The sequence below is a fragment of the Flavobacterium sp. 3HN19-14 genome (assembly GCF_051373205.1).
GTDB lineage: Bacteria > Bacteroidota > Bacteroidia > Flavobacteriales > Flavobacteriaceae > Flavobacterium.
This window is the reverse complement of the sequence record NZ_JBPPZT010000001.1, coordinates 980,415-1,038,085: the sequence shown is the minus strand read 5'-3', so window position 1 is coordinate 1,038,085 and position 57,671 is coordinate 980,415. Positions and strand designations below refer to the sequence as shown.

The following is a 57,671-nucleotide window of genomic DNA, read 5'->3' as shown; positions in this document are numbered from 1 at the left end:
AGGCGGTCAACAAAATGAAATGGGTTTTGAAAAGCAAACTTGGCCTGAAGAAGATTAAAATCGGGCACGCCGGCACATTAGACCCGCTTGCGACTGGATTATTAATTGTCTGCACCGGAAAATTCACCAAAAAAATCACTGAAATCCAAGGGCAGCAAAAAGAATATACCGGTACTTTTTTCATCGGTGCGACGACGCCTTCTTACGATCTGGAGACTGAAATCAACGCGACTTTCCCGACTTCCCACATCGATGACCATCTCATTCATGAAACCGTAAAGCAGTTTTTAGGCGAAATCGACCAGCAACCTCCTATTTTTTTCTGCCATTAAAAAAGACGGAAAACGTTTATACGAGCACGCCAGAGCTGGCGAGGAAATTGAAATCGCTTTCAGAAAAACCACCATCCACGAATTCGAAATCACACGAATTGCGTTGCCTGAAATTGATTTTCGCGTCGTTTGCAGCAAAGGCACCTACATCCGTTCATTGGCTTTTGATTTTGGAAAAGCGATGGGTTCGGGTTCGCACCTTACGGTTTTACGACGCACAAAAATTGGTGATTTTGATGTAAAAAATGCCATTTCGCCTGCTGAATTTGAAAAACAAATTACACCGGATGAAGCTTAGATTTGCACTTTTATTTTCATTGGTTAGTGCTTTTTCGCTTGCACAGACCATATATGTAGATACTGGTTTTAAGCCCGCAAAACGCGAAAAGAGCAACAATGAATTCAGTCGCGTGGCACATTTTGAGTTGGCAGTTCCGTTTGTTTTCAATACGCACCTCGGAGAATACTTTTATGACGGCACCAAAGACAATACCTGGTTTGTTCCGGCGGGAGCTGGTGTCAAAGCCGGATATGGAATCGCTTATGCTGAGACGATTTCGCTGAGCCTGCATTCCGGAATCGAATGGTACCAAAAACTGTATATCGCGCCTGTTTTCCTAAATTTTAATATAAGTTCGGATGTAAGCGACAACGGCAGACTCTATATACAAGCAGGCATTGGCCGTACATTTGCCATCGGACGCGGCAATTTGCAGGGCGTTTACCAAAGATACAGCATTGGCTATGAAGATGAAGAAATGATAGGATTTTTCCTCGACCTTAGTTTATACGGCATCAAAAATGAAGTTGGAGGCCACTTAGGCGCAGTCAGTCTTGGTATTTCCAAACGGCTTTTTTAATTTTCAAGTAACCCTATAATTTCATTTTGCGTCGAAATGCCTTTGTCGTGCAAATACCACAACTGCAATTCGGTTTTGATCGTTTCGTCGATGACGCCGTGTTTTTCTTTGTAATTCTTCACTAAATCGAATGCTGCTTTTGGGCGTGAACCAAAATCTGAAATAACTTCGTTCGTAGTTTTGTCGAGAATAATCAACTTTGGAATTGACCGCGCGCCATTCGTCAGAAATAAATCCATCAATTCATTATTCGCATCGCGGAATACAATCTTCAAATCGATATTTTCAGAAACCGAAGCCATCTTCTCAAAAACCGGAAGCAATTGCGCCGCATCGCCGCACCAGCCTTCGGAAATGACAAGCCAGATGTATTTCTTCTGAAGATTTTTCAGCTTTTCGGAAACCTCATCAGTAATTTTCAAAGTTTTTTCGAGACGGTTCATTCTCGTTTCATTCAGCAATGTATAATGAACTAAATCTTCTGATTGCTTGTCGCCTGAAACTTTTCCTTCAGCCAGTAAATCTGTGACGATTTTGCGGTATTCGGCATACGAATGACTATTTAACAAAGCTTTATCTATAACGGCTTTCATATTTTGATAGTTTTGTGGTGTAAAATTAGTCAATCGTTTTTGAAAGGTAATTTGATTAATAAAGGAAGTTTTTAAACTTTGCGCCTTCGCGCCTTTGCGAGTAAAATAAAATCTCGCAAAGGCGCGAAGGCGCAAAGTAAATATTATGTTTTCACCAACAAAACAAAAGGTGAGGCATCTGACAGATATAAAAACTTATTTTTTAAAAAACAGAATATGTCTATATTTGCACAACTCAACTGAAAAAAATGAAATACAAAAGAATACTCCTGAAGTTAAGCGGCGAAGCATTAATGGGCGAAAGACAATACGGCATCGACCCGGCCAGGCTTGCTGAATATGCAGAAGACATCAAAACCATCCACGACAAAGGTGTTCAAATCGCTATCGTGATTGGCGGCGGGAATATTTTCAGGGGAGTTGCGGGCGCCAGCAATGGCATGAACCGTGTTCAGGGTGATTATATGGGAATGCTCGCGACGGTCATCAATGGAATGGCATTACAAGGTGCACTTGAAGACAAAGGCATGCTGACACGTTTACAGACCGCTTTGAAAATCGAGGCGATTGCAGAACCCTATATTAAGAGAAGAGCCGTTCGTCATTTGGAAAAAGGGCGCATCGTCATCTTCGGCGCCGGTACCGGAAATCCGTATTTTACGACCGATACCGCTGCTGTTTTAAGAGGTGTAGAAATTCACGCCGATGTGATTTTGAAAGGAACACGCGTCGACGGTATTTACACATCAGACCCGGAAAAAAATGCCGACGCAACAAAATACGATACCCTTACGTTTGATGATGTATTGAAGAAAGGCCTCAACGTTATGGACACGACCGCATTCACTTTAAGCCAGGAAAACAAACTACCAATCGTGGTTTTCGATATGAACAAAGAAGGCAACCTGCTCAAAATCTGCGAAGGCGAAAATATAGGAACAGAAGTTAACGTATAGTGTTCAGTGATCAGTGTTCAGTATTCTGTACTGACCACCGACCACTGAATACCGAACACTAAAAGAATATGACTGAAGAAATTGATTTTATATTAGAAAGTACCGAGGAAGCGATGAACAATTCGATTGCGCATCTTGAAAAATCTTTCCTCAATATCCGCGCGGGAAAAGCAAGTCCGGCGATGCTCGGAAGTGTTTTTGTAGATTACTACGGTTCGGCGACACCGCTTTCGCAAGTAGCCAACCTCAATGTCCCTGACGCAAGAACAATCACCATCCAGCCATGGGAAAAAAACATGCTGCAGCCGATCGAAAAAGCAATCATGATAGCCAACATCGGTTTCAACCCAATGAACAATGGCGATGTGATCATTATCAGCGTGCCGCCTTTGACGGAAGAACGCCGTAAAGATCTGGTAAAACAAGCCAAATCTGAAGCTGAAGACGCAAAAATCGGAATCCGTAATGTGCGCAAAGATGCCAACACCGACATCAAGAAATTAGAGAAAGAAGGCACCTCAGAAGATATTTGCAAAAGCGCAGAAGACGAAGTACAAAACCTTACGAACGCTTTCATTAAAAAAGTTGAAGAACATCTCGCATTAAAAGAAGCCGAGATTATGAAAGTCTGATATTCGTTAAATCCATTTAAAATCCGCAGTTTGCGGATTTTTTTATTGCTATTTTTGTCGTACAGAATTTTCAATTTTTGATGAAATACATTTTCGCCCTTATTTTTCTGGTTTCGGTTGGTGCGCACGCGCAGTTTACCGTGTTCCGGAATAGTGAAAAATGCCAAAACCGGGCAGCCGCTTCCATTTGCGAATATTGCGACATCTGAAAAATCTGCGATTGCTGATGTTGACGGGAAATTTCTTTTAGCATCTAAAACGAAAATTTCCGCGATTTCGGTTTCTTATGTCGGATTTACTTCAGCCAAAATCCCCATTGGAAATCCGAAGAAACACTACACTGTTTCTTTAAATCCGGTAACTGAAAATCTCAAAGAAATCATGTTGGAAAACCCGGCAATTGCCGTAATGAAACTCGCCATCCGCGAAAAAAACCACAATAATCCGCAGCGGAAATTATCGAGTTTCGAATTCAAGTCTTACAATAAACTCGTCATTACGGCCAATCCTGATTCGATTGACAGCGCAGTAGATTCGATTTTCATTGAGAAAAAAGGGAAGCATATTTTTTCTAAAATCGATTCATCAGAATTCAGGTTCAAGAGGATGATTACCAAGCGGCATTTGTTCCAGACTGAAAAAGTTTCGCAATTCCAGTTCGCCGAAAATCACCTGAAAGAAACAATCCTCGGAACAAAATGGCCGGATTTACACAGCCGGTTTACGAAGTAATTGCCTTCAGCCTACAATCATTTTCAGTTTACGACGACAATTATGAGCTTTTCGAAACCAAATACAACAGTCCAATAACTGTCAGCGCACTTTCAGAATATAAATACCAAATTCTCGATACGGTTTCAATCCAGAACAGAAAAACGTATTTGGTTTATTTTCATCCGAAGAGAAAAAAGCGAGCCGCCGGATTAGAAGGGTTGTTGTACATCGATACTGAAAATTACGCTGTCGCGAAAGCCATCATGCGGATTCGCGGTGTTCTCGACATCAGTGCCGTGCATGAATTCAATTACATCGACAACGAAAAATTGTGGTTTCCGGCTGATAAAGAATTCAAAATCGTAAAAGGAAAAAGCAAAGATGACATCAAAATTCTGGGCGAAACTTTCAAATTTGACGGCGATGAAGAATCCGCTAAGCGCAAAAAACAGTCTTCGGATTTTTCTTATCTGCTTTCAAAATCTTATAATTTCGATGTAAAATACAATACGCCGATTACGATAAAACACGATGCGGTTGCGATTGAAGTTACTTCAGAAGCTATTAATCGCGATGAAAATTTCTGGAGGAAATTCCGCACCGACAGTACCGATATACGCAGCAATCCAACTTACATCGCACTCGACAGCATCATCAAAAAAAGAAAATACGAGAAGAAACTGCGCATCGGCCGCAAAATCATCAACGGTTATTTACCGCTTGCAGCCAGTCGATTTGGACTTGCGATATTTGTTGAGTTATAACAATTACGAAGGTTTTCGTGTTGGACTCGGCGGCGTCACGAGTGAGAAATTTTCCCAAAAATACAAGATTGACGGTTATACAGCTTATGGCACAAAAGACGGCGTTTTTAAATACAGCCTGGGTGGCGCGGCGCGTATCGGCAACTACTCCAATTCGTGGATTGGCGCTTCTTACACAGACGATGTCCGTGAGATTGCCAGTACGTCTTTCGTGATTGACAAGCGGGTTTTTAAGATTTATGACCCGCGTCCGATTAACGTCAGTACGTTTTATAATTACCAGAATTACCGGGCTTATTTAGAAACGAAAATCATCCCGAAAACCGAAAGCATCTGGCAGATGGTTTACAGTAAAATCGATCCGCTTTTTGGCTATTCTTATAATCTGAACGGGCATTTGATCGACCGTTATACGATGACCACGGCAATGGTTTCGTTACAATGGAATCCTTTCAGCGATTATATGCAGACACCGACGGGAAGGCTTGAGATTGAAAAGAGATTTCCGAAATTTACGTTCCAATTCACACAATCGCTGCCAAATATTCTCGATAATGATTTCAAATTCAATAAGATAGATTTTCGTGCAGAATACGAAAAGAAATACCTGAACGGACAAAAATCTGCAGTTTTGCTCGAAGCCGGCTATGCGAATGGCGATGTTCCGATAACGCACCTTTACAACACTTCGCCAAATAATCTTACGAAAGATAAAATCATACAGCGCATTACCTTTAGCGGAAGGAATAGTTTTGAAACGATGTATTTCAACGAATTTTTCTCAAGTCAATATGTGAAATTGCAATTGAAGCACGGATTTAAACGAATTTTTATTGCGAAGAAAGTAAGGCCGGCGCCCGTGATCGTTACACGCATGGCGTATGGCACGATGGAGCATCCGGAAAATCATATCGGAATCGAATTCAAGACACTTGAAAAAGGTTTCTTTGAATCCGGAATCGAACTCAACCAAATCTACAAAGGTTTAGGATTAACCGGATTTTACCGCTACGGCCAACCAATTGCCGCGTTTTGAAGATAATATCGCAGTGAAATTAAGTTTCGTGCTCGATTTCGGCCTTTAGTGTGAAGACACAAATTTGAGTCCGACAATCGATGCGATTAAAGTTGTAATGAAGAAAACCCTCCAGAAATCGGCAGGCTCTTTAAACACGAAAATCCCGATTAATACTGTTCCTACAGCACCAATTCCTGTCCAAACCGCATAAGCCGTTCCGATTGGCAATGTTTGTGAAGCTTTGTAAAGCAAAAACATGCTAATTGAAAGACAGATGAAAAACCCGATAAACCAAAGTGTCGCGGCAGTTCCCGAATTTTCTTTGGCTTTGCCGAGACAGGTCGCAAAACCTACTTCAAACAAACCGCCGATGATGAGCAACATCCAGTTCATCTTAGAAAAATTATGGTTTGAGGATCAATACTGACGGGATGTTGCCGAGCCATGTGCTTTGCGAATTCACGAGTTTTTTCCAGCTTTCAAGGCTGATAATCATGATATCCTGTTGCTCAAGGAAACCTTTTTTCATGGTGCGGCTCATCCATCATCGAAATGAAATTTGGCAATTTCCCTTCAATCAAATCGATTTTTTCGTAAACGGATTTGTTGTTTTTTATGGCGTCGTTCGGATCTACGAATGTGATTTGTGAGCCGTTATTGGCAATCAGCCTTTCGGCAAAATCAATCAAAAATGCATCTTCCGGATTGAAAATCGGAATGAAAACGCGGTTCAATTGCTGTAAATCCTTATCGACCAGAATCCCAACCGGCATTTTACTTTTGGCAATAATCTGGCGTGTTCTTTCGTCGAATGGTGAATTTTCGAATAAGCCTTCTTTTCCGATGAATTTATCAATCAAACGGTTCGGATTGATGATTCTTGTCGTATAACCAAGGACTTTACCAAGTATTGTGCCTTCAAAAATCGACTGTCCTAAACCGACGAGCAATAAATCGTAATCGCCGTGGTTGGCAATTTCGACGATATCCGTATCAATATCATTTGAGGCTTTGAATAAAGTGACAACTTCCTGATCGAGAACTTCAGATTCGGCTAAAATCGGCGCGAAGCTCTTTCTTTCCTGTTCTTCGAGGTCAAAAGTGTGGAGTTCATTGCTCAACGTCAGGTGCATGGCAGTCACGACAGCTTGTGAATTTTGCTGTTTTACAAATCCGTTAGCCAATCGCAATAGTGACTTGCCCCTTTCAGCATTTCCAAAAGAAATAAGGATTTTATATTTGCCTTGGTTCTCAACTTCAGCAGGCAAACTTTCCGGTTTGTTCTTCCAGATGAAATTGATTAAGTCGAGTGCCGGTCCAGGTCATGAATGTGGTTACAAGCGCCATGATGACGAGCATTGTAAAAATCGTTGGCGATAAAACGCCCAATTCCAGGCCGATGTTCAGTACAATCAATTCCATCAAGCCTCTTGTATTCATCAGTGCGCCGATGGTAAGCGAATCACGCCAGTTTTGCCCGACAACTTTCGCTGCGATGGCGCTTCCGAGGAATTTTCCGGCAACGGCAACAGCAATAATGATTCCGGTGATTTCCCACATTTCCGGGCTGATCAAATCAATATTGGTTTTTAATCCGGTGAAAACGAAGAACAGCGGCAATAAAATTATTACGGCGACATCTTCTACTTTTTCAATAATGATGGCGCGGAATTTCGCATTATCAGGCATAATCGCACCTGCTAAAAAAGAACCAAATAAAGCATGGATTCCAATCGTTTCAGTGACATAAGCAGAAATAATTAGCGTCAGTAAAAAGATAGCAACGACAGGTTTACTCAGGCTTTGTCTCGAATTTTTAAGTGTTCCGACGCGCTCCAAAACGGACGGACGACTTTCAGCATAAGAAAAACGTAAGCCACAGCAAATCCGATAACGTATAAAGCGTCGGTTAAACTTCCGGCATTTACAATGGCAATTACCGTTGCCAGAATACACCAGGCCGTAATATCATCAGCGGCAGCGCAAGTAATAACAATCGTTCCGAGTTTGGTGCGGTGAATCCCGCGTTCCTGCACGAATCCTGCGCCAAAACCGGAAAGGCGGTGATACTCATCGAAATTCCTATGAATAAAGCGAAAGAAGTAAATCTCACACCGTCAGGCGCGAATTGATCATATATATAATAAGCGAGCCCGATTCCAAGTGTAAAAGGGAAAATAATACTGGCGTGGCTGATGACAACCGCGTCGTTGGCTTTGTTTTTCAACGCTTTGAGATCGAGTTCCATCCCGACGACGAACATGAATAATATCAATCCGATCTGGCTCAGGAATTTGAGATTCCCTAACGATTCCTTCGGGAAAAGTGTTCCGGAAAATTCAGGGAAATAATGTCCGACGAGCGATGGCCCAGCACAATTCCGGCGACCATTTCGCCGATAACCGTAGGTTGCCCGATTTGCGGAAAAACCATCCGAAAACCCTTGCTACTAAAATGATTGATATGATCTGCAACAATAAAATCGCCAGCGGTTCTTTGGCGCTTTTGACTAAAAATTCAAAAACCAGGGCTTATCGGCACCAACTTTCATTGCGACAACATCTGCACCTTCCAAGAACTTTCCTTTACCGAGAATGTAGTAAATCAATGCCGAAAACCCACCCAGCATCAGGACGTAGAAAATGGAATTTTTTAGGTTTTTCATGGTATTATCGTTTCGGTTTGGCGAAAAAACACAACTGCAAATATGCGAACCCAAATATATAAATTATCCCTCCAAAATAAAGGTTAACGAAAAATTAATCAGTATGTAATTTCTTACTTTAAAAAATTCAACCAGCAAAGAAATTATTGAGTAGAAAACCCGTCGAAATCATAATGAAATGCGTTGATTTATGTACCTTTGCGTCCATTTTAAAATTATATGAAAAACAAGCTGAAAGTCGGATTTTGGGAAACAGTTGCCCGAATCATACTTAAAAACAGGATTCTCATATTAGGGATTATCGCCGCGATTACGGCTTTCCTTGGTTTGCAATGGCGCAACCTCGGGATGACGTACACGGAAGCCAATTTATTGCCAAAAAAACACATCGTCAACAAACAATACGAAGAGTTTTTAAGCCGATTTGGTGAAGAAGGCAATCTGATCGTCATCGGATTTAAAGACGATTCATTTTTTACACCGAAAGCTTTCGCGGCTTGGAATGAGCTTATGACCGGCCTGAAAAATTCGAAAGAAGTCGAACTCGTCGTTTCCATTAACGACTTAAAGACTTTGCGGAAAGATACGATCAACGAGAAATTTGAGCTCGTTCCGTTCATCGATGCGAAGCAAACCGTAAGCGCAGATTATTTAAAGCAGAAAAAAGACGAACTTTTTAATCGATTGCCGTTTTATCAGGGATTGTTGTTCAACAAAGAATCGGGAAGCATCCGCTCAGCGGTTTACCTCGATAAAAAAGTCGTCAATACGGCCGACAGGAAGACCTTCATCCTTGAAAATTTAGTGCCGAAAATCGAGAAATTCGAAAAAGCAACCGGCATCGATTTGCGCGTTTCCGGAATGCCGTACATCAGGACAATCAACGCCGAAAACATGAAAGGCGAAATCGGGCTCTTTATCGGCGCGGCTTTGCTGACGGTTTCACTGATATTTTTCTTTTTCTTCCGATCTTTTCGCGCGACATTTATCTCGATTTTCATTTTGCTTTTCGGTGTAATGTGGTCGTTCGGGACGCTTGGATTATTTCATTATAAAATCACGATTCTGACAGCGATTATTCCGCCGCTGATTATCGTCATCGGGATTACGAATTGCATTTTCCTAATCAACAAATACCAGCAGGAAATCAAAATCCACAACAATCAGGCGAAAGCTTTGCAGCGCGTTATTTCTAAGATTGGAGTTTCGACTTTGATGACGAATATGACGACCGCGATGGGTTTTGCAACGTTTATGATTACCGGAAATGATTTGCTTTTTGAGTTTGGGCTGATAACCTCCATCAACGTGATTTCGGTATACTTGCTGACATTGGTCGTGGTGCCGATTGTTTACAGTTTTATGTCGGTGCCGAAAGAAAAACATTTGTATCACCTGAGTAAAACCTATATTTCTTCGCTTTTGGACTGGGTTGAAAAAATCGTAAAAACCAAAAGAACGGTAATTTATTCGATTTACGGATTGCTGCTCGTTTTCAGCCTGATCGGCGTTTTGCAGATGAAAGTTTCGGGAAGCCTGATTGGCGAAATGCCGAAAAGCGCGTCATTTTTCAAGGATATTAATTTTTACGAAAAAGAATTCCATGGTGTAATGCCGCTCGAAATAATGATCAATACCAAACGCAAAAAAGGCGTGATAAAGCTTTCGACGATGAAAAAAATGGATGAATTGCAGCAAACCATCGCGCAAATTCCTGAGTTATCGCCGCCGGTTTCGGTCGTCAATCTTGTGAAATATTCTAAGCAGGCGTATTATAACGGCAATCCCGAATATTACGATTTGCCGACGTCACAGGAACAGGGTTTTATCTTTTCGTATGCGAAGAATGCCACGAAAGGTTCTAAGGAAAACCTGATGAAAAGTTATGTTGATTCGACCGGACAATACGCCAGGATTACAACTTTTATGAAAGATATCGGCACGACGGAAATGGCAAAAATCGAAGCGAAAATCCGTAAAAAGACCGACGAACTTTTTCCGAAAGACCGCTTTGAAGTGACGCTTACCGGAAAAGCATTGGTTTTTCAAAAAGGCACTTCTTACCTGATTGACAACTTAATCGAATCGCTGATTTTTGCAATTCTGATGATTGCCGGATTGATGGCTTATTTGTTCCGTTCGTTTAAAATGGTGATGGCGTCGGTGATTACCAATGTGCTGCCGTTGTGCATTACATCAGGATTGATGGGGTATTTCGGAATTCCGTTAAAGCCGTCGACGATTCTGGTTTTCAGTATTGCGTTTGGAATTTCGGTTGATAATGCGATCCAGTTTATGGCGAAATACCGTCATGATTGGCTGGCGAATAATGGGAAAGTCAAGAAATCTGTTTTCAGTGCGCTGCGCGAAACAGGAATCAGTACTTTTTATACTTCGGTGGTGTTGATTTTCGGGTTTGCGATTTTCACACTGTCGAGTTTTAGCGGGACGATTGCGCTGGGCGGATTGATTTCGTGTACGTTATTGTTTGCGATGTTTGCGAATTTGCTCGTTTTGCCGGCTTTGGTGTTGACTTTTGAGAAGAAGCGCGCTAAGGTTGAAGAGTAAATTTCTCGCAAAGCCGCGAAGTCGCAAAGGCACGAAGTTTACTTATTTAACCTATAATTTCCGGCGTAGCACTGCCTAGCCCCGATAGCAGCGGCTATCCTTTTGCTTTTTTCTTTAAAAAGCAAAAGATAGTAGCGAATAGCGGGATTAGCTTCTAAAAAACAAAAAAACTATATTTGCGCTTCGATTGAAAAATCTAAAATCTAAAATCTGAACTCTAAAATCTCTTTTAAAATGAGACATACAAAGGTAAAAGCGCTGCTCGCCAGCACAACAACACTGCCGGAAGTGACGGCAAAAGGATGGGTTCGTACCTTCAGGAACAACCAGTTTATCGCGCTTAATGACGGCTCGACGATTCATAATATCCAGTGTGTGGTTGACTTTGCCAATACGCCAGAGGCCACTTTAAAAAGAATCACAACCGGCGCTGCGATTGCCGTTACGGGTGAATTGGCGGAAAGCCAGGGTGCCGGACAAAAATATGAAATCCAGGTAAAGACTCTGGAGATCCTGGTGATTCGGATGCTGAGAAATTCCCGATGCAGCCGAAGAAACATTCGTTGGAATTCCTTCGTGAGAATGCGCATTTGCGTGTGCGTACGAATGCGTTTGGCGCGATTATGCGCGTGCGTTCGGTTTTGGCGTTTGCGGTGCATAAATATTTTCAGGAAAAAGGATTTGTGTATGTGAACACGCCAATCATTACCGGCGCCGACGCGGAAGGTGCAGGCGAAATGTTCCAGGTGACGTCGCTGCCATTGGACAAATTGCCGAAAACGGAAGACGGAAATATCAATTATAAAGAAGATTTCTTCGGAAAACATACGAACCTGACGGTTTCAGGCCAGCTCGAAGGTGAAACTTTTGCAATGGCATTGGGACAGATTTATACATTCGGACAAACTTTCCGTGCAGAAAATTCGAATACATCACGCCATTTGGCGGAATTCTGGATGATTGAGCCTGAAGTGGCTTTTAATGATCTGGATGACAATATGGATTTGGCGGAAGATTTCATTCAATATGTAATCCGTCATGTTTTGGACAATTGCCAGGACGATTTGAAATTCCTCGAAGGCAGATTGACTGAAGAAGAAAAATCAAAACCGCAGGCGGAACGCAGCGAAATGTCGCTTTTAGAGAAACTGAATTTTGTTTTGGATAATAATTTCAAACGCGTTTCTTATACGGAAGCGATTGATATTTTGCGAAATTCTACGCCGAATAAAAAGAAAAAGTTCCAGTATATCATTGAAGAATGGGGCGCTGATTTGCAATCGGAGCACGAAAGATTTTTAGTGGAGAAGCACTTTAAATGTCCTGTGATTTTATTCGATTACCCGGCAAATATCAAGGCATTCTATATGCGCCTGAACGACAATACAGAACCGGGAAGAGAAACTGTTCGCGCAATGGACATTTTATTTCCGGGAATCGGAGAAATCGTCGGTGGCTCGCAAAGAGAAGAGCGTTACGATGTTCTGGTTGAGAAAATGAAGAAAATCGGCATCGACGAGGAAGAATTGTGGTGGTATCTTGACACAAGAAGATTCGGTTCGGCAGTACATTCAGGCTTCGGACTTGGGTTTGAAAGGTTGGTTCTTTTCGTGACGGGGATGACGAATATCCGTGATGTGATTCCGTTTCCACGTACGCCTCAGAACGCTGAATTTTAAAATAAATTCCAAGATAAAAATTCCAAATTCCAACATTGCCCTGAATTTGGAATTTCTTTTTTGAAATTTTCGTAAATTTGAAAATATCGCCATAAGGCAGACAAAATAGGTAATTATATGCTCAAGCAGTTCTTAAACCTCAAACTTTCCCAGAAATTATCTCCGCAGCAAATCCAGCTGATGAAGTTAATTCAATTGCCGACGCAGGCATTTGAGCAGCGGCTGCTTGAAGAGATGAATGAAAATCCCGCACTCGAGGCAGGAAAAGAAGAGGAAGATTACGAAAAAGACGAATACGAAAGCGATGATTATGATGATTACGATGAGGCCGAATCTGACCGAATCGACGCCGAAGACATCAACATCGACGAATATTTAAGCAACGACGAAACGCCGGATTATAAAACGCAGGTCAACAACTACAGCGATGACGACGACGACCGCGAGACGCCGTTTGCCGCGCCAATCAGCTTTCACCAGGATTTGATCAACCAGCTCAATACTTTTATCCTGAACGACCAGGAACGCGAAATTGCCGAATTTTTAGTCGGAAGCATTGACGACATGGGTTATATTCGCCGAAGTATCACAGACATTGTAGATGACATGGCGTTTACACAGGCAATTTATACGGACGAAAAAACCGTTGAGCGCATTTTACACATCATCCACGAACTTGAACCATCGGGTGTTGGAGCGCGCGATTTACAGGAATGTCTCTTGCTGCAATTGAAGCACAAAACCCCGACCGAATATGTCGAGCTGGCTACAAACATTATCGAACAGCAATTTGATGCATTTACAAAGAAACATTACGATAAGTTACTACAGAAATTCGGCGTTTCCAACGAACAGCTGAAGAAAGCCATTCACGAAATCGAAAAGCTGAACCCGAAACCGGGCGGCTCTTTCACGGGCAACAACCGCGTTACTGAAAATGTAGTTCGCATTTCGCGATACGTATTGTCGACGGTGAATTAGAATTGACATTAAATGGCAGGAATGCCCCGTCATTACACGTTTCCAAAGATTATCAGGAAATGATGCAAACGTATAAAGTGTCGCGCGACAAATCGACACAGCAGAAAGAAGCCGTTCAGTTCATCAAACAAAAACTCGATTCTGCGAAATGGTTCATAGATGCGATAAGACAACGTCAGGAAACGCTATTCGTTACGATGAACGCCATCATGCACTATCAACAGGAATATTTCCTCGATGGCGATGAAACCAAAATGAAACCAATGATCCTGAAAGATATCGCCGATTTGGTCGGACTTGACATTTCAACCGTTTCGCGTGTGGCCAACAGCAAATATGTCGAAACACCTTACGGAACGAAACTCATCAAGGAATTCTTTTCTGAAGCGATGAAAAACGACCAGGGTGAAGACGTTTCGACGCTTGAAATCAAGAAAATCTTGCAGGATGTAATTGGCGAAGAAGACAAGCACAAACCGCTTCCAGACGATCAACTGGCAGATATCCTCAAAGAAAGGGGCTACCCGATTGCACGGCGCACGATTGCGAAATACCGCGAGCAGCTTGATATTCCGGTGGCGAGGATGCGGAAAAAAATGTAACGGATGGAGGAAATTCCAAAACGCAAATCCCAAATTCCGATTTTGAGAAGCATACTTCCGTTATTCTCCTATCTGTTTCATCCGCTGTTTATTTCGGTCTATGCGGTTTTGGTATTTTTCTTTTCGGGCACAGTTATTACTCTTATCCACAGATTTACCTTGTGATTCTGCAGATTGTCATCATCACGATTTTCATCCCGATTACATTTTATTATTTTCTGCTTTCGTTAGGAAAAGTCGATTCTGTGATGCTTTCGGAAACCTCACAGCGTAAAATTCCGCTATTGGTTCATGCAGTTTTACTCGTAATCCTGATCCAGAAAAGCATTACGATTGACGAAATTCCGGAATTATACTTCTTCTTTCTTGCCAGTTTAATCAGCACCTGCCTTGCGCTGATTATGGCCATCCTGAATTTCAAAATCAGCCTGCACATGATGGCGATTACCGCGTTGACCGTTTTTACGATTGGCGTCAGCCTGCATTACCACACACGATTGATTGCCGTGATTGTAACCTTGATTTTATCTAACGGAATGGTCGCTTCTTCACGCCTCGAAATGAAAGCACACAGCCGTACAGAACTTGTTTTAGGAAGCATTGCCGGAATCGTGCCACAACTGGCAGTATTATATTTTTGGCTATAAAATGTAGAACATCAGTCCGAGATTCAGCGTTCTCATGTCAACCGGCTGACCGTTGATTTTTGCTGATTTGAAAAGTGGATTGAGTGCGTAATAAGCATGGAAATTCCACGTATTGTAACCGAATGAAAGAAACGGACCGTATTGCAGTTTATTAAAATCGTTGTTGCCGGTAATAGCATATTCTGTATCTCCGACATATTTCGTCTTATTAAAAAGCAGGTATCGAAACTTGAATCCGGTGTAAATACGCCAGAATTTATGGCTTTCAAAAGTCGAATTGCGCCAGCAGATTTCAATCGGAACATCCAGAAAAAGCTGTTCTAATTTATTCCTCGAATACGTTTCTCCGCCCACAATTTCATAATTGATGACACCCGTATTTTCGGTGACTTTCATGTTCTGATGGTATTTGTTGTAGGAAAGTCCGAGACCAGCGGCAATTGCCCAGGTGCGTTTTTTATTGACGGGCATATCGCGTAAAAATCCAAGATTGATGCCTGTTGACAAGCCGTTTTGTTTCAATCCGGGCGGTTTTTGCTGCAATAAATTGATAGTTACTCCGAAATAGAACTGGTCTTCGCGATACAAAGAATCAATTTTCGTAAACAATGTATCCTGCGGTTTTACAACAGCGGGCAACTCCTGCGAAAAGGCATTCAATGCAACAAAAAGAAAGGCAAAATGGAGCAACCGCATCGGTAAATATTTGTGCTTAAAATTACTAAAAAAAGAGCAGTTTCAGGAGATTTTATTGTCTTAGGACTTTTTCAAAACAAACGCTGTTTTCAATTCCGGCATATTGCCCGTAATTCGGGATGATTTTGTAATTGCATTTTTTATATAAAGCGATGGCTTCCGGCTGATTTATTCCGGTTTCGAGCATGCATTTTTCATAACCCAATTCGGCAGCCCATTTTTCAAGTTCGGCTAAAACCTGGATTGCGATTCCTTTTCCACGGAATTCTGGCTGGACAAACATTCGCTTTACTTCTGTAGTTTTTGCATCGAGTTCACGAATGGCGCCAGTTGCGACTGCTTTCCCGCTTTCGTATGCAACAAGGCAATGTGGCAGTGCATATGTTTTGTTGAATTGCGCATAAAATGCGTGGTCTTCGCCGTCGCGGATTTTCAAATCGGCGTCGAGCAATTTTACCAAGGAAATAAAATCAGGATTTTCGGAAGTGGTTCTTACAATATCAATCATGAAAAAGCATTTAAATTACAATCAACAAAATACAAATAAGTTCGATAAAGGCAAAACTCGATTTTCAAACCTCACTGGAATTTATAATTTGAGATTTGGAATTTCCAGTTTGTGATTTATAAATTTTGACATTAATCATTGCAATCCATATTAAAAAACCTGCAAAATTAATTTTCTGTATCACCGGCAAAATCACAAGGAAATCTTTTGTTGTGTAAATATACAAATCGATAAATGTAACAATCAGGTTGAAAATTCCGAAACCAAAGAGAAAACGCCATTTAATCCTGAAAAGCCCAATAAAGGTTCCAAAAAGCGCAATCATTCCGAAGAAAGTTGCGGTATAAATTACCGAATCATGGTGTTCCGAAGATAAAAATGCTGCTACCAACATCGCCAGAAAACCTGAAGCCTGAATGGCGATTGTTCCATATTTCCCACATTTAATATATTTCGGAAGCAGAAACCAGAAAAGCACAAGCGTGATGCAGATGACAATCATTCCGGCACCGGCGATTTTGCTTGCGGGATTTGGCTGTCCATTCATTGCCTTTGCATCGAGCAGATTGCACCAATAATTATCGGCCTAACTGAAACCAACAGAAGCGAGATTTGCCTGCGAACCGCCCGGATAATAAAGTGTGGCGGTGAAATAAATCACCATAAATGCCAACACTCCGAAAATCGGAATTAAAAGCAATGCATCTTTGTTTGGTTTTTTCACAGTTGTCAATTTAAATTCATCATTCGGTTTTACGGTACAAATCAAAAATATTTTTAATGATTGCCGTCGAATATTTACTCGAAACTTCATTTATGAAAGATGGAAAATCGATGTGCGACGATTCATCCGCCGTATCAGAAATCGTCCTGATAATCGCAAACGGCAAATCATATTCATAACAAACCTGCGCAACTGCGGCACCTTCCATTTCAACACATAAAACTGAAGGAATTCTCAAAATCAAATCGTGTTTGCGGGATTCATTTGCAAAAAACTGGTCGCCGCTTGCGATGGTTCCGATGTGTAATTTCGGATTTTTAATATTGAATTCCTTTAAGGATTCATCACTGATGATTTCGTGCAGCACTTTATTCTCAAGGACTTTATTCACAGCTTTTTCAGCCATTGAAGTTTGTAATTCATCCGCCTGAAAAAAAGTTTTACCAATCAGCGGAATTTCATATTGCGCCATCAAAGGCCGTGCGTCCATATCGTGCTGAATGAGTTTTGTGCCGATTACAATATCGCCAATTTTCAAGTCGGGATGGATGGCGCCGGCAACTCCTGTAAAGAATAATTCTGTTATTTTATATTCTGAAATCAAAGTGGCAACGGTTGCAGCGGCAGCGGTTTTTCCCCATCTTGAAAATACCACGACTGTATCGATACCATTTAACTTTCCTGAGATGAATTTGCGTTTTCCGAGAATCTTATGGGTTGATTCCGAAAGTAAATTTGCGACGCCGTCAATTTCTTCGGGCATTGCGCCCATAATTCCTATAACTCTGTTTTTCATAGCTGTGAAATTACGGGCAATTTATTGATTTTACACATACCGCAGCCACCATTTTTTATGTGTTCTTTTGTAATTGGCAAACCATTTTGAAGGAAAATACATGCTGATAATTATTACAATCCAGATGATGTAAATCCAGAGCAAACCGACGCCGCTTTGAACATCTTTCGGACGGCCGAATCTTCCTGAGACAAAATCAAGTTGTTCCCAATGAAAGCCCTGACCGAACATCAATCCGACCATGACAAGATGAATGACGTACCAATGGATCAAATAATAAAACATTGGCACTTCTCCATAAACCGACAATATTCTCGTGAATCGGTTTTGAGTCTTTTCGGCGAAAGCCAAAATCAAAAACATAAAACCTAAAGTAACGGCACAATACAATAACGAAGGCGCATATTTGCTGACATTCATAAAAGAAAGGAAAGTAAACAAAGTATTCTTTTGAGGCGACCATAATGCCGGGTCTCCGTAAATGTTGATGTATCTGACAACTGTAAACAACAGCAACAGTCCAAATCCGAGTTTGAGGAATTGGTTTATTCGTTGTGGTGTTGGAATCGTGAATAATTTTCCGGCAGCAAAGCCAACTAACAAAATGCCCAACCACGGAATCGGTCCGTAAATCAAAAGCAATACCGAAGAACCTATCGGATAAACAGCAGGTCCGAAAAACGGTGTTACAATAATTTTGATGATTGAGTCGTCGGCCAATGGAAGCAGAGGGAGTAAATTGTGCAGCATAATGATGCAAATGCCGATGACGCCGATGGTTTTGGCGGATAATCTCAGCATTAAAGCGAGGAAAACGAAGCCAAATCCGATCGCGGCAATTACCTGGAATAAGATTGTGTGAAAACCCGGATCGAACCAAATCCCGAAATTGACGATTGTAAATTCGAGGAAGATAAGCCAAAGGCCGCGTTTTAAAAGAAAATTTCTGGTTTCATTCAAATTGCCTGTTCGTTGCATCGAAAGCCAGCACGAAGTTCCCGCTAGAAATACGAATATGGGTGCACAAAGATGTGTAATCCATCTCGTAAAAATATTGGTGCGGTCGTTTTGGATAAATCAGTGGGGTTAAAATCGAGCGAACCGGTGTGCATTAAATCGCGAATATCTGCCCAATGCCATGATAATCATTACGAGTCCGCGTGTAAAATCAATACTGGTGCTGCGCTGCATATTGCTGATTTTAAAATGTAAGATAAATGTACCAAATTAAAATATCCGAAGAAATAAATATTAATTGACTATCGGAAAGTTTATACCAAAAAAACTAAATGGCCTGCAGACGCACTGATTATTTAACACGAATTGCACAGATTTCCACAAATTAAATCTATGGAAATCTGTGCAATTCGTGTTAAACCTTACTTATTCAGCTCTTGAAGCGCTTTGGTGTAAAGTTCCTGATAATCGTTAAAAATTAAGTAACCCTGAATTATTTTCAATAAAAAAACGCCGCAATTATTTACGGCATTTTTTTTATACCTGAAAATTATATTACCAGAATTTCACATACAAAGCCGTAACCAGCAATAACGTAAATACAATCAAAGCCAAAGTTGACGGCGCCACTCTAAACATTGTTTTATCGAGTTCAAATGCTTTCGGATTGACTTTCGGTCCGAACAGGCTTATCGCCACCATCACCAGAATCGTGAACGCAAATGCCCAGCCCATGCAAATATGGAATGGGATTTCAAATCCGCCTTTACCATTCGGAAATGCTGTGTAAAGCAATGTTTCATTTCCGAATAATCCCGGTGCGTAATTGTTGAAAAGTACGGAAAGGAAAAATCCGGTAAACAATCCGACAATCGCAGCAGTTCCTGTGGTACGTTTCCAGAACATTCCCAGGATGAACATCGCGAATACGCCGGACTGATGAATCCAGTGTATTTTTGAATGAATGTAAAGCCGCCTTCGCCACCGATTCCGAGTAGATCTTTCCAGGTCAGAATTATCGATAACACCATCGCCACTAAGATTGTGATACGGCCGATGTTGACCATTTTCTTCTCAGTAGCTTCTTTGTTGATGTATTTTTTGTAGATGTCGAGCGTAAAAATTGTCGAGATACTATTGGCTTTTCCGGCAAGCGAAGCTACGATTGCAGCGGTCAATGCGGCAAGCGAAAGGCCTTTTAATCCTGAAGGTAAAAATCCTAAAATTGCAGAGTAGGCATTATCTGCATTGAAATGTCCGCCCGGCGCCATTTCTGTTTGCAAAGCACCATTCTGATACAATACATACGCCGCGATTCCCGGAAGCATTACAATGATCGGCATCGCGAGTTTCATGAATCCGGCGAAAAGGATTCCGGTGCGCGCTGTTTTTAAATCGGCACCCAAAGCACGTTGCGTGATGTATTGGTTGCAGCCCCAGTAGTTCAGGTTGACAATCCATTGTCCGGCGAAATACATCGCGATTCCCGGCAGCATCAGGTATTTGTTGATGTCGGCTTGTGAGGAATTGACCGTTGGTTTTTCGATAATCATGTGGAAATGCTCGGGTGCTGTTTTCATCATTTGCGTGAATCCGGCGAGTGCATCGGTTCCTAAACCGAATTGCTCACTCACCAATGTCAGTGCGATGTAAGTTGTGGCAAGACCTCCGATTACCAATACCAAAACCTGGATTACGTCGGTAAAACCGATTACTTTCATTCCGCCCAAAGTAATGATGAGCGCGAATAACGCCATTACGATAATAATCAAATGGAAATTACCGCCGCCTGAAATATTGTCAATTGCTAAAGCGCCAAGGAATAATATCGAAGTCAGGTTAACCAATACATATAAAAGCAGCCAGAAAATCGCCATAATCAAGCTCGTGCTTTCGTTATAACGCGTCTGGAGAAATTGCGGCATTGTAAAGATTTTGTTTTTCAGGTAAACCGGAATGAACCATACCGCTACGATAATCAATGCGATGGCGGCTACCCATTCGTAAGCCGCAACGGCGATTCCGACGACAAAACCGTTACCGCTCATCCCGATAAATTGCTCTGCCGAAATATTCGATGCGATTAATGATGCGCCGATTGCCCACCAGGTTAGCGACCCTTCAGCAAGGAAAAATGCCTTAGAATCAGAAGTTTCTTTTTCTTTTTTACTCTTGTAAATCCAATAGCCATAACCCGCCACGAGGAAGAAATAAACAATAAAAATAATGTAGTCAATCGTTGAAAATTTGCCCATAATGCTGGTTTGGTTGGTTAAAGTAAAATCGATAATGGTTGGTTACCGACGAATTATTTTATTTGTATGCGATGTCGTTCCATCTTATTTCATTGCGGAACTCGTCTAGTTTTGTGTCTTTTCCGATGGCTAAAAATTCAATATCGGCCATATCGGCAAAATCCTGAATCACCTCAGCGGATAAATTCTGGCTGTACACCGTGTGGTGTGCGCCTCCGCCGTAAATCCATGCCGCACAACCCGTTTTCATATCCGGAAGCGGTTTCCATAAAACCCTTGCCACCGGAAGGTTCGGCAGTTCATGCTGCGGTTCAACGGCTTCAACTTCATTGATCAGCAACCTGAAACGGTTGCCCATATCAATCAGAGACGCGTTGATTGCATGCCCGCCTGCCACGTTGAAAACCAATCGCGCCGGATCCGCTTTTCCGCCAATGCCCAACGGATGAACCTCAAGACTTGGTTTTGTGCTCGCCAGCGACGCATCGATTTCGAGCATGTGCGAACCCAGAACGAGCGAATTGTTCGGGTCGAAATGGTAGGTGTAATCTTCCATAAAACCATTTCCGCCTTCTAATCCGGTACCCATTACCTTGAATGCACGCACCAAAGCAGCGGTTTTCCAGTCGCCTTCGCCTGCAAATCCGTAACCGTCGGCCAGCAAACGCTGCACTGCGAGTCCGGGTAATTGCACCATGCCATGAAGGTCTTCAAAAGTATCTGAAAAACCCTTGAAATTCCCGTCTTCGAGGAATTTTCTCAAACCTAATTCAATACGCGCAGCTTCGTAAACAGCACTGTGGTCTGCACCACCGCGGCGCAAGTTATCACTAATGGTATACATTTTTTCATACTCCCCTACCAGTTTTTCGATATCGATATCGTGAACAGCATTAATTAAAGCTACGAGGTCGCCGATTCCGTAAGAATTTACAGAGAAACCGAACTTCAATTCGGCTTCCACCTTGTCGCCATCAGTCACGGCAACATAACGCATGTTGTCGCCAAAACGCGCAAATTTCGCACCCTGCCAGTCATACCAGCCGGCTGCTGCGCGTGTCCATCCGCCGATTTGCGAAAGTGCTTCGGGATCCTGCCAGTGGCCTACTACCACTTTGCGGTTTTTTCGCATGCGCGAGACCATAAAGCCGAATTCACGGTCGCCGTGGGCGCTTTGGTTCAGGTTCATAAAATCCATATCGATCGAATTCCACGGGATATCGCGGTTGTATTGGGTGTGTAAATGCAACAATGGTTTTTTGAGGATGCTAAGGCCGCGGATCCACATTTTTGCCGGCGAGAATGTGTGCATCCAGGCAATGACGCCGATTACATTTTCGGCAGAATTGGCCGCTAATAAGGTTTCGTATATTTCTTCTGTGGTTTTTACAGTTGGCTTGTAAACGACGCGAACCGGAATCTGCCCGGCGCTGTCTAATCCCGTGGCGATGGCCTTTGAGTGTTCTGCAACAAGATTCAAAGTCTCTTCGCCATACAGGTGCTGGCTGCCGGTAATGAACCAGACTTCTAATGTTTTTAAATTTGTCATATGTTTTATTGTAAGGTAGGTTTTTGATTATTGGCCGTAGTAAGAGTCGGGCCGTGTTTGCGTTCGTAATGTTTTCTGACGAGTGCTTCTTTTAATTTTGGTGCGTTCGGATTGATTTGTTCGGTGAGCAACGCCATTTGTGCGACGCTTTCGAGAACGGCACTGTTATAAACCGCTTTTTCAGATGTTTTTCCCCAGGTGAAAGGAGCGTGATTGCCAACGAGAATCATTTCAACTTCTTCGTAACTCAGTTTTTTATCTTTGAAACAATTCATGATCTGGAAGCCCGTTTCATATTCATAATTGCCTTTGACCATTTCGTCATCCATCGGCGGCGCGCACGGAACGTCAACCGTCAGGTGATCGGCATGCGTTGTCCCGAAAATCGGAATATCGCGCTGTGCCTGTGACGCTGTCGCGTAAGTGGAATGTGTATGTACGATTCCGTTAATCTTCGGCCAGTGTTTGTAAAGCACGGCGTGTGTTTTTGTATCAGAAGAAGGACGCAAATCGCCTTCAACCGTATTCCCGTCAAAATCAATAATCACCATTTTTTCAGGTGTCAGTTCTTCGTATGGTACGCCGCTCGGCTTGATGGCAAAAACGCCCAGTGAGCGGTCTGCGGCACTTACATTCCCGAACGTAAACAACACCAAACCTAATTTTGGCAATTGCATGTTCGCGTCGTAAGCGCTTTGCTTTATGTGTTGGTACTGGCTCATGCGGTGACGGCGTTGTGTTGTGGTTTGGCAGTTTTCGCAGCGATTTCTTTTGCGATAAAATCACCGAGTGTCTTGTATTGGTTGTAGCGATTGCGATACACGGCGGCATTGGCTGCGTTGGGAAAATATTCAACGTCGAAACCTCTACCCATAGCTTCCATGGCAGCTTCAATATTCGGATAAATTCCGGCTACGACTGCAGCAAACATCGAGGCTCCGAGCGCACAGGTATGTTTGAATTGGTGGATTCGGATCGGCATTTCCAAAACATCGGCCATCATTTGCATAACGAAAGGCGATTTTTTCGCGACACCTCCGATACCGATGATTCCTTTTACCGGAATGCCTTCTTCAACAAAACGATCAACGATGCTTTTGGCTCCGAAACAAGTGGCTTCTGCTAAAGAACGGAACATTCTTGGCGCATCGGTTCCGAGATTCAATCCGGTGATGGCACCTTTTAAGCTTTGGTTCGCATCCGGGTTCTTCTTCCGTTGAACCAGTCGATGGCGAGTTCATTTGTAGTTTCTATTGGCAATGATGCAGCTTGTCGGCTTAATTCCGGAATGATTTTCTCGGCCATTTCTTCTTTTAAAGCAACGGCTGTTGCCGAATCGATGATTTCTGATTGGGAAAGTAAGTTTTCCAAAGGCCATGTAAGGATATTCTTGAACCATGCATAAGTATCGCCAAACGCAGATTGCCCAGCTTCAAGGCCAACATTCCCGGAATTACGGAACCGTTGACCTGCCCGCAAATGCCTTTAACCAATTTACCTTCAATATCTTTATTGGGTGCCACCAGGATATCACAAGTGGAAGTTCCCATGACTTTGCTTAAATGATACGGCTCGATTTGTCCGCCGACTGCGCCCATATGGGCATCGAAAGCGCCTACTCCAACTACTACGTCAGTTGAAAGACCTAATCTTTCTGCCCATTCAGCACTTAAATGTCCGGCGGCAATATCAGAAGTGTAAGTGTTTTTAAATAATTTATCGGTGATGCCTTCGAGAATTGGGTCTAACGATGAAAAGAAGCTATCGGGCGGCAAACCGCCAAATTCTTCTGCCCATAAAGCTTTATGTCCTGCGGCGCAACGGCTGCGTTTGATGGCATTTACATCGTTCCCGCCGGTCAGCAGGAACGGAATCCAGTCGCAGTGTTCGACCCATGAATGCATGGCGTTTTTTACGCTTTCATCTGTCCGCAGAATGTGCAACATTTTGCGCCAAAACCATTCAGAAGAATAAATGCCGCCCACATATTTTAAATAATTCGTGTCGAAATTGGTGGCATGTGCATTGATTTCTGCCGCTTCATTAATGGCGGTATGGTCTTTCCAAAGCACAAACATTGCGTTCGGGTTTTCGGCGAATTCAGGAGTTAAGGCTAAAGGTTTTCCGGTTTGATCAACAGCGACAGGCGTTGAACCGGTCGTGTCAACTGAAAGTCCTTTTATAGATTTCGCGGCATTTTCGCCACCGGCCATTTTTATGCAATCTTTTATAGTGATTTCAAGGCCTTCGATGTAATCTGACGGATGCTGGCGAAACTGGTTTTCTGAAGGTTTGCAATACAATCCTTTCTGCCAGCGCGGATAATAATATACCGATGAAGCGATTTCTTCGCCGTTGGCAGCGTTGATAATAACTGAGCGAACAGAATCAGAGCCATAATCCACTCCAATTACAAATTGGTCTTATTCATAATCAAAATATTAATAAGTGTCAAATTAACACTAATTTTTTCATAAAAACAAGTCTGCTAATAAAAAAGTAAAAAAATTAATAAATCGGCAATCAAGCGTTTAAATTTTAACATATCTGCATGATTTTATTATTTTGGCCAATTTCTCAGTAGGCAGCAGAGTGCATAATTGCGTTTACCAAAATAATAAATGTAAATTACATACTTATAAAAATTTCGTTTTAATAAAGGCATGCTTTACCTTTGCCCAATGAGTTATTCGCCAAAAATAATACGCACAACAGTTGCCGCTATGTTTTTTATGGCCGGTTTGTGTTTTTCGAGCTGGGCATCGAGGATCGCTACAATACAACAAAAATTATCGCTTTCCGAAGCGGCTTTGGGCGGTGTATTGCTGTCTTTGCCAATTGGTTTGATGCTGTCTTTACCGCTATCGGGTTGGGCGGTGAACAAAATAGGAAGCCGTAAAGTTTTGGCAGCCGCCTTGTCTTTATATGGATTAATGCTAATCACTTTAGGTTTTGTAAACGATGTGATTTCATTAATCGTCTGCCTGATTTTATTCGGAATGGCGAGCAATGCGACCAATATTTCTGTTAATACACAGGCCGTTGCAACCGAAGCTTTGTACCCAAAACCAATTATGGCCTCATTTCACGGATTGTGGAGCCTGGCCGGATTTATCGGCGCCGGAATCGGGACATTTATGATTGCTCAAAATATCGCACCTGCGCCTCACTTTATCATTATTGCGGTTGCAACTATTATTGCCGTAATCATCAGCTGGAAATATTTACACAACGACCATAGCCAATCCAACACTGGTTCTGCATTTGTAATGCCCGACAAAACATTGATCGCTTTAGGATTAATCGCTTTCTGCTCGATGGTTGTTGAAGGCGGCATGTTCGACTGGAGCGTCGTTTATTTCAAGAAAGTAGTGCAGCCCGACGAAAAATGGATCGGAATGGGTTTTACCGCCTGCATGTGCATGATGGCCGGAGGACGGTTTGTCGCTGATGCATTTTCGGCGAAATTCGGTCTCAGAAGAACCTTACAGGTCAGCGGATGTTTAAGTGCGATTGGGTTAATGACAGCCGTTATCTTTCCATCATTGGCAACAGCAATTATTGGATTTATGTTCGTTGGCGCCGGAATATCTTCTGTCGTCCCAATGGTTTACAGCGCCGCAGGAAAATCAACAACAATGCAACCCGGAACCTGCAATCGCGGCAGTTTCTACTATCAGCTTTATTGGTTTTTTGATTGGGCCGCCTGTGATTGGTGTTTTGGCCGGTATTTTCAGTCTTAAAATTTCATTTGTGTTCTTGGCGGGAATGGCTTCGTTGGTGGTTATTTTTTCTACAAAGGCAAAGCTTTAGCTTATAAACTAAGGATATTACATTCTCCACTTCGTGCCTCTGCGGCTTTGCGTGAAATTAATCTCGCAAAGCCGCAAAGGCGCAAAGTTTATTTCAGTACAAACTATTTTATTACATTTTTCATTACATTTATAAATGTAATTTAAACACTTAACTAAATGCGCCGCTATTTAATTTTCATTTTTCTGTTCATTACTTCTTTCGGATTTGCCTCAAACCCAAAAAATAGCGTAAAAATCCAAAGCCCGGATAAAACCATTCAGGTCGATTTCGGTCTCAACAAAAACAACCAGGCCTACTATTTAGTCCGCAAAAACAACCAGGTTGTTATTGATACTTCCCTTTTGGGAATTATCCGGAAAGACGGCGATTTCTTTCACAACCTGAAAATCAAATCGATTTCAGAATTGAAGAAAATCAGCGATTCCTATACGATGCTTCAAGGAAAAAAAAGCAATATTATTTACACCGCGAATCAACAAATATTGCATCTCATCAATAAAGACGGACAAAAAATGGATATCGTTTTCAACATTTCCAATGACGGATTCGCCTTTCGTTACGAATTCCCCGAAACGTTGTCCGATACCAGATATATCACAGATGAAATGTCATCCTACAACTTCAGAACTTCCGCGAAAGCGTGGCTGCAACCCTTATCAAAAGCCAAAAGCGGCTGGGAACAATCCAATCCTTCATATGAAGAAAATTACGAAATGGGCGTTCCGGTCAATACCGTTTCACCAATCGGCGAAGGCTGGGTTTATCCTGCACTATTCAACGATGGCGAAGTTTGGGCAGCGATTTCTGAAACCAATCTCGGCAGCAATTATTGTGGCAGTCATTTAAAATATGACGAAAATCTCAAAGCGATGAAAGTCACTTTCCCGCAACCGGAAGAAGTTTTCACTGGCGGCGCGCTGAATCCTGAAGCAAAATTACCGTGGACAACGCCGTGGCGGATTGTGGCGATTGGCGATTTAAAAACGGTAACGAACTCCACTTTAGGTACAGATCTGGCGGCGAAAGCCATCACAACTACCACTACCTACATCAAACCCGGCATCGCTTCGTGGAGCTGGGCGATTTTAAAAGACGATTCCGTCAATTACGATACCACAAAGCAATTCATCGATTATGCACACGAAATGCATTGGCCTTATTGCCTGATTGACGCCGACTGGGACAGAAGAATCGGCATTGAAAAGATCAAAGAACTCATCGCTTACGCAAAAGACAGAAATGTAAAACTCATACTCTGGTACAATTCGGCAGGCGATTGGAATACGGTGAAATATACGCCAAAAAACAAATTCCTGACTTCAGAAAGCCGCGATGCCGAATTCAAAATGCTGCACGATATCGGGATTGCCGGCGTAAAGATTGATTTCTTCGGCGGCGACGGACAATCGATGATTGCTTATTACCACGAAATCCTGAAATCGGCAGCGAAACACGAAATATTGGTCAATTTTCACGTGCCACTTTGCCACGCGGCTGGGAACGCACGTATCCGAATTTAATGACGATGGAGGCCATCAAGGGATTTGAATTCATCACGTTCTTTCAGGAAGTCGCCGATCTCGCGCCAAGCCATTGTGCATTGTTGCCGTTTACACGGAATTTATTCGACCCGATGGATTTTACGCCGATGGCACTCGATAAAATCCCGAACATCAACCGCCGGTCTACGAGCGGGTTTGAACTGGCGCTGCCGACGCTTTTCCTTTCGGGAATCCAGCATCTGGCCGAAATTCCGGAGGGCATGGCAAAAATGCCGGATTATGTCGTAGGTTATTTAAAGGAAATCCCAATAGCCTGGGACGAATCGAAATTGCTTGGCGGCTTTCCCGGAAAAGATGTTATAATGGCGCGCAGAAAAGGAAAAATCTGGTTCATTACCGGAATTAACGGCGAAAATAAACCGAAAGAAATCACAATTGATTTAAGTTTTATAAAAACCAATGAAGGTTTTATGATTACCGACGGAAGCGATTCGTTATTTACAAAATCAACTGTAAAACCTGAAAAAATGATTGTGAATTTCAAACCATACGGTGGATTCGTGATGAAGTTTTAAAAAGATTAACACGGATTGCACAAATTAGCACGAATTAATTTGTGGAAATTTGTGTAATTCGTGTAATTCGTGTTAAACAAAAAACCTGTCCGCAAAGACAGGTTTTTCTTCTTAAAATAACTAACTCAATCAAACAAAATCATTATTTCACCGAAAACTTATAAACGGTTTTCGTAGTATATTTTTCTCCGGGATTTAAAACTGCAGATGGAAATTTCGGTTCATTCGGCGCATCCGGAAAATGTTGCGTTTCAAGGCACAATCCGGTACGCAATTCATAATTACCGCCGGTTTTACTTGGTTTTGTTCCGTCAAGGAAATTCCCTGAATAAAACTGAATGCCCGGTTGGTCTGTCGAAATCGTCATCAATCTTCCCGAAGCCTTGTGGTACAATGAACCCACTTCGCGAACGCCGGTCGCATTGTCTGAAAAAATCCAGCAATGGTCGTAACCTTTTCCTTTGGCAATCTGGTCGTCTTTGGCGTTGATGTCTTTCCCGATTGCTTTCGCTGTTGTAAAGTCGAATGGCGTTCCGGCAACTGCTTTCAATTCGCCAGTCGGGATTAATGTCGCATCAACAGGCAGCATTTTGTCAGCATTTAAAGTCAGTTCATGTGTTCAGAATCGTATTGCTGAAATTCGCCGAAAGGTTAAAATAAGAATGCTGCGTTAAATTCACAATCGTTTTTTTATCGGTCGAAGCTTCGTAAGCAATCTCAAGAGCATTTTCATCCGTAAGCGTATAAATTACTGAAACAGTCAAATTTCCCGGATAGCCTTCTTCGCCGTCTTTACTGGTGTAAGACAATTTTAACGTCGGATTTGTGGCATCGATTGGCGCCGCTGTCCAGACTCTTTTGTCAAAACCTTTTCCGCCGTGAAGTGTGTTCACGCCGTCGTTTAATGTGAGTTGGTATGGTTTTCCGTCGAGTGTAAATTTGCCTTTTGCGATTCTGTTGCCGTATCTTCCGATAATCGCGCCAAAAAGAACGGATTCCCGTTGAAATAATCATCTGGCTTGGTATAACTCAAAACGACGTCTTCAAATTTGCCATTTTTATCAGCCGCTGTCAACGACGTGATGATGCCGCCAAACGTAATGACCTCCATCTTCATGCCTTTATTATTGGTCAACGTATATTTGTCGATTTTCGTGCCGTCGGCCATTGTCGCATAATCAGATTTCGCAATGGAAGCCGCAGCTTTTTCGGTAGTATCCATAGTGTCTTGTTTTTTTTCTTCCTTTTTGCAGCTAAAAAGCATGACGCTTGTCAGCAAAAGGCAGCAACTCATTTTAATTGTGTTCATTTTCATTGGTTGTTTATAGTTGATTATGAGATTTTTACTTTTATGATTACGAATGCATAAGCCGGGATATCCGTTGCAATTTTACTTTTTTCCAGATTGAATTCTGATGTTTTCGGCGTAATCTTTTCTGCCCCGAATGAATTTTCGGCCGAAAGGCTGTCGCTTTTCAAAACCGTCATCGTTCCTTTTGAACCGAGTTTTTTGCCTTTTACAGCAATATCTGTTTTTTGGGATTTTGCCGTTGTATTGACTACTTTGATAATAACTTCATTCGTGTTTTTATCAATAACAGCTGTCGCGAACATTCCGTTTTGTCCGGTAATCGCTTTTCCGTCGGCAGTTACCGAAATCAAATCGGTTCCGGGGTTGTTGGCGTATAATTTTTGTACGTAATAATTCGGTGTTGCATACGATTCAAGATTGTTGAACCAGATTAAATCCGGCGTCCATTGCCAGCCGTCAACATGCGCGAAAAGCGGTGCATAGGAAGTCATGTGCACCACTGCTGCATTTCGTTCCAAACCTGTCATAAACGCAGCTTCCGCCAACGCGCAATCCCAGTTATTTTTGTTGTCCGGACTGGCAATCGCGACACTTTGCGCGGCATATTCACCGGCGAAAATCTTCGGCCGTTTCTGTCGTAACTGTCGTAACGCGTCACATTCTCCTTAAACCATTGCGGACTGTTATAAAAATGTTCATCGACGATTTTGGCGTTGAGTTTCTTCAATTCCTTCCAGCCATAATCGAAATATTCCCCGTTCGGGAAAGGCAGCTGCCCGAAACAATCGTGATATTCGGGTATTTCGCCTTGATCGCTTTTTCAAAAACTTTATATCTTTCGATGTAATCAGGCCCCATTGCTCGTTGCCGACACCAATGAATTTCATGTTGAATGGCTGCGGATGTCCCATATCGCTGCGCACTTTTCCCCATTTCGAAGTCACCTCGCCGTTGGCAAATTCAATCAGATCAACGGCATCCTGAACATACGGATCGATTTCACCCATTGGCACCAATTCGCCTGTATTGAACTGGCACGCCATGCCGCAACTCAAAATCGGCAATGGCGTTGCGCCGATGTCTTCTGCCAATTGGAAATATTCGAAAAATCCGAGTCCGAAAGTCTGGAAATAATCCGGCGCCGGACGGTGGCTGAACTGGGTGTTCCAGCGGTTGATGATCATTTCGCGGTCTTCAACGGCACCAACGGATTTTTTCCATTGGTAGCGTTGTTCCAAAATGCGGCCTTCGACGATGCATCCGCCGGGAAAGCGCAGAAATCCGGGATTTAAATCGGATAATAATTGTACCAGATCTTCCCGCAAACCGTTCGGCCTGTTTTTCCAGGTGTCCTGCGGAAATATCGAAATCATGTCGACATTGATGATTCCCGTGCCTTCAAAAGTGATTTTGAGTTTGGCTTTCGCTTCGGTTTTAGTGGCTTTGAATTGCGCGGTATATTTTTTCCATTCTTTTGAAGATGGATTGACTGAAGTTTCGCCAATCGCATTTCCTTTTCATCAATAAACTGGAATTTTATCTTCGAGATATTACCTTCGCGGTTTTCTGCCATGATCGAAAGATTGTACAAATCATTAGCCTTTATGCCCATTCCGCGAAAACCTTCGTTGATTAAACTGTAACCTTTATCGTCTTTGACTTCGATGCGGCAGATGTTTTTATTCTTTTCATCCCCGGTTTCAATCGGCAATGCATAACCCGATTTTTCGTTGAGCGAATGACGGTCGCTGCTCGGCTGTTCCCAACCCATGAGCGGCGTCTGGAATTCAAAAGAGCGGTTCTTGACCATTTCGGCATACAAACCGCCGTCGGCCGCGAAGTTGATGTCTTCGAAAAATATGCCGTACATCGTCGGTTCGATTTTTACGCCGGTGTCTTTGAAATCAAGGACGTATTTATTGGTTTGCGCATTGGCGAAAATTCCGCTGAAGAAAAGCGAAGCAAACGCAATGTTTTGGAAGGTTTTTATTTTCATTGATAAAAGTTATCGTTTTATTTTGTGGTTTCAGGAATCCAGACTTTCATTTTTCCTACGCCGCGGTTCGACCAGGAATAGTATGGGATTGCGGTGAATTTCTGGTTGCCGGAAATTGCTTCAATCGTATAAATTCCTTGTAATAATTCAGGACGTTTTTTGATTTTGAAAGCAGTTTTATTATTGATGGAAATGTTATCGAAATTCGTTTTATTATCGGCTTCTTCAACTGCGTAAACGATTGGTTCGATATTCCAAAGACGCTTTGTTGTTGTCATCTTTGATTTTTGGGTCAGCAATCACTTCTTTGACTTCCATCGAAAAATTCAATTCGACAATATCATTTTTTTTCCAACTGCGATCAAGAATAAAATAGCCATTTTCAACTTTAATATTTTGTTTTTTGCCATTGATATTGATAGTTGGAATTGCCATTGAATTTTGTTTATACGAATACAATCCGCCCGGCAAAACTTCATTTCTCGCCCAGCCCGGAACACGGAGTTTTAAAGTGAAATTGCCTTCTTTTTCAGAATTGACGGCAATTTTTACTTCGCCATTCCACGGATAAGAAGTTTGTTGTGTAATCTGAATTTTATTGTTTTCCAAAGCCACTTCCGCAGTATTCGCCATGTATAAATTGACAAAAAGCGTATTTTTTTGCTTCGCGTAAATCAATCCGGGAATTGCCGGAACAAACCGAATCAGATTCGTCGGGCAACAAGAGCAATCAAACCAGCCTTGTCTCGTGCAGGAGCCGCGATTGGACAGGAATTTGCCATCGGATTCTAATGCATTCGGATAGAAAAATTCGGTGCCTGAAAGCGAAATTCCTGAAATGAGTCCGTTGTATAATGTCCTTTCCAAAACATCATAATATTTTACATCGCCTGTTAAATTGAACAAACGATTGTTCCAGTAAACGCTTCCGATTGCCGCGCAGGTTTCGTTGTAAGCCGTTAAATTCGGCAATTCATAATTCTCACCGAAAGCCTCGCCGTCATGTTTCGCGCCGATACCGCCGGTGATGTAGATTTTCTTTTCGACCATATTGTGCCAGATTTTATCGATGGCATTCCGGTATTTTTCATCTTTGTAAATCGCGGCGATATCGGTCATTCCGGCGTACATGTAAGTAGCGCGAACGGCATGCCCTACGGCTTCGTCCTGCTCGGTTACCGGAATGTGGTCTTGTGAATAAGCGCCATATAATTCGTGGTTTTTCGGATTGCCGCGGTTGTCCAGAAAATATTTCGCGAGTTCGAGGTATTCTTTTTTCTTCGTGATTTCGTAGAGTTTGATCAGTCCGGTTTCGATGATCTGATGGCCCGGAACCGATTGCCTTTTGCCTTCGCCATTGCCGAAAGTCGCCACGAAAAGGTCGGCGGTTTTTAAAGCGATGTCGAGGAAATTGCGTTTTCCGGTCGCGTGAAAATGTACTGCGGCCGCTTCGAACAAATGCCCGGCATTATAATCTTCGTGGCTCATGTTCATGTATTCCCAGCGTTCGCCTTCGGTGACTTTTACCCACGGTGCGGGTGGTTTTGCGGGATTGATGGTACGCCAGGTTGTTAAATAACCGTCTTTTTCCTGCCCGATTTTTATGATCGCAATAATGGAATCGAGTGTTTTTTCGAGTTTCGGATTGGGTGAGCTGATGAGCGAATTCGACGCACCTTCGATGATTTTATAAACGTCGGTATCATCAAACGGCATCGCGCCGCGCACTTCGCCTTTCATTTTCCCTCCTGCAATCAGGAAATTTTCAAAACGGCCTTCGTCACTGCATTTTTTAATAGCGTAGCTGATGGTTTTTTCCTGAACGCGTTTGATGATCGGCAACCAGAATGCATCGGTGATTTTTACATCGCTTATCGGAACAGCTTCGATCGGGTAATCGGACAATTCAGTATTGGCATTAATTGGCGATTTTCCTTCATTAAAATCAGGCGAACCTGAAATCAGTAAAGAAAAAATGACGAGGCCTAATGCTTTGAAATAATTCATGTGTTTAGATTTGATTCCGGGATTTTTAATCCATTGGTGTGACTTTCGGCCAGCCGTTTTCCAGGTAATTTCTTTAATCTTTAGTTTTGGTGCGCCTTTTTGCGAAGCGTCGTATGCGTGAAAAACCATATAATCTTTTCCGTCAAATGTGTATGTGCTGTTGTGGCCGACCCGTACCAGTTTTGATTGCCTTGCAAGAGAATCGTTCCGCCGCCGTCGTTTAAGGATTTTCCGATTGCATCGACATATGGGCCTTGTACCGTTTTTGACCTTCCGACGACGATTTTATACGTGCTTTTTTCTCCGCGACAACATAAATCCCACGAAAGGAATAGGTAATAATAGTCATTTTTTTTGAAAATAAAAGGTGCTTCGAGGGCTGCATTTCCGGGATCGGTATCGTCAAGTTCAAAACTGCGTTCACGGCGTGCAATCGTGTGCCATTCCTGCGGATTGGCGATGGAAAGCAAATCGGCATTGAGTTTTACGAGTTTCAATCCGTTCCAAAAAGAGCCGAATGCGAGCCACGGCATATTGTTTTCGTCGTAAACTAAATTCGGGTCAATCGCGTTCCACAAATCGCGGTTCGGGAATGATTCGATTACGATGCCATGGTCTTCCCACCTGTAATTTTTATCGTCGGGATTTAAAGTTTTATTGGTCGCAACCGCTATCGCCGACGTATTTTTCGCAAAAGCGGATACAGAATAAAACAGATAATATTGCCCGTTGTGAAATGAAATATCCGGTGCCCAAATGTGGTTTTTAAAATCGGGAACGACATTTTTGACCCAATCAGGCGCATTTTCGAAGATTGGTTTTTCGGATTTTCATTCCAATTTATCTTTGGATGAAAACATCGAAATACCTTTTCCTGTACAAAAAATATAATACGTCCCGTTTTGCTCGATCATCACCGGATCGTGCACGATGGTTTGATTAATGGGCAGCGTCTTCTGCGAAAAGACACTGCCGCAAATCAAAAATAAGCAACCAAAAAGCTTAAATCTATCCATATTATTTTTGTATGCCTTCTGAAGTCATGACCACGCGTTTCATGGTACCGTCTTCGTTATAATATAAGCTGTCGATGCAAACCGAACGGCGAAAACTGCCGCCATCGGGCTGGATGCTGCCGTTGTGGTAAATGAAATACGATTTTCCTTTGAAATCGATAATCGCCTGGTGGTTCGTGTTGCAATTGCCGGCGAGTTCGTTCAGAATTCCTTTGAATTGCCACGGACCTGTTACCGATCTGCTCATTGCATAAGCGATTTTTTCAGGAAATTGACAGGCATAAGAAAGGTAATACCAGTCGCCGTGTTGGTGAATCCAAGGTGCTTCGGTGTAATTTGGTAAATCAACCGTTACAATCTGCCCGTCGGTTTCTACCATGTTTCTTTTGAGCTTTACGTAATGGCAAATGGTATTTCCCCAATATAAATACGCCTGTCCGTCGTTGTCGATAAAAACCGTTGGGTCGATATCGTCCCAATTGATCTTGGTTTGCGTGGTCATGTCGTTGGTGATGAATGCTTTTCCGAGTGCATCTTTAAAAGGCCCTGTTGGCGAATCTGAAATGCCGATTCCTATTGCTTTTCCGGGAATCGTAGCGTGCGAAACCGTGACGTACCAATAAAATTTTCCGTCTCTTTCAATCACTTGTGACGCCCACGCATCGCCGGAAGCCCATTTGAAATCGTTGGTTTTGAGCGGGACTTTGTGTTCCTGCCATTTGATCATATCTGCCGACGAATACACAAGCCATTCGTTCATTTTATAAAAATTGAAATCGTTCGGCGCTACATCGTGTCCGGCATACAAATACACTGAATCCTTATAAACCAAAGCGGCGGCATCGGCAGTATATTTGTCTTTTATAATCGGATTTTGTCCGAAAGCCATTCCGAAAAACAATAATAATATGACAGTAATCTTTCTCATTAATTGACTTTTTTACCCCAAACCGGTTTTCCATCCCCAGTTAATCCCGATAGCGTAATCGTTCTGTGCCTTGGCGACGCTTCCCAATCCCAGCCGTTTGAAATTTTACATTCAATGTTGTTCAAGTAAACTGCTCTTTTCGAACTATCATAATGCCATGTTCCGGTCATGCCGCCAACGATAGCGCCATCACTGGCCAAAGTGACGTTGACAGAATGTTGCTGTTGCTTGTATTGGTAACTCATAGTGATGATTTGCCAATTGCCAACAAAATTGGCGTTGGCGATATCGGTTTGCGGAACGGCGGCGTAACGCTCTGGCGAAACCACAGGCCATCCATCAGAATTCCATTGCAATTCACGAACGTGCCCATCATAACAGCATTTGAAACATTAATTCCCGGGACATTTTCCGGCAAACGCGCTTGTGATGCGAAATACCATTTGTTCGTCGTATCATCTTTAAAAACTGTGCAATGCGAAATGCCTACCCAGCCTGTGTGTGTGCCGAAAGCGTAGGGATGTGTCAGCATTGGCCAGCATTCGGCTCCGGCGGAAACATTTTGTCCGTCGATTCCCAAGAAAGTGACCGTTGATGTTGGTAGAACGCGCCACGCGGGTATTGTAGGCAACAGAAAGTTCGTCATACGCCATAAACAGATAGTAATATTGCGTATCAGGATTGTAAATAATTTCTGCACCTTCAAGCCCTTGCCAGCGATTGGTACTGGTATTGCCACGACCTGCGATTCGTGTGCCGTAATCGGCGATGGTGTTGAGTTGGTTGGGTTTTCCGGTCTCGGGATTGAGTTGAATTTGCGCAATTCCGGTCATCCATGAACCGTAAACGAGATAATGCTCTCCGGTTTCTGTGACGATATAACTCGGGTCGATGCCGTTGAATTTGTAATAGGAATTCCAGTCGTTGGAACCGCCGCGGATGTAATCGAACACCCCATCAGGTTCTGAACAAACCACCATTCCCTTATCAACCCATTGGTTGGAAGAAAGGTCTGTAGTTTCGCGAAGCCCGATATACGGACGTTCACCCAGGAAGTATTGAAATCTGTGCCAGTAATCAAATTATTGACGACGATGCTGTAATACATTCTGTAAACATTGCCAACTTTTCTTACGCAAGGCGCCCAAAACGAAAAACCCGGATTGTCGATTGGCGGTAAACCCATTTGTTCACGTTTCATATTCATCGTTTCCTTCACCCACGCCGGCGCTTCATCCATAGAAGAACCGATGTATTCCCAATTGACTAAATCTGTCGAACGCCTGCAATGGAAATGCCCGTGGCCTTCTGTTGCGTTGCCGTAAGAAGCGTCGGTTTGGTACATATAAAAATAATTTCCGGATTTTACGATTGTCGGATCGTGCACGTTGGCTAAATTCCAATTGGCACGATTGTCCCATCCGGACATCGGTGTATAATTATCGGCGTAGGTCGGCCGGGAAACGTTTCGATTATCGGTGTCGGTTCTTCTTCAATCGGAACAGAAGTCGCCGCATCGTCTTTGGAGCAGGAAGTCATACACAGTAATAATCCTGAAAGGAAAACGGCATCTCTGAATTGGAATTTTATTTGGGGAATTTTCATTTTGTAAATTATTTCGCTTCGAAAACAATTACCGAAAAAGGCGGTAAAGTAACTATCAGGATGCCGTTTTTGTATTTAAAATCTTTGAATGGTTTCGGTGTAATGGCATTCGGATTTTCAAACGAATTGTAATCCTGCAATTTTGCCGAAGTTATGATTTGGGCTGAGAAATCCTTCAGCTTCAGTGTTTCAAGGTTGATGTCTGTGGTGATTTTTTCCGTAGAATGGATGTTCACCAAAGAAATATGGGTATTTCCGTCTTTCGCGGAAGCGGAGGCCGAAACCGCCGGAAGCGTTTCATTCCCGAATTTATAAAGCGGCGAATCTATTTTCACCGGAATTAATTTCGCATCCTGGTGCACTTTATACAAATGCATCACGTGATACGTCGGCGTCAGTAACATTTTGTCGCCTTTGGTAAGGATTACTGCTTGCAACACGTTGACCGTTTGTGCCAGGTTCGCCATTCTTACACGGTCACTGTGGTTGTTGAAAATATTTAAGGTCGTGCCGGCAATCATCGCGTCACGCATAGTATTTTGCTGGTAAAGGAATCCGGGATTCGTGCCTTCTTCCACATCATACCAGCCGCCCCATTCGTCTACGATCAATGCGATTTTTTTCTCCGGATCGTATTTGTCCATGATCTCGGTGTGTTTGGTGACGAGCTCTTCCATTTTGAGCGCGGTTTTCATCGTAGAGAAATATTGCGCTTCGTTGAATTTCGTCGAAGAACCTTTGTGATCCCATTCTACGAAAGAATAGGAATGCAACGCGACGCCTTCGATTAGATTCTTCGGAATATCGCGCATTAAGACTTCCGTCCAGTGGTAATCTGCGACATTTGCGCCGGATGCTATGCGGAATAATTTATCGGAATTGCTCCAATCAGTCATGAAAGTGGAATATTGTTTAAAAAGATTCGCATAATATTCCGGAGTCATGTTACCGCCGCAGCCCCACATTTCGTTGCCTACGCCCCAGAATTTCACGCCCAGGCTTTCTCGCGGTTGTTCTTTTTTCTGAGTTCAGACATCGGGCTTTTGCCGCTGTGGTTTACGTAGGCGACCCAGTCTGTAAATTCTTTTACCGTTCCGCTGCCTACATTGGCGGCGAGATACGGTGCTGTTCCTAAAGTCTCGCAAAGATCGAGGAAATCGTGCGTGCCGAAACTGTTGTCTTCGGTAACGCCGCCCCACCATTGGTTGACCATTGTTGGTCTTTGGTCTTCGGTTCCGATGCCGTCTTTCCAGTGGTAAGTATCGGCAAAGCAGCCGCCCGGCCAGCGAAGGTTCGGGATGCCAAGTTCTTTTAATGCAGAGATGATATCGTTTCTGACACCATTTGTATTTGGGATTGTGCTTTTTTCGCCTACATAAAATCCATCATAAATACACCTGCCTAAGTGTTCTGAAAAATGCCCGTAAATATGTTTGCTGATGGTTGGCGCGTTGTCGGTTTTCACAATCGCAATTGATGCTTTTTGTTGCGCAAAAACTGAGATTGTTGAAATGAAAAATAAAAACAGGCCGATATATTTCTGGGATTTATTCATGATGCTTTTAAATTTTAATACCACATGGCAAGCCTGGAATGCGGCTTACCATATGATATTAATTGTTGTGTTGTTGTTGTAATTTAGTAGGTTGGGTTTTGTACGGTTCCCGGATTGGCGTCCATTTCTAATTGCGGGATCGGGAAATATTCGCGTCCGGGCTGATAAGTATTAAATTCAGCATCGCGTGATTTTAGCCAGGCTGAATTTCGTCGGATCTTCCAGCCAGCCCCATCTCCTGATGTCGTCTGAACGGTGACCTTCGAGTGCAAATTCAAGGAATCTTTCGTGGCCGATCTGTTCTCTCATCTGTGCTTGTGTCATGCCCGGTTTTGTAGTCGCAAGATCCGGTAAATTCACGCGACTTCTTACCATCTGGATGTATGGATAAGCGGCAGCGGTTTGTCCGGTTTCGTTGAGGCATTCTGCATACATCATCAAGACATCGGCATAGCGCATTAAGCGGTCGTTGATTCCAGATCTCCAGTCGAATTCGTCGGCAAATTCACCGCCTGCATTTTCATATTTGGCGATGAAAAGATCATTCAAATCTGCTGGATTTGTCGCATATTTAGTTGCAAAATCCTGTCCGTACAGCATCATTCCGCCCGGTTTGTTGTAGAACATGGTAACATCCAGACGTGGATCTGTCTGTCCGCCAACGGTCAATTCATCGTGAAATTCATTGAACAATGCCCAGGTTGGCTGCATGTCTGTCCATCCGAAACCTCTTGGCGCATACGTAATGGCGCGCGCTGATGTTTTTCCCCAGCCTGAAGCCGGAATTCCGCCCCATCCTAAATCTACTCCACCAGCATCACGGTTGAACTGCACTTCAAAAATCGACTCAGAATTGTTTTCATTAGTAGTTGTAAAGTTGTCCTTGTAGTTAGCGACCAATGAATAAACGCCCAAGTTGATTACGCTTTCGAAAGAAGCTTTAGCGCCCGCGAAATCTTTGGTAAACAATTGCGCTTTTCCGAGGTAAGCCAAAGCGGCTCCTTTTGTAGCACGCCCTTTTTCATCATGATCTAACCCTGAAAGGCCTGCATAGGTTACGGGAAGTAACTCTGCTGCCTTTTGAAAATCTGCTTTTACCTGCGCCCAACCTTCTTCCTGCGTTTTTTGCTGGTGCAAAAGGTCGTTGTTGTCTAATGGCAAAGGCACATTTTTAAATAAATTCACTGCGTGGAAAAAGTACAAGCCTCTCAAAAAATACGCCTGTCCTAAAATCCTGTCTTTCAAGGCCGCATCTTCCATTTCTATTTTCGGGACGAATTCCAATACCTGATTGGCGCGGAAGATTCCCTGATAGTAAGTCTCAAATGCCCAACCGTAAATGGCGGCATCAGAAACGCTGGTGTTGAACCTTCCGACATTTGCCATTGCCGGCCATGGGCTGTTGCTTCTTGCATCGTCGCTTTTTCCGTCTAATAAAATCGGCGTACTTCTCATATAAGTACCGTCTGTAAGCAAACTGCCGTAAACTGCGTTCACTCCTTTTAAAGCATCGGCATCGGTTTTCCAAAAGGATGCCTGGGTGTTGACATTCGGATCAACCTGAACCAGGTCGTCTTCATTTACACAACCTGACATCAGTAATGCCAGTGCCGGAAGGGCAATTGTGTACTTAATTTTGTTTAATTTTTTCATAATGATCAATTTTTATTTTTTAGAAATTAAGCTCTACTCCAAATAAGAATGTACGCGGATTTGGGTAAGATCCGTATTCGTAACCTCTTGAGAACAATCCGTCGTTGTAATTGAAATCAGGGTCATATCCTTTGTATCCTGTAAGTGTGAATAAATTCTGTTCGGAAACATAAACCCTTGCGCGCTCGATAAATTTAGATTTGAATTGTAGTGAATAGCCCAATTCAGCACTTTGTAATCTCATGTAATCGCCATTTTGGATGAAACGGTCAGACGGTCTTGCATTTGCGTTTTTCTCCAATTGGTCAGGACGCGGAATATTCGTATCTGTATTATCCGGTGTCCAGAAATCGAGCATGTCTGTACTGTGGTTGGTCAATCCGCCGATCATTAAAGAATTGTAAGTGCCGTTATAGATTTTGTTGCCGCCATGTCCCTGGAAGAACAATGACATATCGAAGTTCTTATAACTGGCGTTGAAATTGAGTCCGAATGTGAATTTCGGAATTGTAACGCCCTGGAAAGTCCTGGTCCTGGTCAGTAATCTGCCCGTCGCCATTCACATCACGGAAAGCGATATCTCCCGGAACAGCGTTGGGCTGTACGGCATGCGCGTCGATTTCTGCCTGACTCTGGAAAATCCCTTCTGTCTCATAAACGTATAATTCTCCTAAAGAGCGGCCTACTTCTGTCCTTGAATTGATGCCCGGAATCGGCGTATCATCATTTCCAATCTTCGTCACTTCGTTTTTAAGTGTCGCGAAATTAGCAGATACAGCGTATTTGAACGGATGGTCCTGGTTGCTGTAAGATAACATGAATTCCAAGCCAGTGTTTTTAATGCTTCCTGCATTCGTAACGATATCGGCAGGAAAAGCGCCTGTTGAGTAAGGCAATGGCACCCTGGCCAAAAGGTCATCAGAATTTTTTACGTAATATTCGGCAGAAAACTGCACTTTATTATTGAGCATTCCCAATTCCAATCCGACGTTGGCTGTAGTGGTTTCTTCCCATTTAATGTTCGGGTCGACCAAAGTAACTACGGTTGTTCCCGGCGCGAGGTCATTTCCGAAATTGTAACCTGCAAATTCATTTACGGTAGGCGTAAAACCATATCTCGGAACTGTGTTGTTGCCTAAAAGTCCGTAACCTGCGCGAAGTTTCGCACTGCTCATCCATGATGGTAATTTGATGTCATTTTGAATTTTCCAGCCTCCAGAAACAGAATAGAAATTACCGGCATTGTTGCTTTCAGGGAATAATGAAGATTTGTCCTGCCTGAAATTCAATTGCAATAAATAGGTGTCATTATAAGCATAATCCAATCGGCTCATGTAGGAAATACGGGTTTCTGTTTCTTCTCTTTCGCTTCCTGACCAGGCGTCGGCATATTGCAGTTTTCCAATTTCGCCATTGTCAAAACCTACGCCTCTTGTAGAATGATAGTAATAATCGTTGCGTTCCTGCACCCATCCTAGTAAGGCATTGAACTTGTGTTTTCCAACTGTCAGGTCATAGTTCAAAAGGTTGTCGATTACGGTGCGTGTCGCAGTTCCGTTATCAACATCTAAAGAAGCCTCAGCATTTGTTGTGATGTAATACCATCCTAAATCACTTGGCGGAATAAACAATCTGTTGCCAAATGACAATTGGTCGGCGCTGGTGCGAAGTGTGTATTTCAATCCGGGGATAATTTCATATTCACCCCAAATATTTCCTATAAATCTGTCCCTTTTGCTGTTGTTGTCAACGAGATTATTCCATCCGATGACATTTAATGTGATGGCTCTTTGCGTTGCGTTGTCGGCACCGCCGTAACCGCCGAGCCTGTTCGGATCATAAACCGGCATTGTCGGGATGGCCTGTAAAAGCTGCGTCATTGAAGAAGTTCCGGAAAGGTATTCTGCAAAACGCTCTTTGTTAGACTCGGTAAATCCAAGTTTGGAGCCGAATTTGAATTTACCCAATGTTGCAGTGACATTAAGGTTGGTTGAAATCCTCTTGTAATCCTGCGGCGTTTCCATCCAGCTGGTGTTACTGAAATTGTCGACATTAAGGCTAAGGGTTACTTTATCGCTTCCGCCACTTACCGTGAAAGATTGGTTTTGGACAACGCCGGTTTTAAAAGCCGCATCCTGCCAGTCGGTATCTACATTATCGATAAAAGAAGGGCTTGCGGGATCATTTCCCGGCAGCATTGCCTGTCCTGAATTGATCATTGCCGCATTGGTGATTTTCTGGTAGCCTACGCGATCGGTAACGCTGATTTTTTTAGCTACATTCTGGAAACCTACCAATGATTTGAAGTTCACAGCAACTTTTCCTGATTTTCCTTTTTTAGTGGTGATAATAACGACGCCGTTTGCACCTCTCACACCGTAAATCGCTGCGGTCGAAGCGTCTTTTAACACCTGGATAGTTTCAATTTCGCCCGGCGCAAAATCATTCGGTGCCTCGACAATGATACCATCGATGATGAACAACGGATTGCTGTTTAAAAAGGAATTGGCCCCCCTGATTTTAATATTCACGAAACCGCCCGGTTCTCCCGAAGATTGCACCGTTACACCTGCAGCCTGCCCTTGCAGCATTTTCGCCACATCATAAGTTACGGTTTTTTTCGCATCGGCAACATTTACAACAGCAACAGAACCCGTTAAGTCGGTTTTCTTTTGCGTGCCGTATCCGATAACCACGACATCGCTCAGATTTGTAGCTTCCGGAGTTAACGAAACGTTCAGTGTTGTCTGGTTGGATACCGCAACTTCCTTGCTCTCATATCCGATGTAAGAAAAAACCAAAACATCTTTTGCCTTGGCCTGAATGCTATAATTACCGTCAAGATCGGTGGCAGTCCCGTTTGTAGTGCCCTTAACCATGACATTGGCGGCCGGAAGCGGCGACCCGTTTTCTGCTGCTGTCATCTGTCCTTTTATCGTAATGCTTTGCGCATTGACGCCCGCAACAGACAACAAAAGAAATGCAATAACGGCAAAGTTAAGCTGAGATGGCCATCCGGAAGTGCATTTTAATAATCTGGTAATTGTCCTCATAATCATTAAAAATTTGGTTAGTTTAATAAATGTGTTTTTTACACTTCCAAAAATAGTTAAAATTTTTAAAAAACAATGAAAAAAAAATGATATGTGAAATTTTAACATAAAATAATTGTCAACAACGCAATACTCAAACGTTCTCTATTGCCAAATCTGCATTATCTTGGGAAATTAAAAAGGCTTGGAAATTAGCGCCATTGTTAGTATCTTGCCGCTTTTTAGCACAAATGGAAAACTATAAAGATCAGGATACCGTGTTGTTGGCTGTCGATTGCATTATTTTTGGATTCGATAAAAAAAACCTCAAAATCTTATTGATTAAGCGTGATTTTGAACCCGAAAAAGGGCATTGGTCGCTTATGGGCGGCTTCCTCAAAAAGGATGAAACGCTCGACGATGCCGCAATCCGTGTTTTGAATCACCTGACCGGATTGGAGAATGTTTACATGGAGCAACTGCGTGCCTACAGTGCCTTAGACCGCGATCCGGTTGAACGAACGGTATCGGTCTCTTACTATGCGCTGATTGATATTCCGGAGCATAGTGCGCTTAACGGACGATTTTCTGCAAAATGGTTCAACATCGATGAAGCACCAAATCTTATTTTCGACCATAATGTGATGGTTGCCAATGCGATGAGCCGCCTGCGTTACCGTGCTTCGACAAAACCAATCGGATTTGAGCTGTTGCCTGAAAAATTTACGATGAAGCAATTACAAACACTTTATGAAACGATTTTAGGAGAAAAACTCGACAAGCGCAATTTCATCAACAAGATCAATTCGCTCGACATTTTATTGAAAACGGAGGAAAAGGACATGAAGTCTTCAAGAAAGGGCTCTTATTTTTATAAATTCGATCAGGTCAAATATGATGCGAAAGTATCGGATGGATTTACTTTTAAATTGTAATAAATACCAATAAAAAAGCCTTTAAACGAAAATTTAAAGGCTTTTTAGTTCCCGTTTGGGAGCATGTCATTTCTTAGCAGAAGGGATGGGATTCGAACCCACGATGCAGTTGCCCACATACAAACTTTCCAGGCTTGCTCCTTCAACCACTCGGACACCCTTCTAAAAGTCAAGGCTGCAAATATAGTACGAAAATCGGGTTTGGGAAATTATATCCCGCTTTTTTTATGCGATTTCACCACGAAGTGACGTTTCAAAAATCGTCTTGAAAACATTGTGCGCGACTTGTTGCCCAAAAGGTACATCAGCTTGGTAATCGCGGCTTCGGTGGTAATATCCTTGCCGGAAATCACCCCGATTTTTTTCATCGAAGTACTGGTTTCATAATGACCCATACTCACGCTTCCGCCGGAACATTGGGTAACGTTGATGATATGGAGTCCGTTATCGATTGATTTTTTAAGAAGGTCAAGGAACCATTTTTCAGTAGGTGCATTTCCGGCGCCATAGGTTTCAAGGACAATTCCTTTGAGGTTTTCAATATTGAGCATCGCAGATAATACGGCTTCACCGATGCCCGGAAACATTTTGATGATAGCAACATTATTATCGAGTGCCTTATGCACGATGATTTGCTTTGCCGCGGGATTTTTGCGTGTTCTTCGGAAGGAAATATTCACGATTCAACTTTAAATGCACGCCCGATTCTGCAAGCGGCGGGTAGTTAGACGACGTGAATGCCTTAAAATGTTCCGCGTTGATTTTTGTCGTGCGGTTGCCGCGGTACAATTTGTATTCGAAATAAAGGCAGACTTCACTGATTACCGGTTTTCCTTTTTCGTGTAACGAGGCGATCTGAATGGCAGTAATAAGATTTTCTTTAGCATCGGTGCGCAAATCACCGATCGGCAATTGCGAACCTGTAAATATCACAGGTTTTGAAAGATGCTCCAGCATAAAACTCAATGCAGAAACCGAGTATGACATCGTATCCGAGCCGTGCAATACTACAAATCCATCAAAATTATCGTAATTATCTTCGATGATTGACGCCATTTTGACCCACTTTTCCGGATTCATATTTGACGAATCAATCGGATTTTCAAACGAAATGGTCTCGATTTCACAATCCAGTTGCTTGAGTTCGGGAATGCGCTGCAACAATTTACTGAAGTTGAATGCCTTTAACGCGCCGGTCTCAAAATCTTTCATCATACCGATGGTACCGCCGGTGTAAATCAGGAGTATTCGCGCCTTAGACAACATTTTCGTATTTCGATTTATTGACAACCGGATTGGCATACATCGCCAAAAAGCCTTCCACCTGGATCGGGTTGTCTTCATCAATCCTCATTTCAAGCCGGCGTTCGAAAAGCGATTTTTCGTTTTCGGTGTATTTGTGCCTGAATTTATCGGTCTTATGAAGAATGTCGTAAGCAATATAATTCGTCGGCCATAATTTATATGAAGTCAGGATCGAATCGTCAATCACCTGCGCCAATGCCTGGATTTGCTTGTTAGAATTGTCAAATTCAACTTTGATTTCATCCAGTTCCTTCTCTAAGACATCACCAACGTGAATGTGGATGCGTTTCTTCTGTCCCATGATACCGCTCAGAAGCGTCATGAAATCTTCGTTCTTTTCCTTGATGTAAATCTCGTTGTTCGCTGCGGCCATCAGTTGCGGCATTTTGAGCGCGTCGGTCGGGTCATATTCGTAGGAAATCGAAACCGGCACAATTTTCACTTTCTTGAAATAATCCATTAAATTGGCTTCATCCGAACCCATCGCAAGCATTTTCAAAACGCCCGGATGTGTGGCGTCATTACCATCTTTGGTGCGGCCTTCGCGCTGTGCAATCCAGACAGAACGATTTTCGCGAAGCAGCAATTGTGCGATATATTCGGCCATTAATTTCGAGGCCTGCAATAATTCGCGTGGCGGTAATCCACGTAAAACCAAGAAATTACGGTTCATTTTAGACAATATCAGCAGGAAAGCTTTTTTCACGAGATTGTCACCAATTGCCGAAGCGGTCATGACCAATCCGTGATCGAAAAGCGATGCGTTGATCAATGAAGTATCTAAAATGATATCACGGTGGTTCGAGATAAAAAGGTAAGACGTATTGGGTTCGAGTTTTTCAAAGCCTGACGTGGTAAGCCCTTCAGAAGTTTTCTCGAGCACCTGCATCACCGATTTATAAATAAAATTACATTGGAAATCGCGAATCGAATGCGTTTTTTTGAGTTGTTCCTTCCAGACTTCGTCATCGACATCTGGAAAAGTAAAATCCATCAGCGCTTTCATCATCGGATGGTTCACCACTTTCTGGATGGCTTCGTTGATTTCGGCGTCATAAAACGGACGGATTGCGTCGAATTTCTGCATTGCATTATTTTATTTGGTATAACAAAAGAACGAAATTTTATTGAATCCGGCGTTGCGTTTTCATTAAATCCCGAATACCTGACGTGAATTTTCTGTTGTTATCGCTGCGATTTCGGTTTCAGGAAGACCGTAAATCTGCGACAGTTTTTGCACGACATTGATGATGTAAGCCGTTTCGTTGCGCTTGCCGCGGTACGGAATTGGCGCGAGATACGGCGCATCAGTCTCCAAGACGATATTTTTAATATCGATTTGTTGTAAAAACTGGTCGATTTTTCCGTTTTTGAACGTCACGACGCCACCGATGCCAAGTTTCATATTGCACGAAATCGCCTGCAATGCCTGTTCGTAATTTCCGGTGAAGCAGTGAAAAATGCCCCATAATTCTGCAGATTTTTCTTCTTCTAATATTTCGAAAACCTCATCGAACGCATCACGGCAATGGATATTGATGGGCAATTTGTATTGTTTCGCCAATTGAATTTGTCGGCGGAATGCAATCTGTTGTTCTTTCAAACGCGTTTTATCCCAAAATAAATCGATGCCGATTTCGCCGATGGCGCAGAATTTTCGCCTTGCCAATTCCGTTTCCACGAAAGTGAGCTCGGCTTCGTAATTGTCTTTCACGTAAGTAGGATGCAGGCCTATCATCAGGAAAACGTTTTCCGGATATTGCGCTTCCATTTCATACATTTTTTGCGTGTATGTGGAGTCGATTGACGGCACGAAGATGCGTTTGACGCCGGAATCAAAGGCGCGTTGCATCATTTCGTTGTGGTCTTCGGCAAATTCTTCGCTGTAAATATGCGAATGCGTATCAGTAATAATCATGCGGCAAAGTTAGGGATTTTGGCTAGGTTTTATACCTGAATTGGGTTAGTTTTGTACATTACAAGATAATAAATAAGCCCAATACGGGATAAAATATACAATGGAAAACCTTCAGGAACTGCTTAAAAAGAACAAATACAAAAAAATAAAATTCAGGATTACCAGAACGCGGCATTTATTGCTGAAAGCCAAAATCAACGGCATTTCAGGCACTTTCATTTTAGACACCGGTGCCTCAAACAGTTGTGTCGGGTTTGAATCTGTCGGTTTCTTTGCGCTTGAGGCTAAAAAATCAAAGACCAAAGCTGCCGGCGCGGGCGCTACCGGAATGATTACGCAGGTTTCTAAAAACAATTCTTTGCAGATTGGAAGTTGGAAAAGCAGTGCATTGCACCTTGTTATTTTTGATCTGTCGCACGTGAATGAAGCCCTTACGCAGCACAAGGCAAAGCCTGTAAACGGCATTATCGGTGCCGACATCCTGATTGACGGAAAAGCGATTCTCGATTATGACAGTTGCAATTTGTATTTGCGGTAAGATTGTAAATTTTATTTAAAGTTTGTATTTAATTATAAATCAACTGTTTAAAATAAGTTTTTTGCTTTTTATTTTTACAGTATTAGGGTTTTTCCTATTTTGTTTGTTTAAAAGAATCAAGTCACAAACCAAAAGATAATCACATGAAAAAAAATTACCTCAAACTGCTGCTCCTTTTACTTTTCGCATTAGGAAGCCGTAATGCTTCGGCGCAAATTTTTTATCTATCAAGCGCTTCAGGCAGTTACAGCCTGATTGAAGGCGATTCGTATGTATTTTCAGCCAATCTTTACAGTGTAAGCGCTACGCCTGTTGTAATAGATATTGTCAGCGTTTACAATGAAACCAATTCGGCAGATTTCGCGCCGTTTGCTGCAACGGTAACCATTCCGGCCGGACAATTATCAACCGGGCTGCTGACGATTGTTACGGGCGACGATGGCGACATCGAGCAGAATGAAAGTTTTTCGCTTAATGCTACAGTGACTTCAGGAAGTACCCAAAACAACGAGGTTTCACAATATGTTACGATTATTGATAATGACGCTCCGCCGACACTTCATCAATATTTATCCGCCAATCTTATCGAAGGTACCGGCAGTTCGGCCTACCTGAACCTGAGTAATCCTTTTCACAGCGACATTGCCGTAACGGTCAATTCTGCTGACGGCACGGCTACATTGGCAGATTATACACCGGTTAACTGGAATTATATTATTCCTGCAGGGCAGACTTCTCTTGCGGTGCCTTATATGACTACTATAGACAACACTCCGGAAAGCGATGAAACTTTTACGATTACTTTTACGGTGACTTCGGGCAATACAGCAAATAATTCGGCTGTTTATCCCGTGACGATTATTGATGACGATACGGTTCCGTCACTTTCACTTGCTTCTTATCAGACTACTGAAGGATATGATGCTACAGTTTATGCTAACCTGAGTAATCCGTTTAACAGCCCGATTACGATTACGCTGACACCTTCTGCGGGAACCGCCGGCACGGGCGATTTTACGGCTACACCGCAAACAAAAGTCATCCCTGCGGGACAAACCTATACTTCCTTCTCAATTGACACAACCGATGACGGTATTGACGAGCCTGTTGAGCAATTTACCGCAACTGCGGTTTCAGCCGGAATCAGCAATTCTCCTGTTACAACAAATTGCACGATTATCGATAATGACGGGCTTCCTGATTTTGTTCTCGATGCCTATTCCGGCAACAAGCAGGAAATGATCATTGAAGGTGGTGGTATACATATAATGGCTGCAATGACAGCACCAATTGCAACACCGGTAGTAGTGAACATCACAACCGTTCCGGGTACGGCAACAGCGGCAGATTATGCGCCTTATACTGCAACATTAACCATTCCGCCCGGACAACAGTCTTTCAGCGAGGATATTTACATCCCGATGTTTTTAGATACGCTTGAGGAAGGCCTGGAGAATTTTACGGTACACGCCGAAATAACTTCAGGAAATGTTTACAACACGAGTTTTGATTTACCAGTTACAATCATCGACGACTATAATGTGAATGCGCACAACGATGATGTTTACTCAATTGCAAACGTTGGAAATACTGTTTCGCTGCTTGCCAACGATACTTTGCACGGATTGCCATTGAATGTTGCTGATGTTACGCTGACGACTTCGTTTGACAGCAGTTTGGGAATAACAGTTGATGCGAATGGCTTTTTAACCGTCCCTTCAACGCTTGCTATGGGCTATTATCAGCTTGGCTCTTACACAGTTTGTGAAAATGCCAACCCGGCCAATTGCTCAACGACATCTGTAAATGTTCAGGTAATATCTCCGATGGGCAGCACTTATACGGTTACTTATTCAGATTACAACGGCGACGGATTTACCAGTGTAGGCGACCTTATTTCTTATGCTTTTACGTTGACCAATAACGGAAATTTGCCCATTACCAACATAGACATTCAAAACAGTTTCCAGATTAACATCGAAGGCGGGCCAATTGCCAGCTTGGCGCCGGGAGAAACTGATTCGACTACTTTTTTATGCAACACATATCCTCACGCAAGATGACGTGAATTTTGGTTTTTTCCCGCAGCTGGAAGCGTCTTTTGAAGGAACATATAACAGTCAGGAGGTTTCAGGTTATGCGTCGCAGATGGGCAATTTCTCGCTGAATTTATCTGACGGAATAAAACTAAATGCCTTTATAGACGACAATGCCAACGGTACGCAGGATTTTGGTGAAGCCAATTTCCCGTTAGGGCATTTCAATTATGAAATCAATGGCGACGGCATTCAGCATAGTTTATATTCGACACCGTATTATTTGTATGAATCCAATCCGACGACGACTTATCATCTGAGTTATACGACAGACAGTGAATTTTCGGCGTACAACGTTTGTACTGCAGATTATCCAAATGTAACGGTAGCACCGGGTTCGGGAATCACGACTTATAATTTTCCGGTAACGGTGACGCCTTACCAGGATGTTGCAGTGAATGTGATTGGATTTAATCCGCCGCCAAGACCAGGGTTTACTTATTACAATTATATTTCATACACGAATAATTCTACACAACCGATTGCTTCGGGCACTGTCACTTTTGTGAAAGACCCAACAGTTACAATAGTAGATTCTTACGGCACGATTACACCCACCGGTGTTACTTACAATTTTACCAATTTACCACCGTACCAAACGGAGTATATTTGGGTGAGATTACAAACACCGACCATTCCGACCATAAATCTGGGCGATTTGGTGACCGCAACCGCAACCGTAACGATTCCGGGAACAGATGTCAATCTGGCCAATAACACTTCGTCATTGACACAAACCATTGTGGGTTCTTATGATCCGAATGATAAATCTGAAAGCCATGGCAGCGAGATCCTGCATTTCGGATTTACTGCCAACGATTACCTGACTTACACCATCCGTTTTGAAAATACCGGAACCGCCAATGCCGTCAACATCAATGTAACCGATACACTTGACCCAAAACTTGACGAAACTACTGTTAAGATGGTTGACGCGAGTGCGACTTACAGCCTTGAAAGAACAGGCAGCAATTTAATCTGGCATTTTTATGCGATTGATTTGCCGCCGTCAGGTGAAGATGATCCTACAGTCGGACATGGTTATGTGACTTTCAAAGTGAAACCAAAAGCGGGCTATGTTATTGGGGATGTTATTGAAAATACAGCTGACATCTATTTTGATTTCAATCCTGCGATTGTGACCAATACGGTTTCGACTGCATTTGTAGCCGTACTTTCAGCAGATCAGTTCAATGATGATACCTTTAAATTTTATCCGAATCCCGTGAAAGATGTGTTGCATATTTCGCTTAAAAGAAAACATCAGTTCGCTTTCTGTAACCGATGTCACAGGAAAAATTGTCGTTTCAAGAGGCGCTGCTGCTGCACAAACACAAATTGACTTATCACAGCTTGCTTCCGGTGTTTATTTCTTGAAAATTGAATCCGGCAAAAAAGTCAAAACAATCAAAATCATCAAAGAATAATTTTAAACTGAATCAAATCCCGTTCTTTTCAGGGCGGGATTTTTTGCCTTTAATTATCGCTTTTACAATTATATCATTAATGTTAAAATTTCCTATATTTGATTGATACACTTCGAGATATGAGAAAAAACTACTTTAGATTACCGGTTATTTTTTTGCTGCTGTTGGGTGGCAAAGCATTTTCGCAAACCGCAGGCGATGATGCGGCTTCGACGGCTGAAAATACGCCTGTCGTGATAAATGTATTGCAAAACGATTCGTTCGGCGGATATGGCCCAGGGCGCTGTACCTATCGGAATATCACAATATCCGTCAAGTGGTTCTGTTGATGTGCTTACTAATGGCACACCCGAAGACCCAACGGACGATACGATTATTTATACGCCAAACGGCGGATTTATCGGTACTGATACGTTTGCCTATACAATCTCAGACAGCGTAAGTAATTTTAGCTCTGCCATGGTAACTATTACGGTAGGAAGTTGCCCGACATCACTGCCTGAAGCCTTCTCAGATTCTTTCGCCACCAATATCGACGAGCCGATTTTTTGCAATGTGCTCAGTAATGACGTCTTTAACCCCGGAGGGGTTGCTTACATAAGCATAAGTGTCCCGGCTGCGCATGGCACGGCAAATGTAGCAACCTACCAGACAGCCGATATGGCGGATGACCAGGTAATTTATACACCTGAATCAGGCTTTATTGGTTCAGATTCTTTCGAATATACTGTTACAGATTGCGCCGGAAATACTGCCGCAGCGACGGTTAACATCGTAATTGTCGTAGATGTCAGCAATCTCACGGCTGTCGACGATAACGCGACAACGACGGAAGACACGCCTGTCGTAATTAATGTGCTATCTAATGATTCGTTTGGCAGTGAAGGCACGGTTTTGGCACTGGTATCGAAATTACTTCACAAGCGACAAATGGCATTGCTTCCGTATTTGCAAACGATAACGCGAACGATCCGTCGGACGATACCGTTTTGTATACACCGAATGCGGGTTTTAGCGGCATCGATACTTTTACCTATACCATCACGGATGCACTTGGCAATACTGCAACGGCTACTGTGACTGTAGTAGTCGCCAGTTTTCCGAATAGTGTGCTTGTGGTCGGAGAAGACCATGGCAGCGTTTCGCAATTTGTTACAGGAAACACCGTCATCGAAAATATTCTGGCGAATGACACTTTAGATGGTGTAGCAGCTTCGCTTTCTACGGTTACGATTACGCAGCTTTCAACGACCAACCAATATTTTAATATTGATACTGCTACCGGTGCAGCGATTTTAAATCCGGGTACACCGACGCAGCATTATGTGATTGAATACCAGATTTGCGAAATTGCACATCCTGAGAATTGCGCTGTTGGAAAAGTAGCATTGCTCAACGCTGCCAATCAATCCGACAATTTTTATGCTTATGCCTCAGTTTGTGGCGATTCTTACGTTTCTGAAGATATTTTGGCCAATGATTCTTACTATGGAATGCCTGTTCATGCCAATACTTATTACAACAACAATAATAATATTATTGATAACGTATCCATCCAGTTTAATTATGATGGCGCGAACATATCCTACAATGACGGCAATACTTATATATTTGCCAATTACATCACTAACGGCATGGTGACTTATACGATATGCGATCTTGCCAACCCCCAGATTTGTGATTATGGCCAGTTTCCGCTATGGATTGCCGAAGCCTATGTGAATGCAAATGATGATAATTTTTCAGTTTATGGCGTAACGGGGGGAACTGTAGGTAATATTTTGAGTAATGATACCACTTGCGGCTATCCCGGCTTCCCCGGGAGTGCCCTGGATATCTCTTACCAGTTTGCCCGAAGGCATTATCGTTGACCCTGCGAGCGGCGATGTGAGCGTTGCGTCGGGCATCACTCCGGGAAGTTATTATTTCACCTACTATCTCAGTTACTTTTCCGGATCTGGTGATGGTGCGAATGTATTTATAACCGTTACATCTGATTCTGACCTGCAAACAAATACCGATCATTTCAATCCGATCTGTCAGGGAACTTCTGCTAATGTGCTTTTAAACGACACCATCGACGGCCAGAGCCTCTTGGAAAATGCCTCGCTGGTTACCGTAACCCAGATATCGGCGCCAAACGGAATTTCGGTCGATGCTACTGGCGCAATAACCATTGCCCCTACGGTTCAGGAAGGTATTTATTATTTGAGATATAAGGTTTGTCTTAACGATACACCCAATGAATGCAGCGTAAATTTTGCTTATCTGGCTGTTGCGAAAAACTGGATAACCGGGTTTGTTAAGTTTAACAATACAGCATGTTCCCTACTCAGTTGAACACGCCCAATCTAAAGGTAAAAAATGTTGTCGGACCGGAAACCTACATTTCACAAAATCATGAACCTTACCCTTCCGGTTACAATTCGCCGTACTTCATATTGGCGAGCTTAGGAACGAATGTTGTCAGCCTTCCGGAAATTCCTGATTATTTCACGATAACACCAAATCCTGCAGAAGTAACCTTGGTCAATACCTGCGATAATGATTTTATGGATTTTTGCATCGTTCCAAACACAGCAGTGAACGACCTGGAAATTTTGCTGATCCCTTACGGCGACTCACGCCCTGGTTTTGTGAGCGGTTATAGTCTCGTAATTTTTAATAATGGAAGCACCACCCAAACGGGAATAGCAACTTTATCATTCGATAACAGCGCGATGACATTTGTAAGCAGTAATCCTGCACCTGCTAATGCTACAAGCAATAACCTGCAATTTAATTTCACGAACCTGGAGCCTTTTCAATCAAAAATATTCAGGAATGTAAATTTTCAACTGTATACCAATCCTGTTGTCAATTCAGGCGATGTTGTAACATTTACTGCATCAATTCCGGTCGACGCAGATGCAACTCCTTCAGACAATACTGCCGTTCTGTCGCAAACAGTCGTCAATTCATTAGATCCTAATGACATAACGGTTCACGAAGGCGCCACCATTACCGAAGAACAGGCCGACGATTACCTGCATTACACAATTCGTTTCCAGAATACAGGAACAGCAAGTGCTGTCAATGTGAGGATTTTTGATGAACTCGACAGCAAGCTCGACTGGAATTCAATGGAAATTATCAGCAGCAGCCACAATTGCCGTTTGAAACAAAAAGATAACAACGCTGAATTTCTTTTCGAAAACATCTATCTCCCGCAAAGCGATGCCGATGAGCCATCAAGCCACGGTTATATTACTTACAAAATCAAGCCGTCAGCTACAGTTGCGCTTGGCGATATCATTGCGAATGCCGCTGGTATTTACTTCGATTTTAATGATCCGATTGTCACCAATACCGTAACGACAGCGCTTGTCGCGCCGTTAAAAACACCTGAATTTATTTACAGAAATATCAATGTGGCGCCGAATCCGGTTGCAGGAATGCTGACTGTTTCCGGTGTTGAGGCTATCGACAGCATTTCAGTCACATCGCTTTTGGGTCAGGAATTAAAAACTGTAAAAGGCAATAAGCTGCAGGAAAAAGTCGATTTTTCGAATTTTGCCAAGGGTACTTATATTGTAAAAGTGAAATCTGCGGGAATTGAAAAAACATTTAAGATTGTGAAGAATTAAGGGGAAATTTAATTACGAAAAAAATCCCGCTTTGAATTTCAAGGCGGGATTTTATTTTCATAAAGATTGAAATATTACAACTCCAATGCTTTCATCGGATTGTTATCCATCAGTAATTCAGCAGGATTTTCAAGGCCTTCTTTTACGGCAACCAGAAAACCAACAGATTCTCTTCCGTCAATAATCCTGTGGTCGTAAGACAAAGCGACGTACATCATCGGGTGGATTTCCACCTGACCATTTACGGCAATCGGACGCTCAATAATGTTGTGCATTCCCAAAATTCCGGATTGCGGCGGATTGATGATTGGCGTAGAAAGCATGCTTCCGAAAACGCCACCGTTAGAAATCGTAAAGGTCCCTCCGGTCATATCGTCAACGGTAATCTGACCGTCGCGTGCGCGGATGGCAAGTCTTTTGATTTCTGCTTCAACACCCCGGAAAGTCAGGTTTTCTGCGCTTCTTACGACAGGAACCATTAAACCTTTCGGCCCTGAAACAGCTACGGAAATATCGCAGAAATCATACGAAATCTTTTCATTTCCATCAATCATTGAATTCACATCCGGGAATAATTTCAGCGCTCTGGTTACAGCTTTGGTAAAGAATGACATATAACCCAATCCTAAACCGCCGTGTTTCGCCTTAAACGCATCTTTGTATTCATTACGAATCAAATTGATTGGCGTCATATTAACTTCGTTGAAAGTCGTCAGCATCGCCGTTTCGTTCTTCGCAGCTACGAGTCTTTCGGCTACTTTTCTGCGAAGCATTGATAATTTTGTGCGCTCTGAACCACGGTTGCCACCGGTTGGCGTTCCCATTGATGGTGTAGCATTAACGGCATCTTCTTTGGTGATGCGGCCCGCTTTTCCAGTTCCGGTTACATCAGTTGGCTGTATATTTTTTTCGTCTAATATTTTTTTAGCGGCAGGAGACGGTGTTCCTGATGCATATGAAGTTGGGGCCGGTGCAGCTTTTGGCGCTTCCACTTTTGCTTCAGGTTTCTTTTCTTCTACTTTTGGAGCTTCTTCTTTCGGACTTTCGGACTTTTGACTTTCGACTCCACCGGCAGGTTTTGCCGCGTCGGTATCAATAAGGCAAACGACAGCACCAACGGCAACCGCATCGCCTTCTTCCGCTTTAAGCGTAATGATTCCGCTTGCTTCGGCTGGTAACTCAAGCGTCGCTTTATCTGAATCTACTTCGGCAATTGCCTGGTCTTTTTCAACATAATCGCCGTCTTTTACAAGCCATGTTGCGATTTCGACTTCTTTGATTGATTCGCCCGGTGAAGGGACTTTCATTTCTAAAATCATCTGTATATAATTTTATTGGTGTAATGTTTAATGTAATAAATTCTCTATGGAAATGTCTTCGTCAATTTCTTCCCAATGAACGCCTTCACCTTTTCCTATGAAACGCCATTTTTTTAACTGCTCTTCGGTTGCTTTTCTCAATCTCGGAAACCATTCCAGCGGAATAGGCAATTCCCTTCCATCTTCTAAAAAAACTATCATTTTAGAATCTGCGAAAGCAATGTTACCGCGTTATTGGATTTAGTGATTACTGAAAAACTCATCCCATTTTTGTATTAAAAGTTGTTGATTTTCCTCAACTAAATTACGAATTTGTTTCAATTCTGATGCGTTAAACGCAGAAGACTTCACTAATTCGATGTTTTCTAAATTGAATTTGGCTGTTTTTTCAGCTTTCTCAATGTGAATATGTTTAGGCAATGCTCATTGCTGTAAAAGAAAAAACGAAAGCCGTCAATAACTAAAACTGTCGGCATTTAGCTAAACAAATTCTTATCAAAAACCATCGCAACCGCAGCCGCATGACGTTTTTTCGAACGGGCATAACTTCCGGCTGCCGGTGCGCTGTATGCTTTTAGTGAAGCGACTCTGAGTTTTACCAAATCAAAATTCATCAACATGTAACTGTAAGCACCCATATTTCTCGGCTCTTCCTGCGCCCAGACGAAATCGTCGGCATTCGGGTAAGAAGCGATAATTGCTTTTAATTGCTCAACCGGCAATGGAAATAATTGTTCGATTCTGACCAAAGCAACATCTTTTCTGCCATTGTTTTCACGTTCGGTATTCAAATCGTAATAGAATTTTCCGGTAACGAAAACCAGCGTTTTCACATCCGCTTTGTTCACATTCACGTCGTCAATCGTTTCCTCGAAACTTCCGGTTGCGAATTCTTCTGCAGACGAAACCACGCGCGGATCACGCAACAAACTTTTCGGAGTGAATACGATCAAAGGTTTTCTGTAAGTCGTTTTCATCTGTCTTCTCAATAAATGGAAGAAATTGGCCGGCGTC

Annotated in this window: 50 protein-coding genes, 1 tRNA gene and 13 pseudogenes (2 of these 64 cut by a window edge); 23 read left to right on the top strand and 41 right to left on the bottom strand. The window is 42.8% G+C overall.

The features are described 5' to 3' along the window. Positions 1-630: pseudogene (truB, locus tag ACSLFW_RS05405) on the top strand (tRNA pseudouridine(55) synthase TruB); it begins 70 nt to the left of the window's first position. After that, positions 620-1,192, top strand: coding sequence for a hypothetical protein (locus tag ACSLFW_RS05400; protein WP_436554942.1), 573 nt, complete (start codon positions 620-622; stop codon positions 1,190-1,192). Before truB ends, ACSLFW_RS05400 begins: the two are co-directional and overlap by 11 nt. Here the strand turns inward: ACSLFW_RS05400 and ACSLFW_RS05395 are convergent. Beyond that, the gene (locus ACSLFW_RS05395) at positions 1,189-1,785 is read right to left on the bottom strand and encodes a thioredoxin family protein (RefSeq protein ID WP_436554941.1); all 597 of its coding nucleotides are present in this window, start codon (positions 1,783-1,785) and stop codon (positions 1,189-1,191) included. The genes ACSLFW_RS05400 and ACSLFW_RS05395 overlap by 4 nt on opposite strands. 248 nt (positions 1,786-2,033) lie before the next feature. Here ACSLFW_RS05395 and pyrH point away from each other — a divergent pair, with 248 nt between their 5' ends. The 5 genes from pyrH to ACSLFW_RS05370 all read left to right on the top strand — a co-directional run bounded on the left by pyrH (position 2,034) and on the right by ACSLFW_RS05370 (position 5,887). Next, complete coding sequence (gene pyrH, locus ACSLFW_RS05390; RefSeq protein ID WP_436554940.1) at positions 2,034-2,741, top strand: UMP kinase; 708 nt, start codon at positions 2,034-2,036, stop codon at positions 2,739-2,741. Positions 2,742-2,809: 68 nt separating this feature from the next. Next, positions 2,810-3,373, top strand: a complete 564-nt coding sequence (gene frr, locus ACSLFW_RS05385) for a ribosome recycling factor (RefSeq protein ID WP_436554939.1) — start codon at positions 2,810-2,812, stop codon at positions 3,371-3,373. Positions 3,374-3,526: 153 nt separating this feature from the next. Beyond that, positions 3,527-4,105 (top strand): hypothetical protein, encoded by a 579-nt coding sequence (locus ACSLFW_RS05380; protein WP_436554938.1) that lies wholly within the window; start codon positions 3,527-3,529, stop codon positions 4,103-4,105. After that, positions 4,072-4,851 carry a DUF5686 family protein gene (locus tag ACSLFW_RS05375; protein ID WP_436554937.1) on the top strand — a complete coding sequence of 260 codons (780 nt, stop codon included), beginning with the start codon at positions 4,072-4,074 and terminating at the stop codon, positions 4,849-4,851. The genes ACSLFW_RS05380 and ACSLFW_RS05375 overlap by 34 nt, the downstream gene beginning before the upstream one ends. Then, positions 4,841-5,887 (top strand): DUF5686 family protein, encoded by a 1,047-nt coding sequence (locus tag ACSLFW_RS05370; RefSeq protein WP_436554936.1) that lies wholly within the window; start codon positions 4,841-4,843, stop codon positions 5,885-5,887. The genes ACSLFW_RS05375 and ACSLFW_RS05370 overlap by 11 nt, the downstream gene beginning before the upstream one ends. A gap of 45 nt (positions 5,888-5,932) precedes the next feature. Here ACSLFW_RS05370 and ACSLFW_RS05365 read toward each other — a convergent pair whose 3' ends face one another. Together ACSLFW_RS05365 and ACSLFW_RS05360 are read right to left on the bottom strand one after the other, a co-directional pair. Beyond that, entirely contained in the window at positions 5,933-6,262 is a 330-nt protein-coding gene (locus ACSLFW_RS05365; protein WP_436554935.1) for a DMT family transporter, read from the bottom strand. A 10-nt stretch (positions 6,263-6,272) separates the two neighbouring features. Further along, positions 6,273-8,534 (bottom strand): annotated as a pseudogene (locus ACSLFW_RS05360) (cation:proton antiporter domain-containing protein). A 219-nt stretch (positions 8,535-8,753) separates the two neighbouring features. Between ACSLFW_RS05360 and ACSLFW_RS05355 the strand changes: the two are divergent. From ACSLFW_RS05355 to ACSLFW_RS05340, 4 genes and pseudogenes are all read left to right on the top strand, one after another. Next, positions 8,754-11,102 carry an efflux RND transporter permease subunit gene (locus ACSLFW_RS05355; protein ID WP_436554934.1) on the top strand — a complete coding sequence of 783 codons (2,349 nt, stop codon included), beginning with the start codon at positions 8,754-8,756 and terminating at the stop codon, positions 11,100-11,102. 234 nt (positions 11,103-11,336) lie between these two features. After that, positions 11,337-12,781 (top strand): annotated as a pseudogene (gene asnS / locus ACSLFW_RS05350) (asparagine--tRNA ligase). 117 nt (positions 12,782-12,898) lie between these two features. Beyond that, positions 12,899-14,364: pseudogene (gene rpoN / locus ACSLFW_RS05345) on the top strand (RNA polymerase factor sigma-54). Between the two features lie 161 nt (positions 14,365-14,525). Continuing rightward, complete coding sequence (locus ACSLFW_RS05340; RefSeq protein ID WP_436554933.1) at positions 14,526-15,011, top strand: hypothetical protein; 486 nt, start codon at positions 14,526-14,528, stop codon at positions 15,009-15,011. Here ACSLFW_RS05340 and ACSLFW_RS05335 read toward each other — a convergent pair. The 12 genes and pseudogenes from ACSLFW_RS05335 to ACSLFW_RS05280 form a co-directional block, all read right to left on the bottom strand. After that, on the bottom strand, positions 15,006-15,707 hold the full coding sequence (locus ACSLFW_RS05335) for a porin family protein (protein ID WP_436554932.1): 702 nt from the start codon (positions 15,705-15,707) through the stop codon (positions 15,006-15,008). The genes ACSLFW_RS05340 and ACSLFW_RS05335 overlap by 6 nt on opposite strands. A gap of 52 nt (positions 15,708-15,759) precedes the next feature. Next, the gene (locus tag ACSLFW_RS05330) at positions 15,760-16,215 is read right to left on the bottom strand and encodes a GNAT family N-acetyltransferase (protein ID WP_436554931.1); all 456 of its coding nucleotides are present in this window, start codon (positions 16,213-16,215) and stop codon (positions 15,760-15,762) included. Between the two features lie 64 nt (positions 16,216-16,279). Beyond that, the gene (locus ACSLFW_RS05325; RefSeq protein ID WP_436554930.1) at positions 16,280-16,762 is read right to left on the bottom strand and encodes a hypothetical protein; all 483 of its coding nucleotides are present in this window, start codon (positions 16,760-16,762) and stop codon (positions 16,280-16,282) included. A 39-nt stretch (positions 16,763-16,801) separates the two neighbouring features. Next, positions 16,802-16,939, bottom strand: coding sequence for a hypothetical protein (locus ACSLFW_RS05320; protein ID WP_436554929.1), 138 nt, complete (start codon positions 16,937-16,939; stop codon positions 16,802-16,804). A gap of 19 nt (positions 16,940-16,958) precedes the next feature. Continuing rightward, positions 16,959-17,735, bottom strand: a complete 777-nt coding sequence (locus ACSLFW_RS05315) for a 5'-methylthioadenosine/adenosylhomocysteine nucleosidase (RefSeq protein WP_436554928.1) — start codon at positions 17,733-17,735, stop codon at positions 16,959-16,961. A 30-nt stretch (positions 17,736-17,765) separates the two neighbouring features. Then, on the bottom strand, positions 17,766-18,788 hold the full coding sequence (locus ACSLFW_RS05310) for a DUF1624 domain-containing protein (RefSeq protein WP_436557380.1): 1,023 nt from the start codon (positions 18,786-18,788) through the stop codon (positions 17,766-17,768). Positions 18,789-19,247: 459 nt separating this feature from the next. Continuing rightward, positions 19,248-20,947 (bottom strand): annotated as a pseudogene (locus ACSLFW_RS05305) (sodium:solute symporter family transporter). 58 nt (positions 20,948-21,005) lie between these two features. After that, the gene (gene araA, locus ACSLFW_RS05300) at positions 21,006-22,496 is read right to left on the bottom strand and encodes an L-arabinose isomerase (protein ID WP_436554927.1); all 1,491 of its coding nucleotides are present in this window, start codon (positions 22,494-22,496) and stop codon (positions 21,006-21,008) included. A 27-nt stretch (positions 22,497-22,523) separates the two neighbouring features. Next, positions 22,524-23,218 (bottom strand): annotated as a pseudogene (locus ACSLFW_RS05295) (L-ribulose-5-phosphate 4-epimerase). Next, positions 23,215-23,661 (bottom strand): FGGY-family carbohydrate kinase, encoded by a 447-nt coding sequence (locus tag ACSLFW_RS05290; protein WP_436554926.1) that lies wholly within the window; start codon positions 23,659-23,661, stop codon positions 23,215-23,217. The pseudogene ACSLFW_RS05295 and the gene ACSLFW_RS05290 overlap by 4 nt, the downstream one beginning before the upstream one ends. Before the next feature lie 17 nt (positions 23,662-23,678). Next, positions 23,679-23,801, bottom strand: coding sequence for a hypothetical protein (locus ACSLFW_RS05285; RefSeq protein WP_436554925.1), 123 nt, complete (start codon positions 23,799-23,801; stop codon positions 23,679-23,681). Positions 23,802-23,809: 8 nt separating this feature from the next. Next, a complete protein-coding gene (locus ACSLFW_RS05280) occupies positions 23,810-24,901 on the bottom strand; it encodes a ribulokinase (protein WP_436554924.1) in 1,092 nt (363 codons plus the stop codon). Between the two features lie 276 nt (positions 24,902-25,177). Between ACSLFW_RS05280 and ACSLFW_RS05275 the strand changes: the two genes are divergently transcribed. From ACSLFW_RS05275 to ACSLFW_RS05265, 3 genes and pseudogenes are all read left to right on the top strand, one after another. Continuing rightward, positions 25,178-26,239 (top strand): MFS transporter, encoded by a 1,062-nt coding sequence (locus ACSLFW_RS05275; RefSeq protein ID WP_436554923.1) that lies wholly within the window; start codon positions 25,178-25,180, stop codon positions 26,237-26,239. Between the two features lie 228 nt (positions 26,240-26,467). Beyond that, positions 26,468-28,062, top strand: a pseudogene (locus tag ACSLFW_RS05270) (glycoside hydrolase family 97 catalytic domain-containing protein); the annotation flags it as partial. 12 nt (positions 28,063-28,074) lie between these two features. Continuing rightward, on the top strand, positions 28,075-28,389 hold the full coding sequence (locus tag ACSLFW_RS05265) for a glycoside hydrolase family 97 C-terminal domain-containing protein (RefSeq protein WP_436557379.1): 315 nt from the start codon (positions 28,075-28,077) through the stop codon (positions 28,387-28,389). A gap of 142 nt (positions 28,390-28,531) precedes the next feature. Here ACSLFW_RS05265 and ACSLFW_RS05260 read toward each other — a convergent pair whose 3' ends face one another. The 18 genes and pseudogenes from ACSLFW_RS05260 to ACSLFW_RS05175 form a co-directional block, all read right to left on the bottom strand. Beyond that, a complete protein-coding gene (locus ACSLFW_RS05260) occupies positions 28,532-28,978 on the bottom strand; it encodes a hypothetical protein (protein WP_436554922.1) in 447 nt (148 codons plus the stop codon). Between the two features lie 22 nt (positions 28,979-29,000). Beyond that, positions 29,001-29,500, bottom strand: a pseudogene (locus ACSLFW_RS05255) (hypothetical protein). Positions 29,501-29,721: 221 nt separating this feature from the next. Next, the gene (locus ACSLFW_RS05250; protein ID WP_436557378.1) at positions 29,722-30,285 is read right to left on the bottom strand and encodes an alpha-L-arabinofuranosidase C-terminal domain-containing protein; all 564 of its coding nucleotides are present in this window, start codon (positions 30,283-30,285) and stop codon (positions 29,722-29,724) included. Continuing rightward, the gene (locus ACSLFW_RS05245) at positions 30,225-30,428 is read right to left on the bottom strand and encodes a hypothetical protein (protein ID WP_436554921.1); all 204 of its coding nucleotides are present in this window, start codon (positions 30,426-30,428) and stop codon (positions 30,225-30,227) included. Before ACSLFW_RS05245 ends, ACSLFW_RS05250 begins: the two co-directional genes overlap by 61 nt. Further along, positions 30,397-31,074, bottom strand: a complete 678-nt coding sequence (locus ACSLFW_RS05240) for a hypothetical protein (protein ID WP_436554920.1) — start codon at positions 31,072-31,074, stop codon at positions 30,397-30,399. The genes ACSLFW_RS05245 and ACSLFW_RS05240 overlap by 32 nt, the downstream gene beginning before the upstream one ends. Next, on the bottom strand, positions 31,071-31,697 hold the full coding sequence (locus ACSLFW_RS05235; protein WP_436554919.1) for a hypothetical protein: 627 nt from the start codon (positions 31,695-31,697) through the stop codon (positions 31,071-31,073). Before ACSLFW_RS05235 ends, ACSLFW_RS05240 begins: the two co-directional genes overlap by 4 nt. A gap of 17 nt (positions 31,698-31,714) precedes the next feature. After that, positions 31,715-31,975, bottom strand: a complete 261-nt coding sequence (locus ACSLFW_RS05230) for a hypothetical protein (RefSeq protein WP_436554918.1) — start codon at positions 31,973-31,975, stop codon at positions 31,715-31,717. Beyond that, positions 31,923-33,833, bottom strand: a complete 1,911-nt coding sequence (locus ACSLFW_RS05225) for a beta-L-arabinofuranosidase domain-containing protein (protein ID WP_436554917.1) — start codon at positions 33,831-33,833, stop codon at positions 31,923-31,925. Before ACSLFW_RS05225 ends, ACSLFW_RS05230 begins: the two co-directional genes overlap by 53 nt. After that, positions 33,785-34,447 (bottom strand): family 43 glycosylhydrolase, encoded by a 663-nt coding sequence (locus ACSLFW_RS05220; protein WP_436557377.1) that lies wholly within the window; start codon positions 34,445-34,447, stop codon positions 33,785-33,787. The genes ACSLFW_RS05225 and ACSLFW_RS05220 overlap by 49 nt, the downstream gene beginning before the upstream one ends. A gap of 274 nt (positions 34,448-34,721) precedes the next feature. Then, a complete protein-coding gene (locus tag ACSLFW_RS05215) occupies positions 34,722-35,648 on the bottom strand; it encodes a glycoside hydrolase family 43 protein (protein ID WP_436554916.1) in 927 nt (308 codons plus the stop codon). After that, a complete protein-coding gene (locus tag ACSLFW_RS05210) occupies positions 35,648-36,004 on the bottom strand; it encodes a lipocalin-like domain-containing protein (RefSeq protein ID WP_436554915.1) in 357 nt (118 codons plus the stop codon). Before ACSLFW_RS05210 ends, ACSLFW_RS05215 begins: the two co-directional genes overlap by 1 nt. A 105-nt stretch (positions 36,005-36,109) precedes the next feature. Next, entirely contained in the window at positions 36,110-36,601 is a 492-nt protein-coding gene (locus ACSLFW_RS05205) for a family 43 glycosylhydrolase (protein WP_436554914.1), read from the bottom strand. A gap of 194 nt (positions 36,602-36,795) precedes the next feature. After that, positions 36,796-36,993: pseudogene (locus ACSLFW_RS05200) on the bottom strand (arabinan endo-1,5-alpha-L-arabinosidase); the annotation flags it as partial. Between the two features lie 47 nt (positions 36,994-37,040). Then, positions 37,041-37,253 (bottom strand): hypothetical protein, encoded by a 213-nt coding sequence (locus ACSLFW_RS05195; RefSeq protein ID WP_436554913.1) that lies wholly within the window; start codon positions 37,251-37,253, stop codon positions 37,041-37,043. An 8-nt stretch (positions 37,254-37,261) separates the two neighbouring features. Next, positions 37,262-38,808: pseudogene (locus ACSLFW_RS05190) on the bottom strand (alpha-N-arabinofuranosidase). 83 nt (positions 38,809-38,891) lie between these two features. After that, positions 38,892-40,194, bottom strand: a pseudogene (locus ACSLFW_RS05185) (RagB/SusD family nutrient uptake outer membrane protein). A gap of 286 nt (positions 40,195-40,480) precedes the next feature. After that, on the bottom strand, positions 40,481-40,915 hold the full coding sequence (locus tag ACSLFW_RS05180) for a hypothetical protein (protein ID WP_436554912.1): 435 nt from the start codon (positions 40,913-40,915) through the stop codon (positions 40,481-40,483). Positions 40,916-40,925: 10 nt separating this feature from the next. After that, the gene (locus ACSLFW_RS05175) at positions 40,926-43,514 is read right to left on the bottom strand and encodes a SusC/RagA family TonB-linked outer membrane protein (protein ID WP_436554911.1); all 2,589 of its coding nucleotides are present in this window, start codon (positions 43,512-43,514) and stop codon (positions 40,926-40,928) included. Positions 43,515-43,744: 230 nt separating this feature from the next. On the opposite strand from ACSLFW_RS05175, the gene ACSLFW_RS05170 reads away from it, so the two are divergent. Beyond that, a complete protein-coding gene (locus ACSLFW_RS05170; RefSeq protein ID WP_436554910.1) occupies positions 43,745-44,428 on the top strand; it encodes an NUDIX hydrolase in 684 nt (227 codons plus the stop codon). 77 nt (positions 44,429-44,505) lie between these two features. Here the strand turns inward: ACSLFW_RS05170 and ACSLFW_RS05165 are convergent. The 4 genes and pseudogenes from ACSLFW_RS05165 to ACSLFW_RS05150 form a co-directional block, all read right to left on the bottom strand. Further along, positions 44,506-44,592, bottom strand: a tRNA-Ser gene (locus ACSLFW_RS05165). 61 nt (positions 44,593-44,653) lie between these two features. Next, positions 44,654-45,694: pseudogene (locus ACSLFW_RS05160) on the bottom strand (asparaginase). Continuing rightward, complete coding sequence (locus ACSLFW_RS05155; protein WP_436554909.1) at positions 45,684-46,820, bottom strand: 1-acyl-sn-glycerol-3-phosphate acyltransferase; 1,137 nt, start codon at positions 46,818-46,820, stop codon at positions 45,684-45,686. The pseudogene ACSLFW_RS05160 and the gene ACSLFW_RS05155 overlap by 11 nt, the downstream one beginning before the upstream one ends. Before the next feature lie 63 nt (positions 46,821-46,883). Continuing rightward, positions 46,884-47,651, bottom strand: coding sequence for a TatD family hydrolase (locus ACSLFW_RS05150; protein ID WP_436554908.1), 768 nt, complete (start codon positions 47,649-47,651; stop codon positions 46,884-46,886). 100 nt (positions 47,652-47,751) lie between these two features. On the opposite strand from ACSLFW_RS05150, the gene ACSLFW_RS05145 reads away from it, so the two are divergent. The 8 genes and pseudogenes from ACSLFW_RS05145 (at position 47,752) to ACSLFW_RS05110 (ending at position 55,338) form a co-directional block, all read left to right on the top strand. Beyond that, positions 47,752-48,189 (top strand): retropepsin-like aspartic protease, encoded by a 438-nt coding sequence (locus ACSLFW_RS05145; RefSeq protein WP_436554907.1) that lies wholly within the window; start codon positions 47,752-47,754, stop codon positions 48,187-48,189. 143 nt (positions 48,190-48,332) lie between these two features. After that, positions 48,333-50,252: a Calx-beta domain-containing protein gene (locus tag ACSLFW_RS05140; RefSeq protein ID WP_436554906.1), complete on the top strand. Its 1,920-nt coding sequence runs from the start codon at positions 48,333-48,335 to the stop codon at positions 50,250-50,252. A gap of 1 nt (position 50,253) precedes the next feature. Beyond that, positions 50,254-51,627: a DUF7619 domain-containing protein gene (locus tag ACSLFW_RS05135; RefSeq protein WP_436554905.1), complete on the top strand. Its 1,374-nt coding sequence runs from the start codon at positions 50,254-50,256 to the stop codon at positions 51,625-51,627. After that, positions 51,548-51,712 carry a T9SS type A sorting domain-containing protein gene (locus ACSLFW_RS05130; RefSeq protein WP_436557376.1) on the top strand — a complete coding sequence of 55 codons (165 nt, stop codon included), beginning with the start codon at positions 51,548-51,550 and terminating at the stop codon, positions 51,710-51,712. Before ACSLFW_RS05135 ends, ACSLFW_RS05130 begins: the two co-directional genes overlap by 80 nt. A 240-nt stretch (positions 51,713-51,952) precedes the next feature. Continuing rightward, positions 51,953-52,480 (top strand): annotated as a pseudogene (locus tag ACSLFW_RS05125) (Ig-like domain-containing protein); the annotation flags it as partial. A 137-nt stretch (positions 52,481-52,617) separates the two neighbouring features. After that, on the top strand, positions 52,618-53,583 hold the full coding sequence (locus ACSLFW_RS05120) for an Ig-like domain-containing protein (protein ID WP_436557375.1): 966 nt from the start codon (positions 52,618-52,620) through the stop codon (positions 53,581-53,583). Next, the gene (locus ACSLFW_RS05115) at positions 53,537-54,052 is read left to right on the top strand and encodes a hypothetical protein (RefSeq protein WP_436554904.1); all 516 of its coding nucleotides are present in this window, start codon (positions 53,537-53,539) and stop codon (positions 54,050-54,052) included. Before ACSLFW_RS05120 ends, ACSLFW_RS05115 begins: the two co-directional genes overlap by 47 nt. Next, entirely contained in the window at positions 54,034-55,338 is a 1,305-nt protein-coding gene (locus ACSLFW_RS05110) for a T9SS type A sorting domain-containing protein (RefSeq protein WP_436554903.1), read from the top strand. The genes ACSLFW_RS05115 and ACSLFW_RS05110 overlap by 19 nt, the downstream gene beginning before the upstream one ends. Before the next feature lie 74 nt (positions 55,339-55,412). Here the strand turns inward: ACSLFW_RS05110 and odhB are convergent, their stop codons facing one another. The 4 genes in view from odhB to ACSLFW_RS05090 are tightly spaced (at most 56 nt apart) and all read right to left on the bottom strand, a layout consistent with a single transcriptional unit that may run on beyond the window. Further along, positions 55,413-56,657 (bottom strand): 2-oxoglutarate dehydrogenase complex dihydrolipoyllysine-residue succinyltransferase, encoded by a 1,245-nt coding sequence (gene odhB, locus ACSLFW_RS05105; RefSeq protein ID WP_436554902.1) that lies wholly within the window; start codon positions 56,655-56,657, stop codon positions 55,413-55,415. Positions 56,658-56,684: 27 nt separating this feature from the next. Further along, positions 56,685-56,858, bottom strand: coding sequence for a DUF2442 domain-containing protein (locus ACSLFW_RS05100; RefSeq protein ID WP_436554901.1), 174 nt, complete (start codon positions 56,856-56,858; stop codon positions 56,685-56,687). Between the two features lie 39 nt (positions 56,859-56,897). Further along, the gene (locus ACSLFW_RS05095) at positions 56,898-57,077 is read right to left on the bottom strand and encodes a DUF4160 domain-containing protein (RefSeq protein ID WP_436554900.1); all 180 of its coding nucleotides are present in this window, start codon (positions 57,075-57,077) and stop codon (positions 56,898-56,900) included. A 56-nt stretch (positions 57,078-57,133) separates the two neighbouring features. After that, a protein-coding gene (locus ACSLFW_RS05090) for a 2-oxoglutarate dehydrogenase E1 component (protein ID WP_436554899.1) crosses the window boundary here: on the bottom strand, positions 57,134-57,671 show its 3' end. It continues 2,252 nt past the right edge of the window; only the last 538 of its 2,790 coding nucleotides appear in the window; the start codon falls outside the window, past its right edge — the gene reads right to left on this strand; it ends in the stop codon at positions 57,134-57,136.

What these genes read in the sequence shown, in the direction of transcription:
- ACSLFW_RS05265 (WP_436557379.1), top strand. Translation starts at nt 28,075, where the DNA reads ATGGCAAAAATGCCGGATTATGTCGTAGGTTATTTAAAGGAAATCCCA.
- ACSLFW_RS05195 (WP_436554913.1), bottom strand. Translation starts at nt 37,253, where the DNA reads ATGAAAATTCCCCAAATAAAATTCCAATTCAGAGATGCCGTTTTCCTT.
- pyrH (WP_436554940.1), top strand. Translation starts at nt 2,034, where the DNA reads ATGAAATACAAAAGAATACTCCTGAAGTTAAGCGGCGAAGCATTAATG.
- ACSLFW_RS05330 (WP_436554931.1), bottom strand. Translation starts at nt 16,215, where the DNA reads ATGATTGATATTGTAAGAACCACTTCCGAAAATCCTGATTTTATTTCC.
- ACSLFW_RS05285 (WP_436554925.1), bottom strand. Translation starts at nt 23,801, where the DNA reads ATGGCCGAGAAAATCATTCCGGAATTAAGCCGACAAGCTGCATCATTG.
- ACSLFW_RS05355 (WP_436554934.1), top strand. Translation starts at nt 8,754, where the DNA reads ATGAAAAACAAGCTGAAAGTCGGATTTTGGGAAACAGTTGCCCGAATC.
- ACSLFW_RS05400 (WP_436554942.1), top strand. Translation starts at nt 620, where the DNA reads ATGAAGCTTAGATTTGCACTTTTATTTTCATTGGTTAGTGCTTTTTCG.
- ACSLFW_RS05150 (WP_436554908.1), bottom strand. Translation starts at nt 47,651, where the DNA reads ATGATTATTACTGATACGCATTCGCATATTTACAGCGAAGAATTTGCC.
- araA (WP_436554927.1), bottom strand. Translation starts at nt 22,496, where the DNA reads ATGACAAATTTAAAAACATTAGAAGTCTGGTTCATTACCGGCAGCCAG.
- ACSLFW_RS05145 (WP_436554907.1), top strand. Translation starts at nt 47,752, where the DNA reads ATGGAAAACCTTCAGGAACTGCTTAAAAAGAACAAATACAAAAAAATA.
- ACSLFW_RS05325 (WP_436554930.1), bottom strand. Translation starts at nt 16,762, where the DNA reads ATGAATGGACAGCCAAATCCCGCAAGCAAAATCGCCGGTGCCGGAATG.
- ACSLFW_RS05180 (WP_436554912.1), bottom strand. Translation starts at nt 40,915, where the DNA reads ATGTCATTGTTCTTCCAGGGACATGGCGGCAACAAAATCTATAACGGC.
- ACSLFW_RS05225 (WP_436554917.1), bottom strand. Translation starts at nt 33,833, where the DNA reads ATGGTTTTTCACGCATACGACGCTTCGCAAAAAGGCGCACCAAAACTA.
- ACSLFW_RS05110 (WP_436554903.1), top strand. Translation starts at nt 54,034, where the DNA reads ATGTTCCCTACTCAGTTGAACACGCCCAATCTAAAGGTAAAAAATGTT.
- ACSLFW_RS05100 (WP_436554901.1), bottom strand. Translation starts at nt 56,858, where the DNA reads ATGATAGTTTTTTTAGAAGATGGAAGGGAATTGCCTATTCCGCTGGAA.
- ACSLFW_RS05395 (WP_436554941.1), bottom strand. Translation starts at nt 1,785, where the DNA reads ATGAAAGCCGTTATAGATAAAGCTTTGTTAAATAGTCATTCGTATGCC.
- ACSLFW_RS05230 (WP_436554918.1), bottom strand. Translation starts at nt 31,975, where the DNA reads ATGACAACAACAAAGCGTCTTTGGAATATCGAACCAATCGTTTACGCA.
- ACSLFW_RS05155 (WP_436554909.1), bottom strand. Translation starts at nt 46,820, where the DNA reads ATGCAGAAATTCGACGCAATCCGTCCGTTTTATGACGCCGAAATCAAC.
- ACSLFW_RS05375 (WP_436554937.1), top strand. Translation starts at nt 4,072, where the DNA reads ATGGCCGGATTTACACAGCCGGTTTACGAAGTAATTGCCTTCAGCCTA.
- ACSLFW_RS05140 (WP_436554906.1), top strand. Translation starts at nt 48,333, where the DNA reads ATGAAAAAAAATTACCTCAAACTGCTGCTCCTTTTACTTTTCGCATTA.
- ACSLFW_RS05315 (WP_436554928.1), bottom strand. Translation starts at nt 17,735, where the DNA reads ATGAAAAACAGAGTTATAGGAATTATGGGCGCAATGCCCGAAGAAATT.
- ACSLFW_RS05275 (WP_436554923.1), top strand. Translation starts at nt 25,178, where the DNA reads ATGAGTTATTCGCCAAAAATAATACGCACAACAGTTGCCGCTATGTTT.
- ACSLFW_RS05240 (WP_436554920.1), bottom strand. Translation starts at nt 31,074, where the DNA reads ATGATTTCGATATTTCCGCAGGACACCTGGAAAAACAGGCCGAACGGT.
- frr (WP_436554939.1), top strand. Translation starts at nt 2,810, where the DNA reads ATGACTGAAGAAATTGATTTTATATTAGAAAGTACCGAGGAAGCGATG.
- ACSLFW_RS05260 (WP_436554922.1), bottom strand. Translation starts at nt 28,978, where the DNA reads ATGCTGCCTGTTGATGCGACATTAATCCCGACTGGCGAATTGAAAGCA.
- ACSLFW_RS05215 (WP_436554916.1), bottom strand. Translation starts at nt 35,648, where the DNA reads ATGAGAAAGATTACTGTCATATTATTATTGTTTTTCGGAATGGCTTTC.
- odhB (WP_436554902.1), bottom strand. Translation starts at nt 56,657, where the DNA reads ATGATTTTAGAAATGAAAGTCCCTTCACCGGGCGAATCAATCAAAGAA.
- ACSLFW_RS05175 (WP_436554911.1), bottom strand. Translation starts at nt 43,514, where the DNA reads ATGAGGACAATTACCAGATTATTAAAATGCACTTCCGGATGGCCATCT.
- ACSLFW_RS05365 (WP_436554935.1), bottom strand. Translation starts at nt 6,262, where the DNA reads ATGAACTGGATGTTGCTCATCATCGGCGGTTTGTTTGAAGTAGGTTTT.
- ACSLFW_RS05335 (WP_436554932.1), bottom strand. Translation starts at nt 15,707, where the DNA reads ATGCGGTTGCTCCATTTTGCCTTTCTTTTTGTTGCATTGAATGCCTTT.
- ACSLFW_RS05235 (WP_436554919.1), bottom strand. Translation starts at nt 31,697, where the DNA reads ATGAAAATAAAAACCTTCCAAAACATTGCGTTTGCTTCGCTTTTCTTC.
- ACSLFW_RS05170 (WP_436554910.1), top strand. Translation starts at nt 43,745, where the DNA reads ATGGAAAACTATAAAGATCAGGATACCGTGTTGTTGGCTGTCGATTGC.